The 57,671-nt window shown below is 69.9% G+C and carries 53 protein-coding genes and 1 riboswitch (1 of these 54 running past the window's edge); of the genes, 22 read left to right on the forward strand and 31 right to left on the reverse strand.

What is annotated here, in order from left to right; translation table 11 throughout:
• The coding region (locus AB0L97_RS32340; protein WP_364437106.1) for an AMP-binding protein at positions 1-1,024 on the forward strand (1,024 nt) is incomplete at its 5' end.
• Between the two features lie 173 nt (positions 1,025-1,197).
• Positions 1,198-1,650 (forward strand): Rieske (2Fe-2S) protein, encoded by a 453-nt coding sequence (locus AB0L97_RS32345; protein ID WP_364437109.1) that lies wholly within the window; start codon positions 1,198-1,200, stop codon positions 1,648-1,650.
• A gap of 15 nt (positions 1,651-1,665) precedes the next feature.
• Here AB0L97_RS32345 and AB0L97_RS32350 read toward each other — a convergent pair whose 3' ends face one another.
• The 3 genes from AB0L97_RS32350 to AB0L97_RS32360 form a co-directional block, all read right to left on the reverse strand.
• On the reverse strand, positions 1,666-2,133 hold the full coding sequence (locus tag AB0L97_RS32350) for a VOC family protein (protein WP_355079683.1): 468 nt from the start codon (positions 2,131-2,133) through the stop codon (positions 1,666-1,668).
• Positions 2,134-2,216: 83 nt separating this feature from the next.
• Positions 2,217-2,936: a hypothetical protein gene (locus tag AB0L97_RS32355; protein WP_364437210.1), complete on the reverse strand. Its 720-nt coding sequence runs from the start codon at positions 2,934-2,936 to the stop codon at positions 2,217-2,219.
• On the reverse strand, positions 2,933-3,898 hold the full coding sequence (locus AB0L97_RS32360; protein ID WP_356965213.1) for a hypothetical protein: 966 nt from the start codon (positions 3,896-3,898) through the stop codon (positions 2,933-2,935). Before AB0L97_RS32360 ends, AB0L97_RS32355 begins: the two co-directional genes overlap by 4 nt.
• A gap of 138 nt (positions 3,899-4,036) precedes the next feature.
• Here AB0L97_RS32360 and lspA point away from each other — a divergent pair, with 138 nt between their 5' ends.
• From lspA to AB0L97_RS32375, 3 genes are read left to right on the forward strand one after another with little or no spacing between them, the layout of a single operon-like run.
• A complete protein-coding gene (gene lspA, locus AB0L97_RS32365; protein WP_364437213.1) occupies positions 4,037-4,630 on the forward strand; it encodes a signal peptidase II in 594 nt (197 codons plus the stop codon).
• Entirely contained in the window at positions 4,627-5,553 is a 927-nt protein-coding gene (locus tag AB0L97_RS32370; protein WP_355079679.1) for an RluA family pseudouridine synthase, read from the forward strand. The genes lspA and AB0L97_RS32370 overlap by 4 nt, the downstream gene beginning before the upstream one ends.
• Positions 5,546-6,211, forward strand: coding sequence for a hypothetical protein (locus tag AB0L97_RS32375; protein ID WP_364437114.1), 666 nt, complete (start codon positions 5,546-5,548; stop codon positions 6,209-6,211). Before AB0L97_RS32370 ends, AB0L97_RS32375 begins: the two co-directional genes overlap by 8 nt.
• Positions 6,212-6,221: 10 nt before the next feature.
• Here the strand turns inward: AB0L97_RS32375 and AB0L97_RS32380 are convergent, their stop codons facing one another.
• Both AB0L97_RS32380 and AB0L97_RS32385 read right to left on the reverse strand, forming a co-directional pair.
• Positions 6,222-7,040: a PhzF family phenazine biosynthesis protein gene (locus AB0L97_RS32380; RefSeq protein ID WP_355079675.1), complete on the reverse strand. Its 819-nt coding sequence runs from the start codon at positions 7,038-7,040 to the stop codon at positions 6,222-6,224.
• Between the two features lie 81 nt (positions 7,041-7,121).
• Positions 7,122-9,545: an HAD-IC family P-type ATPase gene (locus AB0L97_RS32385; protein ID WP_364437117.1), complete on the reverse strand. Its 2,424-nt coding sequence runs from the start codon at positions 9,543-9,545 to the stop codon at positions 7,122-7,124.
• Positions 9,546-9,580: 35 nt separating this feature from the next.
• On the opposite strand from AB0L97_RS32385, the gene rarD reads away from it, so the two are divergent.
• Positions 9,581-10,522 carry an EamA family transporter RarD gene (gene rarD, locus AB0L97_RS32390; RefSeq protein ID WP_364437120.1) on the forward strand — a complete coding sequence of 314 codons (942 nt, stop codon included), beginning with the start codon at positions 9,581-9,583 and terminating at the stop codon, positions 10,520-10,522.
• A gap of 98 nt (positions 10,523-10,620) precedes the next feature.
• Entirely contained in the window at positions 10,621-11,127 is a 507-nt protein-coding gene (locus tag AB0L97_RS32395; protein WP_355079669.1) for a PaaI family thioesterase, read from the forward strand.
• An 88-nt stretch (positions 11,128-11,215) separates the two neighbouring features.
• On the opposite strand, the gene AB0L97_RS32400 is transcribed toward AB0L97_RS32395, so the two are convergent.
• Positions 11,216-11,716 (reverse strand): hypothetical protein, encoded by a 501-nt coding sequence (locus AB0L97_RS32400; protein ID WP_355079667.1) that lies wholly within the window; start codon positions 11,714-11,716, stop codon positions 11,216-11,218.
• A 194-nt stretch (positions 11,717-11,910) separates the two neighbouring features.
• Positions 11,911-13,287 carry a DNA polymerase IV gene (locus tag AB0L97_RS32405; protein WP_355079703.1) on the reverse strand — a complete coding sequence of 459 codons (1,377 nt, stop codon included), beginning with the start codon at positions 13,285-13,287 and terminating at the stop codon, positions 11,911-11,913.
• A gap of 352 nt (positions 13,288-13,639) precedes the next feature.
• Here AB0L97_RS32405 and AB0L97_RS32410 point away from each other — a divergent pair, with 352 nt between their 5' ends.
• Complete coding sequence (locus AB0L97_RS32410; RefSeq protein WP_355079665.1) at positions 13,640-14,527, forward strand: UTP--glucose-1-phosphate uridylyltransferase; 888 nt, start codon at positions 13,640-13,642, stop codon at positions 14,525-14,527.
• A 227-nt stretch (positions 14,528-14,754) separates the two neighbouring features.
• On the opposite strand, the gene AB0L97_RS32415 is transcribed toward AB0L97_RS32410, so the two are convergent.
• From AB0L97_RS32415 to AB0L97_RS32525, 23 genes are all read right to left on the reverse strand, one after another.
• Entirely contained in the window at positions 14,755-15,300 is a 546-nt protein-coding gene (locus AB0L97_RS32415) for an NlpC/P60 family protein (protein ID WP_355079663.1), read from the reverse strand.
• A gap of 549 nt (positions 15,301-15,849) precedes the next feature.
• Positions 15,850-18,984, reverse strand: a complete 3,135-nt coding sequence (gene ileS / locus AB0L97_RS32420; protein ID WP_364437127.1) for an isoleucine--tRNA ligase — start codon at positions 18,982-18,984, stop codon at positions 15,850-15,852.
• A gap of 270 nt (positions 18,985-19,254) precedes the next feature.
• A complete protein-coding gene (locus tag AB0L97_RS32425; RefSeq protein WP_355079659.1) occupies positions 19,255-19,455 on the reverse strand; it encodes a hypothetical protein in 201 nt (66 codons plus the stop codon).
• Positions 19,456-19,533: 78 nt separating this feature from the next.
• A complete protein-coding gene (locus AB0L97_RS32430) occupies positions 19,534-20,391 on the reverse strand; it encodes a DivIVA domain-containing protein (protein WP_355079657.1) in 858 nt (285 codons plus the stop codon).
• A gap of 69 nt (positions 20,392-20,460) precedes the next feature.
• Positions 20,461-20,763, reverse strand: a complete 303-nt coding sequence (locus tag AB0L97_RS32435; RefSeq protein WP_039797136.1) for a YggT family protein — start codon at positions 20,761-20,763, stop codon at positions 20,461-20,463.
• 89 nt (positions 20,764-20,852) lie between these two features.
• Entirely contained in the window at positions 20,853-21,635 is a 783-nt protein-coding gene (locus tag AB0L97_RS32440) for a cell division protein SepF (RefSeq protein WP_355079655.1), read from the reverse strand.
• A 105-nt stretch (positions 21,636-21,740) separates the two neighbouring features.
• Entirely contained in the window at positions 21,741-22,502 is a 762-nt protein-coding gene (locus AB0L97_RS32445; protein WP_364437132.1) for a YggS family pyridoxal phosphate-dependent enzyme, read from the reverse strand.
• Positions 22,503-22,554: 52 nt separating this feature from the next.
• Positions 22,555-23,283, reverse strand: coding sequence for a peptidoglycan editing factor PgeF (gene pgeF, locus AB0L97_RS32450; protein WP_356965199.1), 729 nt, complete (start codon positions 23,281-23,283; stop codon positions 22,555-22,557).
• A gap of 479 nt (positions 23,284-23,762) precedes the next feature.
• Positions 23,763-25,007, reverse strand: a complete 1,245-nt coding sequence (ftsZ, locus tag AB0L97_RS32455) for a cell division protein FtsZ (RefSeq protein ID WP_364437137.1) — start codon at positions 25,005-25,007, stop codon at positions 23,763-23,765.
• 353 nt (positions 25,008-25,360) lie between these two features.
• Positions 25,361-26,002, reverse strand: coding sequence for an FtsQ-type POTRA domain-containing protein (locus AB0L97_RS32460; protein ID WP_364437218.1), 642 nt, complete (start codon positions 26,000-26,002; stop codon positions 25,361-25,363).
• 87 nt (positions 26,003-26,089) lie between these two features.
• Positions 26,090-27,613, reverse strand: a complete 1,524-nt coding sequence (murC, locus tag AB0L97_RS32465) for a UDP-N-acetylmuramate--L-alanine ligase (RefSeq protein ID WP_355079647.1) — start codon at positions 27,611-27,613, stop codon at positions 26,090-26,092.
• On the reverse strand, positions 27,610-28,713 hold the full coding sequence (gene murG, locus AB0L97_RS32470; protein WP_355079645.1) for an undecaprenyldiphospho-muramoylpentapeptide beta-N-acetylglucosaminyltransferase: 1,104 nt from the start codon (positions 28,711-28,713) through the stop codon (positions 27,610-27,612). Before murG ends, murC begins: the two co-directional genes overlap by 4 nt.
• Complete coding sequence (gene ftsW / locus AB0L97_RS32475; protein WP_355079699.1) at positions 28,710-30,089, reverse strand: putative lipid II flippase FtsW; 1,380 nt, start codon at positions 30,087-30,089, stop codon at positions 28,710-28,712. Before ftsW ends, murG begins: the two co-directional genes overlap by 4 nt.
• Positions 30,090-30,339: 250 nt before the next feature.
• Positions 30,340-31,797, reverse strand: a complete 1,458-nt coding sequence (murD, locus tag AB0L97_RS32480) for a UDP-N-acetylmuramoyl-L-alanine--D-glutamate ligase (protein WP_355079697.1) — start codon at positions 31,795-31,797, stop codon at positions 30,340-30,342.
• A 47-nt stretch (positions 31,798-31,844) separates the two neighbouring features.
• Positions 31,845-32,921, reverse strand: a complete 1,077-nt coding sequence (mraY, locus tag AB0L97_RS32485; protein WP_039797126.1) for a phospho-N-acetylmuramoyl-pentapeptide-transferase — start codon at positions 32,919-32,921, stop codon at positions 31,845-31,847.
• A complete protein-coding gene (gene murF, locus AB0L97_RS32490) occupies positions 32,918-34,456 on the reverse strand; it encodes a UDP-N-acetylmuramoyl-tripeptide--D-alanyl-D-alanine ligase (RefSeq protein ID WP_364437143.1) in 1,539 nt (512 codons plus the stop codon). The genes mraY and murF overlap by 4 nt, the downstream gene beginning before the upstream one ends.
• Positions 34,453-35,973 (reverse strand): UDP-N-acetylmuramoyl-L-alanyl-D-glutamate--2,6-diaminopimelate ligase, encoded by a 1,521-nt coding sequence (locus AB0L97_RS32495; protein WP_364437224.1) that lies wholly within the window; start codon positions 35,971-35,973, stop codon positions 34,453-34,455. The genes murF and AB0L97_RS32495 overlap by 4 nt, the downstream gene beginning before the upstream one ends.
• Positions 35,974-36,320: 347 nt before the next feature.
• A complete protein-coding gene (locus AB0L97_RS32500) occupies positions 36,321-38,084 on the reverse strand; it encodes a penicillin-binding protein 2 (RefSeq protein WP_364437227.1) in 1,764 nt (587 codons plus the stop codon).
• Between the two features lie 128 nt (positions 38,085-38,212).
• Complete coding sequence (locus AB0L97_RS32505) at positions 38,213-38,836, reverse strand: hypothetical protein (RefSeq protein ID WP_364437230.1); 624 nt, start codon at positions 38,834-38,836, stop codon at positions 38,213-38,215.
• Positions 38,837-39,122: 286 nt separating this feature from the next.
• The gene (gene rsmH, locus AB0L97_RS32510) at positions 39,123-40,097 is read right to left on the reverse strand and encodes a 16S rRNA (cytosine(1402)-N(4))-methyltransferase RsmH (RefSeq protein WP_364437146.1); all 975 of its coding nucleotides are present in this window, start codon (positions 40,095-40,097) and stop codon (positions 39,123-39,125) included.
• 184 nt (positions 40,098-40,281) lie between these two features.
• Entirely contained in the window at positions 40,282-40,713 is a 432-nt protein-coding gene (gene mraZ / locus AB0L97_RS32515) for a division/cell wall cluster transcriptional repressor MraZ (RefSeq protein WP_355079635.1), read from the reverse strand.
• A 403-nt stretch (positions 40,714-41,116) separates the two neighbouring features.
• Complete coding sequence (locus AB0L97_RS32520; protein WP_039797093.1) at positions 41,117-41,524, reverse strand: DUF3040 domain-containing protein; 408 nt, start codon at positions 41,522-41,524, stop codon at positions 41,117-41,119.
• 396 nt (positions 41,525-41,920) lie between these two features.
• The gene (locus AB0L97_RS32525) at positions 41,921-42,361 is read right to left on the reverse strand and encodes an SAV_6107 family HEPN domain-containing protein (protein ID WP_355079634.1); all 441 of its coding nucleotides are present in this window, start codon (positions 42,359-42,361) and stop codon (positions 41,921-41,923) included.
• A 170-nt stretch (positions 42,362-42,531) separates the two neighbouring features.
• On the opposite strand from AB0L97_RS32525, the gene AB0L97_RS32530 reads away from it, so the two are divergent.
• The 5 genes from AB0L97_RS32530 (at position 42,532) to AB0L97_RS32550 (ending at position 47,617) form a co-directional block, all read left to right on the forward strand.
• Positions 42,532-43,143, forward strand: coding sequence for an N-acetyltransferase (locus AB0L97_RS32530; RefSeq protein ID WP_355079632.1), 612 nt, complete (start codon positions 42,532-42,534; stop codon positions 43,141-43,143).
• A 7-nt stretch (positions 43,144-43,150) separates the two neighbouring features.
• On the forward strand, positions 43,151-44,716 hold the full coding sequence (locus AB0L97_RS32535; RefSeq protein WP_364437152.1) for an NAD(P)/FAD-dependent oxidoreductase: 1,566 nt from the start codon (positions 43,151-43,153) through the stop codon (positions 44,714-44,716).
• A complete protein-coding gene (locus AB0L97_RS32540; RefSeq protein WP_364437155.1) occupies positions 44,701-45,552 on the forward strand; it encodes a carotenoid biosynthesis protein in 852 nt (283 codons plus the stop codon). Before AB0L97_RS32535 ends, AB0L97_RS32540 begins: the two co-directional genes overlap by 16 nt.
• A 194-nt stretch (positions 45,553-45,746) precedes the next feature.
• On the forward strand, positions 45,747-46,415 hold the full coding sequence (locus AB0L97_RS32545; RefSeq protein WP_355079693.1) for a DUF3153 domain-containing protein: 669 nt from the start codon (positions 45,747-45,749) through the stop codon (positions 46,413-46,415).
• Between the two features lie 35 nt (positions 46,416-46,450).
• Positions 46,451-47,617: a glycosyltransferase family 2 protein gene (locus AB0L97_RS32550; protein ID WP_364437158.1), complete on the forward strand. Its 1,167-nt coding sequence runs from the start codon at positions 46,451-46,453 to the stop codon at positions 47,615-47,617.
• Between the two features lie 26 nt (positions 47,618-47,643).
• On the opposite strand, the gene AB0L97_RS32555 is transcribed toward AB0L97_RS32550, so the two are convergent.
• Positions 47,644-48,351, reverse strand: coding sequence for a hypothetical protein (locus AB0L97_RS32555; protein ID WP_355079624.1), 708 nt, complete (start codon positions 48,349-48,351; stop codon positions 47,644-47,646).
• A gap of 385 nt (positions 48,352-48,736) precedes the next feature.
• Positions 48,737-48,830: riboswitch (SAM riboswitch) on the forward strand.
• A 27-nt stretch (positions 48,831-48,857) separates the two neighbouring features.
• Between AB0L97_RS32555 and AB0L97_RS32560 the strand changes: the two genes are divergently transcribed.
• The 9 genes from AB0L97_RS32560 to AB0L97_RS32600 all read left to right on the forward strand — a co-directional run.
• A complete protein-coding gene (locus AB0L97_RS32560; RefSeq protein ID WP_364437162.1) occupies positions 48,858-49,865 on the forward strand; it encodes an amino acid ABC transporter permease in 1,008 nt (335 codons plus the stop codon).
• Positions 49,862-50,629 (forward strand): amino acid ABC transporter ATP-binding protein, encoded by a 768-nt coding sequence (locus tag AB0L97_RS32565; protein ID WP_355079621.1) that lies wholly within the window; start codon positions 49,862-49,864, stop codon positions 50,627-50,629. The genes AB0L97_RS32560 and AB0L97_RS32565 overlap by 4 nt, the downstream gene beginning before the upstream one ends.
• Positions 50,630-50,643: 14 nt before the next feature.
• On the forward strand, positions 50,644-51,603 hold the full coding sequence (locus AB0L97_RS32570) for an ABC transporter substrate-binding protein (protein ID WP_355079619.1): 960 nt from the start codon (positions 50,644-50,646) through the stop codon (positions 51,601-51,603).
• Between the two features lie 4 nt (positions 51,604-51,607).
• A complete protein-coding gene (locus tag AB0L97_RS32575; protein ID WP_364437165.1) occupies positions 51,608-52,123 on the forward strand; it encodes a GNAT family N-acetyltransferase in 516 nt (171 codons plus the stop codon).
• Positions 52,120-53,232, forward strand: a complete 1,113-nt coding sequence (locus AB0L97_RS32580) for an LLM class flavin-dependent oxidoreductase (protein WP_364437168.1) — start codon at positions 52,120-52,122, stop codon at positions 53,230-53,232. The genes AB0L97_RS32575 and AB0L97_RS32580 overlap by 4 nt, the downstream gene beginning before the upstream one ends.
• Positions 53,229-54,848, forward strand: a complete 1,620-nt coding sequence (locus AB0L97_RS32585; RefSeq protein WP_355079613.1) for an ABC transporter substrate-binding protein — start codon at positions 53,229-53,231, stop codon at positions 54,846-54,848. Before AB0L97_RS32580 ends, AB0L97_RS32585 begins: the two co-directional genes overlap by 4 nt.
• 2 nt (positions 54,849-54,850) lie before the next feature.
• Complete coding sequence (locus AB0L97_RS32590) at positions 54,851-55,855, forward strand: ABC transporter permease (RefSeq protein ID WP_364437172.1); 1,005 nt, start codon at positions 54,851-54,853, stop codon at positions 55,853-55,855.
• 101 nt (positions 55,856-55,956) lie between these two features.
• Positions 55,957-56,796 (forward strand): ABC transporter permease, encoded by an 840-nt coding sequence (locus AB0L97_RS32595; RefSeq protein ID WP_364437234.1) that lies wholly within the window; start codon positions 55,957-55,959, stop codon positions 56,794-56,796.
• A protein-coding gene (locus tag AB0L97_RS32600; RefSeq protein WP_364437175.1) for an ABC transporter ATP-binding protein crosses the window boundary here: on the forward strand, positions 56,793-57,671 show its 5' portion. The gene runs 744 nt beyond the window's last position; the window shows 879 of its 1,623 coding nt (coding positions 1-879); the start codon lies at positions 56,793-56,795; its stop codon lies beyond the right edge, outside the window. The genes AB0L97_RS32595 and AB0L97_RS32600 overlap by 4 nt, the downstream gene beginning before the upstream one ends.

Genomic DNA, 57,671 nt, shown 5'->3' on the forward strand with positions numbered 1-57,671 from the left:
CGCCGACATCGGCTGGGTCACCGGACACAGCTACATCGTCTACGGCCCCCTGGCCAACCGCACCACCCAAGTCGTCTACGAAGGCACACCCAACTCGCCCAACGAGCACCGGCATTTCGAGATCATCGAAAAGTACGGCGTCACCATCTATTACACGGCGCCGACGCTGGTCCGAACGTTCATGAAGTGGGGCAGGAACATTCCCGACAGCCATGATCTGTCGTCGCTGCGCCTGCTCGGTTCGGTCGGCGAACCCATCAACCCGGAGGCGTGGCGCTGGTACCGCGAGGTCATCGGCGCGGGCCGCACGCCCATCGTCGACACCTGGTGGCAGACCGAGACCGGCGCCATCATGATCTCCCCGCTGCCCGGCGTCACCGCCGCCAAACCCGGCGCGGCGATGACTCCCCTGCCGGGTGTCTCGGCGCGGGTGGTGGACGAGGACGGCGGCGAACTCGGCCGGGACAGTTCCGGTCTGCTCGTGCTCGACGAGCCGTGGCCGTCGATGCTGCGCGGCATCTGGGGCGACACCGAACGCTACAAAGCCACCTACTGGGAACGCTTCGCCGACCAAGGCTGGTACTTCGCCGGCGACGGCGCCAAACTCGACACCGACGGCGACCTGTGGGTCCTCGGCCGCGTCGACGACGTCATGAACGTCTCCGGCCACCGAATCTCCACCGCCGAAGTCGAATCCGCCCTCGTCGGACACCACACCGTCGCCGAAGCCGCCGTCGTCGGGGCCACCGACCCCACCACCGGACAAGGCATCGTCGCCTTCGTCATCCTCACCGCCGAAGCCCAACCCACCGACACCCTCATCGACGACCTCAAAACCGAAGTCGCCCGCGAGATCAGCCCCATCGCCAAACCACGCGAAATCCACATCGTCCCCGAACTCCCCAAAACCCGCAGCGGCAAAATCATGCGCCGACTCCTGCGCGACGTCGCCGAAGGACGCGAACTCGGCGACACCTCCACCCTCGTCGACCCGAAGGTGTTCGAATCGATCGCCCGCGGGTAACCACAAAGAACGGCGGACCCGGCCACAAACAGATGAGGGGGTCCGGGTCCGCCGCTCTGTCATACGAATCGAATCGGATCGTCGATTGAACCGCCTGATCACTATCTCCGTGAACAAGGCGAAGCGGAAACCGGCGCAAGGCCGGCCGCGCCTTCGAGGGAGATCCGACCGACATGACATTCCACGAACAACTCCGCACCCGCCGCAGTGTGGTCGTCGCCGGTGCGGGCGTCGCCGCCGCGGCGGCGGTCACCGCCTGCACCGCCCATGGCAAGGGCGACGACGCTCCCGCGCCGCATGACGCCACCGCAGCGCAGGCAGACCGGCCCGTCGATGCGAACAGTCCCGCGAACGCGCTCGCCAAGACGGCCGACATTCCCGTCGGCGGCGGCGTGATCGTGGGCGACACCGTGGTGACCCAGCCCAGCGCGGGCACCTTCGTCGGGCTCTCCTCGGTGTGCACGCACGCGGGATGCAAGGTCGCGACGGTGTCCGGCGGCACCATCAACTGTGCCTGCCACGGCAGCAAGTTCGCGCTGGACGGCTCGGTGGCCCACGGCCCGGCGAGCAAACCACTCGCCCCGAAAGGCATCCGGGTCAACGGGGATTCGGTCGTCGCCGAATGAGCAGATCCGCCGGGATCAGGAACCGCCGAACCGCTCGGCCATCCGGCGGTCCATCTCGTCGGGCGGCACATCCTCCACGTGGGTGGCCACCGTCCATCGGTGTCCCCACGGATCCTCGAAGGCGCCACTGCGATCGCCGTAGAACTGATCGGTCATGGGCGTGAGTTCCCTGGCTCCCGCGGACAACGCGGCGGCGAAAGCGGCGTCGGCGTCCTCGACGTACACATACAGGTTGACGGGGGTGCCGCCGACCGTCTTCGGGTCGAGGAAGTCCATATCGGGCGCCGAATCGCCGAGCATGACGACGGAATTGCCGAACATCAGCTCACAATGCGCGATTCTGCCGTCCGGACCGGGCATCCGCATACGCTCGGTCGCACCGAAAATGTTCTTGTAGAAATCGATCGCCGCCGCGGCGCCGTCGACCGCGAGCCCGGGCGACACCACCGGATATCCATCGGGAACGGGTTTGACATCAGACATGGGGAACCTCCGGTCGAGGCGTTGTGTCGGATCATGCCGAGCCTATTCCGGCGACAGGCGCGATTCGGCCGGATCGCAGGAAATCACGGTCCGGCGACGCCCTGCAGCCTGCGCACCTGGGCCGCGGTCAGCGCGCTGAGCACACCCGGGTCCACCGCCTCCGGCGCAGTCACCGCGACCTGCACCAACGTGCTCCCCACCTGAACGATCGCGGCGGACGAGCGGAGGGTCAGGTCGTCACTGGTAGTGCGCACTTGGAAGGGCGCGGAGGCATCGCCCGCGGGCGGCTGGACGAGCCCGCCGACGCGGTAGTCCATCGGAATGTCGGAGCCGTCGGCCCCGGCATAGTGCGCGCAGCGACGCAGGATTTCCTGCACTTCCGAGAAAGCGGCCGCGACCGCGTCCGGTGGATAACTGGCCGCGTCTATATCGATGCTGGAGAAATTCGGCCCGGTGTACTGCGTGGACGCCCGCGCTAGCGCGCCGGAGCGTTGCGCACCGAGCGGCGCGAGCACTTTCACGCATTCGGCCGGATTCGTCGGCGAGGCGCCGGTAGCGCCTCCGCCGGTGTCGGCGGGCGGCGCGAGCGCGGTGAAACCGGCGGGCAGATCGCTGTCGGCGAGCAACAGCCCGCGCAGCCGAGTGGAATCGGTCTCGGGGGCGGTGGTCACCGGGGCCGCGGCCACGACGGGTCCGAGCGTGGGAAGCTCGGGCTGTCCTGGTGCGGCGTGGTCCCCCGAGCCGCATCCGGTGGCGACGACGAGGGGCGCGACCGCGGCCAGCAGTCCGCACGCACGGATCATTCGGTCCACGACACCTGCGTCTCGATCGCCTGCTGCAGCGTGCTGTCGCTGTGCGGATCGCGGTAGGCCTGGTGCCCGCCGACGGTGATCGACCCGGCCACCGGCAGCGGCAAGCCGAGATCCACCGTGATGGTGCCCGCTCCCTGCATGACGTAGTCGTCGATGTCCAGCGTGCCCGCGTTGTTCGGCAGGTTCCACACCGGCGACTTCGGCTTCTGGGTGACGTGCAGCTCGATGGTGAGCCGGTCACCGTCGCGTTTGCTCAGCGTCGCGGTGGTCACCTGGTCGAGCAGGACGCCGCCGCTGACCTCCTGGCGCACCGTCCAGACCGCGCCCTCGCCGACGGGCTGGTCGGGAAACGCGATCGAACGGTAGACGGCCTGGTAGAACGCCTGCTCCAGCGCGGCGCGCGCGGTGTTGGACGCGTCGGGCGCCGGCTCGAGCCGCAGTGCGGTGATCGCGCCCAGATCGCTGAGGTCGAAGCCCGCGTGCGAGCCGCCGATCTTGGTGAGCGCTTTGGCCAGCGTGGGATCGGGCGAGGTGACCGAGCCAAGGGTGAGATCGATGCCCTCCACGGTGGTCTCCGCGGTCATGGGAATGGTCAGCGCCGGGGTGGAGAAGTCGGGCTTGGGCTGCCCATCGATCTGCTGCTGGATGTGATGGGCGGTGTACAGCGTGACCCGCTGCACGGTGCCCGCCGGATACTCCGGCCGCAGCATCGATCGGGGCTCCGCACCGGCCGATTCGACCGTGGTCACCGCGGCCGGAATCGGCACGGTCACTTCCTTGCCGATGCCGAGCGGCTCCGTTCCGTCGGCCTCACCGCTCGACTCGGCGCCGTCGCCGCAACCGACCCCGAATGCCGAGAGCCCGAGCGCGAGCACCATGAGCAGCACACCCGAGCGCGCGCTCCGGGCTAGGCTCGCGCTTCGGGCCAGGCGGGGGGAAGACAACACCGTCACGAGCAACAGGGTACGACCGATTCCTGAGTGTCAGCTGGGACATTCGACCGCGAACCGATCGGCGTGGCACGCGAACGCCGCGGGCGCGGGCCGGGGCAATCGGACGCGCGCACCGGACTCGATTCCGCTCGAGAGATGATGGTCGGTGTGAGTGACGACCGGCCGCCCGAGGAAAACCCAGCGAACACCGCCGACCCGACGACCGAGCCGGCTCCGCCGCAGCGGCTGCGTACGCTACTCGTCCTCGCCGCGGTCGTGCTCGGCCTGGATCTGCTCACCAAGACCCTCGCGGTGGCGAAGCTGACGCCGGGCGATCCGGTACCGATCATCGGCGACTTCGCGCGCCTGAGCCTGGTGCGCAATCCCGGCGCGGCGTTCTCCATGGCCACCGGCATGACCTGGCTGCTGACCCTGGTCGCCGCCGCCGTCGTCATCGGCGTGGTGCGCATCGGCCGCACCATGCGTTCGCTGTGGTGGGCGATCGGACTGGGCATGGTGCTCGGCGGCGCGGTCGGCAATCTGGGCGACCGGCTGTTCCGCGCGCCCGGCCCGCTGCAGGGGCACGTGGTGGATTTCGTCGCGATCGGCTGGTGGCCGGTGTTCAACGTCGCGGACTCGGCCATCGTGTGCGGCGCGATCCTGCTGGTCGTGCTCACCGTGTTCGGCTTCGAACCGAACGGCACCCGGGTGGGCCACGGCAAGACGGGCGCGAGCGAGGGCAGCGCGGCATGAGGGAGACCAGGACCATGCCCGTCCCCGACGGGCTCGACGGCATGCGCGTCGACGCGGGCCTGTCCCGTCTGCTCGGCCTGTCCCGCACCGCGGTGGCCACGCTGGCCGAGGAGGGTTCGGTGCAGCTCGACGGCGTCGCCGCGGGCAAATCCGACCGGCTCACCGCGGGAGCCTGGCTGGAGGTGATCTTCCCGGAGCCGAAGCGGGAGCTGACCATCGAGGCCGAACCGGTGGAAGGCATGAAGATCCTCTACGCCGACGACGACATCGTCGCGGTCGACAAGCCGGTCGGCGTGGCCGCGCACACCGGCGTCGGCTGGAGCGGCCCGACCGTCGTCGGCGGACTCGCCGCCGCCGGATACCGCATCTCCACCTCCGGCGCCCACGAGCGGCAGGGCATCGTGCACCGCCTGGACGTCGGCACCTCCGGCGTGATGGTGGTCGCACAGTCCGAGCACGCGTACACGGTGCTCAAGCGCGCGTTCAAGCAGCGCACCGTCGACAAGCGGTATCACGCCTTGGTGCAGGGGCATCCGGACCCCAGCAGCGGCACCATCGACGCCCCGATCGGGCGGGCCCGCGGCAACGACTGGAAGTTCGCCGTCACCGCAGACGGCCGTCCCAGCGTCACGCACTACGACACGGTCGAGGCGTTCCATTCGGCCAGCCTCCTCGACATCCACCTGGAGACCGGCCGCACCCATCAGATCCGCGTGCATTTCTCCGCGATCCGCCACCCGTGCTGCGGTGATCTCACCTACGGCGCCGACCCGCGGCTGGCCGAGCGGCTCGGGCTGCAACGGCAGTGGCTGCACGCTCGGTCGCTGGGGTTTCAGCACCCCGCCGACGGCCGCTACCTGGAGATCACCAGCGAATACCCGGACGACCTGAAGCACGCGCTGGACGTCCTGCGCGATGCCTGACCGCCGGGTGCCGCCCTGGCGCGGGATCTTGCTCGGCGCGGCGGCCGTCGCGCTGATCGCACTCGTCTTCGCGCTCGGCGCGCTGCAACCGCCGTACCGCGCCCCGGTGTCCACCGACCGGCTCGGGCCCGACCAGGGTGAGCAGGTCGCGGACTACCTCGCCCGGTCTCGTGACTCGCTGGACACGGGCGGCGACGAACCGCGCTGGGCGCTGGTGTCGTTCGCCGAACCCTTGGTGCCCGGCGAGATTCCGCAGCACAGCGGCGGATTGCGGATCGCGCAGGTGCTCTACCGGGTGCCCGCGCCCGGCGTGCAGACGCCGCTGGTGGCCGTGCCGGTACCGGAAGGCGTTCAGGCGGCGGCGGATTCGGCGTCGTACGCGGCCTGGCTGCTTCCCCGCCCCGTCGATGACCGCTCCGCCCGCGTGGTCGCGTTCTCGGCCGCACGACTGCGGAGCGGCTGCGGCTGTGTCGTCGGGCTCGTCGTGCGTGACACCCCGGCGCGACTGCGAAACCTGTCCGGGCACAACGATGTCCGCGCGGTCCAGGCTTTGCCCGCCGACGCGGTGGCGGGAAGCTTCGCGGTGGCCCCGCTGCTGCCCGACTACCGCGACGTCGTCGCGCCCGGCCCCGACGACGGACCGGTTCCGGAGCCGTGAGCGGCCGGAGCTAGTCCGGCAGGGTGACGACGCCGTCGAGGTAGCGGCGGCACCGTCCGAACAACAGCACGCGGTCGCCGGTCAGTTCGCAGCGCAAGCTTCCGCCGCGGCGGGACAGCTGCCTGGCGTGCAGTTCGGTGCGGCCGAGCCGCTCGCTCCACAGCGGAACCAGCTGCGCGTGCGCGGACCCGGTCACCGGGTCCTCCGGGACGCCCACGGCCGGGGCGAAGACCCGGGAGACGAAGTCGACCGAATCGCCGGGCGCGGTGACGATCGCGGCGCGCGGCAGCGCGGGGAACGCCGCCAGCACGGGCGCGGCATCGCGCACCTCCTGTTCGGTCGCCACGACGATCACCTCGTCGGTGCCGGAATACGCGCCCACCGGACGCACACCGAGCGCCGCGACGAGCGCCGGATCGGGCTGCACCGGAATGCTCGGCACGGCAGGCAGATCGAGGACGAACTCGTCGTCGTCGGTGCGGTCGACGTGCAGCCAGCCGCTGCGCGTGTAGAAGCTCACCCGGTCCTCACCGGGGTGCATGTCGGCCAGGATCTGCGCGGCGCTGGCGAGAGTGGCGTGCCCGCAGAGCGCGACCTCCACCCTCGGGGTGAACCACCGGAGGTGGAAGGCGGGCCACTCGCCCGGCGGCACGCCCGCCTCTGGAGGTAACCGTGAGGTATAGAACGCGGTCTCGGCGAGGTTGTTCTCCTCGGCCAGCTGTTGCAGCAACGCATCCGGCAGCCACGACGGGAGCGGCATCACCGCGGCCGGGTTGCCCGAGAACGGTGCGTCGGCGAACGCGTCGATCTGGTGCAGCAGTACCTCCATAATCTCCAGAAGGTACTCCAAGTCTGAATGGCCGCTTCGCACAAGGCTTCTCGTGGCGCGGCGAGTCAGGCGTCCAGTCTGTCAGTCGGCTCCGCCGGGCGAGCTGGGCAGCAGTTGCGGCTTCTCGCCGCGCAGCGCCGCGCTCACCCACCAGGCCGCCTCGACGAGCACGATCCCGACCACGCCGCAGACCACCGCCGCACCGGTGAGCGCGAGGTTGGAGGGGTCGAGTTTGAAGAACTCGCGGGTGAACGGAACGGTGAACAGGAACACGTACGCCGCCACCGACACCGCGATCAGCATCACCTTCCACCACACGTACGGCCGCGCGACGATGGCGAGCACCCACACCGCGATCATGATCAATGTGATGAGCGCCGTGGTGCCCGCCTGCACCTTCTGCTCCTCGGTGGCGTGCGGCCCGGCGTAGGCGATCAGGTACGAGACGAAGGTGGCCGCGCCGATCACCACGCCCGAGGGGATGGCCAACCGCATGACGCGCCCCACGAAACCCGTGCGGGCACGCTCGTTGTTGGGCGCGAGCGAAAGGATGAACGCCGGAATGCCGATGGTGAACCAGGCCGCGATCGTGACGTGGCGCGGCAGGAACGGGTAGCCGATGGGCTCGTAGTCGAAGATCTGCGAGCCGATGCCGGCCATGCCGACCAGGAAGGCGAGCAGCACGGAATACACGGTCTTGGTGAGGAACAGATTCGAGACCCGCTCGATGTTGCCGATCACCCGGCGTCCCTCGCCGACCACGTACGGCAGCGTGGCGAACTTGTTGTCCAGCAGCACGATCTGCGCCACCGCCCTGGTCGCCGGACTGCCCGAGCCCATCGCCACGCCGATGTCCGAATCCTTCAAGGCGAGCACGTCGTTCACACCGTCGCCGGTCATGGCCACCGTGTGCCCGCGCGACTGCAACGCCGACACCATGGCGCGCTTCTGATCCGGACGTACCCGGCCGAAGGTGGTGTTGCCGTCCAGCATGGCGGCCAATTCGTCGCCGTCCTCCGGCAACTCCCGCGCGTCGATCGGGTGGTCACCGCCCGGCAGATCGAGCGAGGAGGCCACCGCGCCGACCGACACCGCGTTGTCGCCGGAGATGACCTTGATCGAGACGCTCTGGCTGGCGAAGTAATCGAGTGTGTCGCGCGCATCGGGCCGGACCTTCTGCTCCAGCACGACCAAGGCGGCGGGCCGCACGCCCCCCGGGGCGTCCGCGGCGTCCACCGGACGGTCGCCGCGCGCCAGCAACAGCACGCGTAGGCCGGATGCGCCGAGTTCCTCCGCGACCCGCGCGTCCGCGGATCCCGGGTCGAGCAGCACGTCCGGCGCGCCGAGCAGCCAGTCGCCGTGCTCGCCGTAGGAGCAACCGCTCCACTTCTTGGCGGAGGAGAACGGCGCGACGGCGGTGCGCTGCCAGCCGGGACCGTCCGGCAGAGCCTCGGCGATCGCCTGCACGCTCGCGTTCGGGCGCGGGTCGTCGGCCGCGAGCGCGGCCAGCGCGGTGCGTACCTCGGTGTCGTCGAAGGTGTCCAGCGTCTTCAGGTCCGACAGCCGCATGCCGTTCTCGGTCAGCGTGCCGGTCTTGTCGGCGCAGACCACGTCGACGCGGGCCAGCCCCTCGATCGCGGGCAACTCCTGCACCAGGCACTGGCGCCTGCCCAGCCGCACCACGCCGACCGCGAACGCGATCGACGTCATCAGCACCAGCCCCTCGGGCACCATCGGCACCAGCGCGGCCACCATGCCGGTGAGCGCGGGCCGCCACGACTCCTTGCTGGAGACCAGCTGGTTGTAGATGCTCAGCAGTCCGGCGGGAATCAGCAGGTAGGTGATGAACTTCAGGATCTTGTCGATACCGCTGCGCAGTTCGGAGTGCACCAGCGTGAACTTGCTCGCCTCCTCGGCCAGCCGCGCCGCGTAGGCGTCCCGGCCGACCTTGGTGGCGCGGTAGGCGCCGGACCCGGACACCACATAACTACCCGACATCACCGTGGCGCCGACCGCCTTCTCGATCGAGTCCGCCTCGCCGGTGAGCAACGACTCGTCCACCTCGAGCTGCGCGGACTCCTCTACCGTGCCGTCCACCACGATCTGGTCGCCGGGACCGAGCTCGATCACGTCGTCGAGCACCACCTCGCGCGGCGCGATCTCGACGGCCCTGCCGTCCCGGCGGACGGTCGGCTTGGCCTGGCTGACGATGGCCAGCTGGTCCAGGGTGCGCTTGGCGCGGATCTCCTGGATGATGCCGACCGCGCTGTTGGCGACGATCAGCAGGCCGAACATGCCGTCGATGATCGATCCGGTGGCCAGCACCAGCACGAACAGGACGCCGAGGATGGCGTTGATCCTGGTGAAGACGTTCGCGCGCACGATGTCGCGAACCGATCGGCTCGCGCGATCCGGGACGTCGTTGGTCAGTCCGTCGTGACGACGTTGCTCGACCTCGGTCGCGGTGAGCCCGGTCGCGCCCGATGCCTGCACGGTAATCGACATGACCGCAAGGCTACGGGACAACTACGTTCGTCATCGTGCGGCGAAGCAGGTCCATCCCCGGTGTAGCGTTCGGAGCGAGCGCGTACTTCTTGTGGGGACTTTTCCCCGCGTTCTTCGGGCTGCTGGCGTTCGCCAGTCCGGGTGAAGTGGTGGCGCAGCGGATCGTCTGGACGCTGGTGGTCGTGCTCGCGGTGCTCGCCGTCAGCGGCCGGATCCGCGAACTGCGCGGCATCGACGGCCGAGTCTGGCGGCTGGCGGCCGTGGCCTCCGCCGCGATCGCGCTCAACTGGGGCGTGTACGTCTATGGGGTCACCGCGGGCCACGTCGTGGAGTGCGCGCTCGGGTATTTCATCAACCCTCTGGTCACCGTCGCGTTCGGTGTGGTGCTCTTTCGTGAGCGGCTGACCGGCGCCCAATGGGCCGCCCTCGGGCTCGGCGCGGCCGCGGTGGCCGTGCTCACGGTCGACTACGGCAGACCACCGATCATCGCCTTGGCCCTGGCCTGCTCTTTCGCCACCTACGGCTTGGTGAAGAAGGTGATCCCGCTGGACGCGCTGCGCGGCATCGCCGCCGAGGGCGTCGTCGCCGCACCCTTCGCGCTGGCGTTCGCGATCGCGCTCGCGCTCGCCGGGCACAGCGAATTCGCCTCCGCCCCCGCGCATACCGCCCTGATGGTGGCCACCGGACCGGTCACCCTGGTTCCGCTACTGCTGTTCGCCGTCGCGGCCCAGCGCGTCGCGTTGTCCACCATGGGCCTGCTGCAATACCTCACCCCCGCACTCCAGATGGCCTGGGGCGTCGCGGTCGCGCACGAGCCGATGCCCGCCTCCCGTTGGGCCGGTTTCGCCCTCATCTGGGCGGCGCTGGTGATATTCACCACCGACGCCCTGCTACGAACCCGTCGCGCGCGGCGCACATCGCGCCCTGTCACCAGCGAATCCGGCTCCCAAGCGAGCGAAACACGGTCCACACCGTGAGCTTCCCGCTTTCCGGCGACTCGAGTTCGTCGGAATTGGTCGCGAAGGTGTCGGATCCGACACTTCTGCGGGCTTCGCCTTCTCCGTAGCGTCGATGTATGACCGCGCCCAGACCCCTTCGCGCCCGCACCGACGCGGGGCGGCCACCGGCTGAGAAGACACCCGACCCGCTCGGTATGACCGGACGGGAGATCTTGCAGGGAACGCTCGACGGACGATTCCCGGGCGCACCGATTCTGAGCGCGCTGGGTTTCCGGCTGGCCCAGGTCGGCGATGGGACCGTGGTTTTCGAGGGCGAGCCGGGTGACCAACTGCTCGACCCGGCGGGCGGGGTGTACGGCGGCTTCGTGGCGACGGTGCTCGAAGCGGCCCTCGGCTCGGCGGTACTGACGCAGTTGGCCGGCGGCACGCGCTCCACCTCGGTCAAGATCGGCATAGACATCCATCGTGCCGTGCGCAGCGACACGCGCACGCTGCGCTGCGAGGGCACCGCGATCCACGTCGGCACCACCACGGCCAGCGCCGAGGCCCGCCTGGTCGGCGCCGAAGACGGCGAACTGTACGCGCACGCCACCTCGATGTACGCGATTCTGCGCATGCTCTGACCTGCGCGTACTACAAAATGCGGCAGAGCATTTCACGCGACGACGGGCCGGGCGCCGCGAAGCGCGACGACCGGCCCGTCGGGTGAACTCAGCTGCAGGCCGCCGACTGCTGACCGAGGTTGGTCAGCATGGTGCAGGCCCAGGTCTTCTGGATCTTCCACTTGCCGTTGTCGGCGACGAACGGCACGTCGACGATGTTCTCCTGGCCGTTGAGGATGAACTTGGCCTTCGCGTTCACGCTGTCGCCGAAGGAGGTGACGTCGGTAACCACGATCTTCACGTCGGCGCCGGCCGCGGCCTGCGACAAGCGGTCCGGCAGCGTCGGATCGGCCTCGGCGCCCTGGACGTTGTCCAGCTTCTCGGAGGCGGGCACCGACGGGTCGAGCGCACGGGCCAGGGCGGTGTTCAGCTCCGCGGGGGTCGGGACCGGCGGCAGGTTCGCGCTCGCGGTCGCCGACGCCTTGGCGCTGGTCGACGTCTTGGCGGCGGGCTTGCTGTCCTTGTCGTCGCCACCACAGGCGGTCAGGCCAAGCGCGGCGACGATGGCCAGTCCGGCGATCGCGATGCGTCCAGTCTTACGAAGCTTCAACTGCTCGTCCTTTGCGTTCGAGAGGTCCGTGTCGTGTTCCACCATGGCAGCCGCCCCCGAACCGGCGGCGCTGCACGAGGTCCCAGGCTACCGGCCCCGGGTGGCGGCACCCGGATCCACATCGGACCGGCGATGGTCGTCGGCAGCGAACGTACGCGTCCGGCCCGGCGATGTCGAGCCTCGGGCCCCGGCCGTCAGAGCAGACTGCCCAGCGGATCGGCACGGGTGAGGGCGGCATCGTCGGCGGCGAAGGTGCGCGCGGGACCCGGACCGGTGGAACGGGTTTCGAAGCGGACGGTCACCACGCCGAGCCCGGCGCCCTGCACCCAGCCGTGACCGTGCTCGGGATGCGATACGTCCATGCCGGGACGCCAGAGGGCGACCGGTAGGACCGGCGCGGTGTGCGCGGCATCGCCGAGTTCGGGGGCGTGCGCCGGTTCGGATTCCGTTTCGACCGCGGCGATCTCGGGGACCGGGCCGCGATCCAGTTCGGGGAACAGCGATTCCTGACGGACGGTCGACAGGCCGCCGTAGCCGACGCCGACGAGGCGGATCGGGCCCAGCTCCCGCGGGTCGAGCGCCGAACGCTGCGCGGCGGCGGCGAGAGTGGCCAAATCCTCGGTGGCGTAGGGCAGGGTGTAGGAGCGGGTGACGATGCTCATATCCGACTTCTTCAATTTGAGCACCACCGTGCGCGCGGCGCGCCCGTCACCGGTCAGGCGCCGGTGCGCCGCGACGGCCATGTCCTCGATGGCCGGACGCAGTTGCTCCAGGCTGACGATGTCGGTTTCGTAGGTTGTCTCGGCGCTGATCTGCTTCGCCTCGGTGCGTTCGGCGACCGGACGGTCATCGATGCCGCGCGCCAGTCGGTGCAGCGCGGCGCCGACGCTGCCGCCGAGAATCGACATCGCCTCCGACTCCGGCAGCGCGGCGAAGGCGCCCACGGTCTCGATGCCCAACGAGCGCAACCGGCTCTCCGCGACCGGGCCGATCCCCCACAGCTTGCGCACCGGCAGACCTGCCAGCAGTCGCGGCTGCTCGACCGGCGAGATCACCCGGATCCCATCGGGTTTGGCCAAGCCGGAGGCGATCTTGGCCAGCTGCTTTCCGGTGCCCGCGCCCACCGAGGCGGTCAACCCGGTCCGTTCCCGCACCACCGCGCGCAAGTCCGCGCAGAACGCGTGCACCTGGGCGACCGTCGCGCCGGCCAGCTCGGCCGGTTCGCCGAACGCCTCGTCGAACGACAGCGTCTCCAGCACCGGGATCCGGCTGCGCAACGCGTCGAAGACCTGCCCGCTGACCACGCCGTAGACGGCGCCGCGCGGCGGCACCACCACCGCCGTGACGCCGACCAACCGGCGCGCCTGATGCATCGGCATCGCCGACCGGGCGCCGAACACGCGCGCCTCGTAACTGGCTCCGGCGACGACGCCGCGCCCGCCGGTCCCGCCGACCAGCACCGGCCTGCCCCGCAGCGTCGGCCGGGTCAGCTGCTCGACCGAGGCGAAGAACGCGTCCATGTCGATGTGCAGAACCCAGCGACGAGCGGCGCTGTCCGCGTCGGCGAGCACCGGTGCCCGCCGACCCACCGAGCTTTCGGCGCGGGTGGTCCCGACCCCGGTCGAGGGCGCGACCGGGCACTCGACGCTCGGCTTCTCGGTACGCACGGCTGCAATGTACGCCCGTCCACCGACAGTGCGGAGCAGGCGGTGACGCTGTCAGGTGGCTGTGCGCTAGCTGCCGGTTACCTGCCGGTATCGGGGCCGCCTCCGTCTCGCGCCCCGGGGACCGTCCGGCCCGGTCGCGACGGCTTTGATCTGCGCTTTTCCGTGTCGGAACAAGTACCGGGCGGTCTCGAAATAACCGCCGACGTGCCGTGGGGACGGGGCCTGACCCACGGTCCGATATGTGATGATCGGACCCATGAATATCCGCAAGGCCGTCATCCCGGCCGCCGGTATCGGCTCCCGGCTGCTTCCGCTGACCAAGGCCATCCCCAAGGAGATGCTGCCGGTCGGCGACAAGCCGGTGATCGAGCACACGGTCCGCGAGCTGGTCGCTTCGGGCATCACCGACATCACCATCGTGGTCAGCAGCGGAAAATCACTGATCCAGGACCATTTCCGACCCAATCCCGCGCTGGTCGCCCAGCTGCGCGCGGACGGCAAGACCGCGTTCGCCGATGCCGTCGAGGAGGTCGGCGAGCTGTCCCGGCTCGGCCACATCACCTACCTCGACCAGCACGGGCCGTACGGCAACGGCACCCCGGTGCTCAACGCCGCCCGCAACCTCGGCGACGAGCCCATGCTGGTGCTGTGGCCGGACGACGTGTTCGTCGCCGAGGTGCCCCGAGCTCAGCAGCTCATCGACGCCTACGAGGCCACCGGAGCCCCCGTCCTCGCGCTGATGCCGATGGATCCCGCCGAGTCGCAGCGCTACGGCGTGCCGGTGGTCGCCGACGACCACGGCAACGGCCTGCTGCGCATCACCGGCCTGCGCGAGAAGCCGAAGCCGAAGGACGCGCCGTCGTCCTTCGCCGCGATCGGCGGCTATGTCGTCACCCCCGGCATCATCGACGAGCTGCGCAGGCAGACCGAAGAGTGGTACGAACACCGCACCGGCGAGGTGTACCTCACCGACGCGATCAACGTGCACGCGGCGAACAGTCCGGTCTTCGGCCAGGTGATCCGCGGCCGGTGGTACGACACCGGCAACCCGGCCGACTATTTGGTGGCGCAATTCGCCTCGGCGCTGGCCCATCAGCAGTACGGACCGCTGCTGCGCACCCTCGCCGACGGGCTCGGCGACTAGCGCACGTCCGGGCCGTATCGCGGCTCCCGCACACCGGAATGCGGCGGCGCGCCTGACACCGGAGGGTGACGAGGGCGGCTTCCGGTGTCGGCGCACCGGTCCCGGTCCACGCCGCCCATTCGGTTCCTACCGGCGGACTGGGGTGCATGTGACGTCCGCGGCCGATTCGCCACGGCCCCGACCCGAATTCGCGGGTCGGGGCCGTTTCAGCGCCGGAGTAGCCGCGCTCAGAAGCGACGGATGGCGTAGATGTCGAATTCGTCCAGCGGAGTGAAGCCGACCGGCACGCCCTGACCGTACGCGTTGAGCACCCGGCCGTTTCCGGCATAGATACCGACGTGCGAGCCATCGCTGTTCAGCACGATCACGTCGCCGAGCGACAGCGAGCCCCGCGGGACGGGCGCGCCCACCTTCGCCTGCTGCCAAGTGGTCCGCGGAAGACTCACGCCGACCTGACGGTACGCCCACTGCACGAGGCCCGAGCAGTCCCAGCTGTCGGGGCCGGTCCCACCCCATTCGTACGGCTTGCCGATCTGCGTCGTCGCCGCGGCCAGCGCGCCGACGCCGAACACACTGGGTATCGGCAGGTCGGCCGAGCCGCTGGCGCTGCCGGACGAGGAACTGCCGCTACCCGCCGAGCCGAACGACGCGCTGCCCGGCCCGCTGCCGGAGGCGCTGCCGGTGTCGGCCCAGGCGGGTCCGGCGAACAGGAGGATCGTGATGATCGAGAGCAGGAATCCGAGTGCGATGCGGTGCAACGATTTTCTCGGCACGTGCTCGCCCCTTCCATGGGCGCGGTTGACTGGCCGCCGATCGGCAGCCTGGCTAATACATGGCATCAGCAGCGGCCTCCGATGCGGAGCCGCGGCCACCCGCGCCGGTCACATTCCCAGCACGGCCAAATTCCAAGTAGGACACACTGAAAAGAGAAACTGCCGCCCCGGAGATCACCTGGGTAACAGCAGCGACACCGCAGATTGTGCCTGGGATATCGGCGAATTGTCGGGAATCAGCAAATTCTCAGCATGTGATCTAAATCACCGGACTGCGCCGTGAATACCAGGTTTGAGATCGGAAAACCCTGCCATCGTGTTGCCGGCCGGTCGCGTGCGGTACGCGGGCGCCAGGTGAGCGGCCCGGGGCATCGGCGACCGAACAGACCGCGCCCGGACCTGTCCGGCCCCGCCGAGAACATCGAGCGGACCGATTCCGGCAGGCTCGGATCGCTGCCACCGATCGGCTCGGAACAAACGGCACCAAGACCGCTCGAACAGCAACCGGGGCGGGACCTTTCGGTCCCGCCCCGGCTCGAAACCCGGCGCTCAGGCCTTGGCGATCTGCGCCCGCACTCCGCCGACCAGATCGGCGGCCTCCGCTCCGGCGTCGCCGAAGGTCAGCGTGGTGGCGAGGATCTCCCCCGCGATCAGGTCACGGTGCGTCTCGGCCCACGCGGCCCGGTCCGCCGGAACGTCCAGGACCACGGTGATGCGGTCGGAGACGTCCAGCCCGGCGGACTTCCTGGTCTCCTGAAGGTCGCGGATCAGGTCCCGCGCCCAGCCCTCGGCCTCCAGCTCCTCGGTGACCACCGAATTCAGCACCACGAGACCCGCGTTCCCGGGCAGCGCCGCGGTCGACTCGGGCTCGGCCGCCACGAGACGCTGGGTGTACTCCTCCGGCAGCAGGGCGATGCCGGCCGCCCGGACCGTGCCGTCGGCGTCCTCGGCCCAGTCACCGGCCTTCACCGCCTTGATGACCGCCTGCACGTCCTTGCCCAGCCGCGGCCCCGCGGCGCGGGCGTTGACCACCAGCTCGAACCGGCCGTGCGCGTCCACGTCGGTGGTCAGATCGACCTTCTTGACGTTGACCTCGTCGGCGACGATGTCGGCGAACGGCGCCAGCCGCTCGGCGTCGGCCGCGGCGATGGTGACCTCGGCCAGCGGCAGCCGCACCCGCAGGTTCTGCGCCTTGCGCAGGCTCAGCACCGTCGAGCACACCAGGCGCACCTCGTCCATGGCGGCGACCAGCTCCGGATCGTCCGGCAGCTCGCCGTCCTTCGGCCAGTCGGCCAGGTGCACCGAGTCACCGCCGGTCAACCCGCGCCAGATCACCTCGGTGATCAGCGGCAGCAGCGGCGCGGCCAGCCGGGTGACCACCTCGAGCACCGTGTGCAGGGTGTCCACCGCGTCGCGGTCCTCGCTCCAGAACCGCGAGCGGGAGCGCCGCACGTACCAGTTGGTCAGCGCGTCGGCGAACGAGCGCAGCTCATCGCAGGCGCCCGCGATGTCGTAGGTCTCCAGCGCCTCGGTGATCACGTCCCTGGTGCGCGCCAGCTTCGCCAGGATGTATCGATCCAGCACGTGCGGCGAATCCGTGCGCCACACACCGGGCTTCGACGCGTACAGCTGCAGGAACGTCCACGCGTTCCACAGCGGTCGCAGCGCGTGACTCACGCCCTCGCGGATGCCGCGCTCGGTGACGATGAGATTGCCGCCGCGCAGGATCGGCGAACTCATCAGGAACCAGCGCATCGCGTCCGAGCCGTCCCGGTCGAACACCTCGTTGACGTCCGGGTAATTGCCCTTGGACTTGCTCATCTTCAGGCCGTCGTCGCCGAGCACGATGCCGTGCGCCGCGACGGTCTTGAACGCCGGGCTGTCGAACAGAGCCGTCGCCAGCACGTGCAGCGTGTAGAACCAGCCGCGGGTCTGGCCGTTGTACTCGACGATGAAATCGCCCGGGAAGTGGCTGTCGAACCACTCTTTGTTCTCGAACGGATAGTGCACCTGGGCATACGGCATCGAGCCGGACTCGAACCAGCAGTCCAGCACCTCCGGCACCCGGCGCATGGTCGAGCGGCCCGTCGGGTCATCGGGATTCGGCCGGGTGAGCTCGTCGATCATCGGGCGGTGCAGATCGGCCGGGCGCACCCCGAAGTCGCGCTCCAGCTCGTCCAGCGAGCCGTACACGTCGACGCGCGGGTAGGCCGGATCGTCGGACACCCACACGGGGATCGGGCTGCCCCAGTATCGATTGCGGCTGATGTTCCAGTCGCGCGCGCCTTCCAGCCACTTGCCGAACTGGCCGTCGCGGATGTGCTCGGGCACCCAGGTGATCTGTTTGTTCAGCTCCACCATGCGATCGCGGAACTTGGTGACCGCCACGAACCAGGACGGCACGGCCATGTAGATCAGCGGCTGCCCGGAGCGCCAGCTGTGCGGGTAGGAGTGCTCGATCGTCTCGTGCCGCAACAGCTTTCCCGCGGCCTTCAGGTCCTTGATGATCACCGGATTCGCGTCGAACACCATCAGGCCCTCGTACGGCGGAACCATCGAGGTGAACCTGCCGCCCGGGTCCAGCGGCTGCACCAGCTCGATGCCGTGCGCGGAGGCGACGTCCATGTCCTCCTCACCGAAGGCGGGTGCGAGATGCACTATGCCGGTGCCGGAGTCGGTGGTCACGTAGTCGGCGGTGAGCACGCGGTGGGCGTGGGGATGGCCGAGGAAGAAGTCGAACGGCGGCGCGTAGGACAAATCCGCCAGCGCGGCGCCATCGAACTCGGCGAGCACCTCCGGCTCCGCGCCGAACTCCCGCGCGTAGTGCGAAACCCGTTCGGCCGCGAGCACATAGCGTTTGCCGTCGGCCGCGCGCAGGTGCACGTAGCGAACGTCGGGATGCACCGCTATCGCCAAGTTGGACGGCAGCGTCCACGGCGTCGTGGTCCAGATCAGCGCGTTGGCGCCGTCGAGTTCGTGCAGCGGATGCTCCGCGGGCACGCGCAACGCCATGTCGACGGTGACCGCCGGGTCCTGGCGCATCTTGTAGGCGTCGTCGAGGCGCGTTTCCTGATTCGACAACGGCGTCTGCTCGTACCAGCTGTAGGGCAGCACCCGGAAGCCCTGATAGATCAGCCCTTTGTCGTACAGCGATTTGAACGCCCACATCACCGACTCCATGAAGTCGGTGTCCAGCGTCTTGTAGTCGTTGTCGAAGTCGACCCAGCGAGCCTGGCGCGTCACGTAGTCGCGCCATTCCCCGGTGTAGCGCAGCACCGATGTTTTGCAGGCCGCGTTGAATTCCGCGAGCCCCATCGCGTCGATCTGTGATTTGTCCGTGATACCGAGCTGCTTTTCGGCTTCGATTTCCGCGGGCAATCCGTGACAGTCCCAGCCGAATCGCCGGTCGACCCGCTTGCCGCGCATCGTCTGGAAACGCGGGACGAGGTCTTTGACGTATCCGGTGAGCAAATGTCCGTAATGCGGCAGACCGTTGGCAAAGGGCGGCCCGTCATAGAAGACGAATTCGGCTGCGCCGGAACGGTTTTCGATGCTCGCGCGGAAGGTGTCGGCGGCCGCCCACGCGTCGAGCACGCGGCGCTCCATCTCGGGGAACGACGCCCCGCTGCCGACGCTCAGGTCGACGCGCGGGTACGCGCTGTTGCTGGAAGTCTGGTCCGCCATCGCGGATACGTCTCCTCGTGCCGAGTCGTTGGCACGGGGACGATGACGGCGCCCGGTGCGCCGAAACCGCGGTACCACCCCGCTTGTCCGGCGTGGCGACACCGGACCTCTCATTCGCGAGCTGTGACGGGCTCACCCGTTCGGTTCTACTGAGCGCCCGGCCCGCAGGCCGTGCCGCCGTTCTTCCGAAGGCTCCCCGGTGATGGCCGGATCGACGCCGTATTCATGTTTGATTCTAGCCCGAGCGGTCAACTCACTTTGTGAGGCAGGTCAGCGTTTGGCATGACGACCAGGAGGCGGCGGGGAATCACTATCCGGACTCCGCATGGACAAAGCACTCACCAACAAGAGCATCGCGCCGATGACGCACACCACGATGCAGCCCCACGCCCAGATCACCGATCCGGTGGTGAGCGCGGCCACGAGCAGGGCGAAGCCGATCGCGGCAAGGACGAGTGTCAAGACGAGCATGGTGACCCCCAAGGCATGCCGGGCGGCTCGACAGTTCCTCTAAACGGTATGCGAACTGCTGTGCTGGGGCGCGGCGCGCTACTTGCCGCCCTTGGCGAATGACGCCGGCGCGAGGTTGTTCGCCGTGTTGGCATCCGCGAAGGCTTCGCCGCCGTCGACCGGAACGGCCGAGCCACGGTTCTCCAGCTCCTCCAGCTGCGACTCCAGGTAGGACTTCAACCGCACCCGGTACTCCCGCTCGAACGTCTTGAGCTGCTCGATCCGGCTCTCCAGCACACTGCGCTGCTGGGTGATGGTCGCCATGATCTCGGTGTGCTTGCGCTCGGCGTCCGCCTGCAGCGCGTCGGCCTTCTCCTTGGCCTGGCGCAGCTGGCTGTCCGAACGACTCTGCGCGTCGGTCAGCATCGCGTCCGACTTCTGACGGGCGTCGGCGATCATGGCCTCCGACCGCGTCCTGGCGTCTCCGACCAGTCGCTCGGAATTCGCCCTGGCATTCGACAGCAAGCTCTCCGCCTCGCTCTTGGCGTCGCTTGTCAGCCGATCCGCCATCTCCTGGGCGAGGCTGAGCACCTTGGCGGCCTGCAGGTTCGCGTCCGCGCCCGGCGCGTCCTTGGCCACCGGCGCGGCGGGCATCGGAGCGGGCGGGGCGACGGGAACCGGGGGCTTGATCGGTTCCGGCTGCGGCGGCGGGGCCTGCGGAATCGGCGGTTTCGGACTGTTCACTCCGGCCGGGCCGCGGTTCTTCTTCGCGTCGGCCAATTCCGCGTCGAGTTCGGCGACCCGCTGGCGCAGATCGGCGTTCTCCTCGATCAGACGCGAGAGCTCCTGCTCCACCAGATCCAGGAACGCGTCGACTTCATCCTCGTTGTAGCCGCGCTTCCCGATCGGCGGTTTGCTGAACGCGACGTTGTGCACATCGGCTGGGGTCAGCGGCATGGAAGGATCCCTTCACGCGTCTTTTGGAGATCTAGCAGATCTAGCAAGCTGTCTTCACGGCCCATTCTGTCACACCGGAGCTACCGGCTGCCCGAGCCTGCCCACGATCGACATCAGGATGAAGACGATGAAAAGCAGGACCATTATCGACAGATCCAGGCGAATTCCGCCCAGTGACACCGGAGGTATCAAGCGCCTGAGCAGTTTCACCGGAGGATCGGTGATCGTGAAGATCACCTCCAGGACGACGACCACGACACCGGTAGGACGCCAGTCTCGGGCAAAGCTACGGATGAACTCGACGATCACCCGGCTGATCAGCAACAGCCAGAAGATGAACAGTACGAAGTACAGCACCGCGAACAAGGCCACGAGTTCACTCTGCCGTAAAAATCGCTTCGCGCAAAATGACCGCGCCGCACAACCTGCGACCGGTCTGCTCCACCCCCCAGATCACGAGCTTATTTCTGGTTGTAGAAGCCGGTTTCCGCGATGCGTCTGCGTTCTTCCGCTGATACGTCGACATCGGCCGGTGAGAGCAGGAACACTTTTGTCGCCACCTTGTCGAACGATCCGCGCAGCGCGAAGGCCAGGCCCGCGGCGAAGTCGACCAACCGCTTGGCGTCGGCGTTGCTCAGATCCACCAGGTCCATGATCACCGGATTGCCCTCGCGAAAGCGTTCGCCGATGATCCGAGCCTCGCTGTAATCGCGCGGGCGCAGCGTCGTGATCTTGGACAAGGGGCCTCCGTCCTCGAAGATCCCGGGCCGCCGCACCGGGGCGGGCTCGGGACGCACGCGCTCCTCCAGCCTGCGCTCCTCGGCGTCGGGATCGACGGCGAGCGCGCCACGGGTCGTACCGCGCAGCGGAGGCGGGCTCCCGCCCGCGCGGAACCGGCCCGACGGCGCGGAGTCGATCCGGGTCGGACGCCGGGGCGCGTCGTAGCGGTCGTCGCCGTAGGGCTCGTCGGCGTAGTCGTCGCGCCGCGACACCGAGTAACCCGCCTTGTAGGGCGACTTGTACGCGGGCTCGGGATAGTCGACGTCGTCGAAACGGCTTGCGCCGTACCGATCGTCGGCGTAGCGATCGACGTAGCCGTCGCGGTCGGAGTAGTCACGGGGCCGGGGCCGGCGAGCGCCGCGCTCGTCCACCCCTCGGGGAGCGCGATCGTCGACGTAGTCGTCTTCGTAATCCTCGAGCGGAACCATGCCGAAGTACGCCTTGAACTTGTGCAGCGTGCTCATTGGTCGACCTTCCTTCGGCCCCGGTGGCGGCCGGGTGTTGAAGTCTTGCTCAGCCCTCGTCAGATCCCAGCATATGTGTCGAATGTGACTGATGAGGTTTCTTTGCTAGCCCGAGGTTATCGGTCGCATACCCATCAAGGCGGTACCGACACGCACAACCGTCGAACCATGTTCGATCGCGCATTCCAGATCACCCGACATTCCCGCGGAAAGCTCTGTCGCGTCCGGATGATCGGCGACCAACAACGTGTGCAACATCGCAAGTCGCGCAAATGCGGCATCGGACTCCGAACCCAAGGGTGGAATGGCCATCAGACCCGACAAACGTAATCCCGGAGCGTCCGCAATCCGTTGCGCGAGCACGGGAAGATCAGCGGCCGTGACACCCCCTCGCGCGGGGTCGTCGTCCAGGCTCACCTGGAGCAACACCCGCAGCGGTTCGGTGCGTTCGCCCGCCTCCAGCGCAGCCACCGCGCCGGCGTCCAGAGCGGTTGCCAGACGTTCGCTGTCGACCGAGTGAACCGTGTGCGCCCAGCGGGCGACACTGCGCGCTTTGTTCCGCTGCAACCGCCCGATCATGTGCCAGCGGATGCCGGAGAGGTCTTCCTCACGTAACGCCGCCACCTTGGCGGCCGCCTCCTGCTCCCGCGACTCGCCGAACTCGCGCCGGCCGAGCCGATGCAGGATCGCCACGTCCGAAGCCGGGAAGAATTTCGTCACCGGCAGCAGCCGCACCGAATCCGGCGACCGACCCGCGGCGCGACACGCCGCGTCGATGCGAGCGAGCAGACCGGCAAGGTTGTCCGACAGCTCGGCGGTCCTGGCGGCGAGTGCGCCGTCCACCGCGGCCCCGGCTTCGGCGCTCATGCGCGCGCCTCCCCGGCGCACGGCGCGTCGACCAGACGGGCGATTCGCGCGGTCACGCGGCGGCCTCCATCCAGATCACCCCGCCGATCCGGCCGGTCGGCGCGCCACGGCGATGGCTGAACAAGGTGCGGTCCTCGATGGTGCACCGCGGGTCCACCGCGATCGCGCCGACGCCTGCCTCGGTGAGCTGCCGGGAGATTCCCGCGCGCAGATCCAGGCCCGGCGTGCCGCGGACCGTGGTGGTCGCACTGCCGGGCAGATGCGCTTCGACGTCGGCGCGCATGGCGGCGGGAACCTCGTACTGACGGCCGGAGGCGGCGGGCCCGAGCAGCGCGCCGACCCGATCCAGGCGCGCGCCGACCGAGACCATCGCGTCGAGCACACGCGGCACGATGCCGATGCGAGCGCCGATCCGCCCCGCGTGCACCGCGGCGATCACGCCCGCCTCGTCGTCGGACAGCAGGATGGGCACGCAGTCGGCGGTGAGCACGACCAGCGCGAGACCCGGCACGGTGGTCACGAGCGCGTCGGTGGCCGGGACCGGTTCGGCGCGCGGCCCGTCGACGATCTCCACGTTGCGGCCGTGGATCTGTTCCATCCAGACCAGGCGCTCCGGCGGCAGGCCGATGCCCTCGGCCAGCCGGTCGCGGTTGCGCCGCACGGCCGTCGGATCGTCGCCGACGTGGTCGCCCAGATTGAACGAGTCGTAGGGTGGCGCCGAGAAGCCTCCGGACCTGGTCGTGGTGACCCGTCGGACAGTGATGGTCGGCGCGATAGTCATGGCGACGAGCGTAGTGGCGCTCGGTGAATGGCGTCGAAATGCCCAGGTAGAGAGCGAATATTGCCCCGGGACGGAATCAGTCGCGTAGTATCGGGCGCCTCGGCGCCCGGTCCCGCCCGGCCGGCCCCCGCACCGGCGTCCCCCGAATTCCTGTGCACAGTCGTGCTTCGGGACCGCTTCGGCGTATCCCTCCGACGCGTCCCGGCGCGGGCCGGGATCGCTCTTTCCAGCTCGGTCCCGGCCTGCGCCGGAACCGGATTCCAGCGCCTGATGGGTGCTGCCGGACGCAGTCCGTCTTCAGCACGCGCATGGCCGGAGCGAAGGCGAAGGTACGCAGCACGCGCATGGCCGGAGCGAAGGCGAAGGTACGCAGCACGCGCATGGCCGGAGCGAAGGCGGAGGTACGCAGCACGCGCATGGCCGGAGCGAAGGCGGAGGTACGCAGCACGCGCATGGCCGGAGCGAAGGCGGAGGTACGCCTAGCCCCTCCGCATGAACGACGGCACGTCCACGTCGTCGTCATCGTCGTCGGCATCCGGCGGCGTGATGTGCGGTCGCGTGCCGCTCGTCACCGACGGCTCGCCCAGGGTGCGCGGCCGTTCGGTGTCCCGGTAACTCGGCAACGTGCCGCGGGCAGCCGTACCCGTGACGGACGTGCTCGGCGTGCTGTCGCTGCTTCGCGCGGTCAACTCGCTGGTTCGGCTCTGCCCGATCTCACCGGACCGCGCCGTGCCTATGGTGCTGCGACCCGACGTCTCGAAGGTGCGCCGGGCCGGGCCGCCGCCGTCGAAGCCCGCCGCGATCACGGTGACCCGCACCTCGTCGCCGAGCGAGTCGTCGATCACGGTGCCGAAGATGATGTTGGCCTCGATGTGCGCGGCCTCCTGCACCAGCGAAGCCGCCTCGTTGATCTCGAACAGCCCGAGATCGGACCCGCCCGCGATCGACAGCAGCACGCCGTGCGCGCCGTCCATGGAGGCTTCCAGCAGCGGCGAATTGATCGCCGCCTCGGCCGCTTTCACCGAGCGGCCCTCGCCGCGCGACGAGCCGATACCCATCAGCGCGCTGCCCGCGCCGGACATCACGCTCTTGACATCGGCGAAGTCGACGTTGATCAGACCCGGGGTGGTGATCAGGTCGGTGATGCCCTGCACACCGTTGAGCAGCACCTCGTCGGCGGAGCGGAACGCGTCCATCAGGCTCACCGCCGCGTCGCCGAGCTGCAGCAGCCGGTCGTTCGGGATGACGATCAGCGTGTCGCACGACTCGCGCAGCAGATTGATGCCGACCTCGGCCTGATTCCCGCGCCGCTTGCCCTCGAAGGAGAACGGGCGGGTGACCACGCCGATGGTGAGCGCGCCGAGCTTGCGCGCGATCTGCGCGACGACCGGGGCGCCACCGGTGCCGGTGCCGCCGCCCTCACCCGCCGTCACGAAGACCATGTCGGCGCCCTTGAGCACCTCTTCGATCTCGTCCTTGTGGTCCTCGGCGGCTTTACGGCCGACCTCGGGGTCCGCGCCTGCTCCGAGACCTCGGGTCAGCTCGCGGCCGACGTCGAGCTTGACGTCGGCATCGCTCATCAGCAGCGCTTGGGCGTCGGTGTTGACCGCGATGAACTCGACACCTTTGAGTCCCTGCTCGATCATCCGGTTGACGGCATTCACACCGCCGCCGCCGATACCGACGACCTTGATCACCGCAAGGTAGTTGTGCGGGGGCGTCATGGGCTCTCGCCTTCCTTCGATCTAAAGCCTGTCGTTTCCGGATGCTCGGCACACCGCTTTTTCGGCCCGGTCCGGGGGTCGGGTCGCTACGAGGAGCGAACCGCGGCTCGGGCAAACCCTAAAGCTCAACCATAGGGTTAGCGTTATGTCAAGTATCCGACTGGTGCGGAACGCTATTCGCAGCCGACGCGATACGCGCGCAGGCGCGCCGAAACGAGAGCCAGAATCTTGCGTGATCCCGCTCGTCTCGCCGCTCCACACGTCGTATGGTGAACGGTTGCCCCCCGGCTCCCTTCTCGGCGCCGGAACAACTCCCGGACCGCCGAAAATTACCTGGGCGCAATGGGTGTGGATCACTTTACCGTGACCAGATTGGGACTCGACACATCGAACACCGTTCCGGGGCGCGTCAACAACGGCAACACGACCGCCGCCTTTCGTTCGGCGTCGTCGCTCCCGCCCCAGAGTACCGTGCGGCCGCCCTTCAGATTCAGCGAAATATCCGAAATGGACCGTGCCACAACCTCGCTCACCTGAACCGCCAGCGCAGGCGGCACGATGGCGATCACCGAGACCGCAGCCCTGGTCACCGGATCGGCGCCGCCGGGATGATCGGTGATCAACTTCGGCACGCCGATCGGAGCCGGCTCGACCGCGAATTCCACGCCGTCCGCGTCCAGCAGATGCGCGCCTTCCCTGCTGTCGTAGAACAACACCGCGGCGCGCTCGACGACCGTCACCCGAACCGTGGACGGAAACACCCGCTGCACCCGTGCCGTGCGTACCTTCGGAATGCTCGCCACCCGGCGTGCCACGGCATTGGTGTCGATCCGCAAGATCGAGCGGCCGGAAGGAATTTCGAGCACATCCCGCACTTGTTGTTCGGGCACCGCCACCGCGCCCTCGATTCGCACGCTGCGCACCGAGAGCACCGGGGTGAACCAGGCGAGAACACAGAGCACTGCAAGGACGCACACGCTCAGCAATCCCCACAGGCGAATTCGGCGCCAGTCGAGCTCGCCGAACCGATCACCCGCGCGGCGCCCGGCCGCGCGCGCCGACCCGACCCCGCGCACGCCGGGTCACCGTCCGTGCTGGGGACGCGCCCGTAATCCGTCGAGAATCTGACCGCCCAGCATCGTCACGTCACCCGCGCCCATGGTGATCACCACGTCGCCCGGCAACGCCAGCCCCGCGACCTGGCGCCCGACCCGGGACATGTCCGGCTGGTAGTGCACCGGCTTGGTCACCGATTGCGCCACCAGCGCTCCGTTCACGCCCGGCAGCGGCTTCTCCCGCGCGCCGTAGACATCGAGCACGACGACCTCGTCGGCCAGACTGAGCGCGGCGCCGAAGTCCTGGGCGAAGGTCGCGGTCCGGCTGTAGAGATGTGGCTGGAAGACCACGATGACCCGGCCCTGCCTGGACCGGGCTCCGTCGCGCGCCTCCTGCTGGACCAGTTCGGCGGCGGCGCCGAGCACGGCGCGCACCTCGGTGGGGTGGTGGGCATAGTCGTCGAACACCCGCACCCCGTTCTCCCGACCGGCGAACTGGAACCGGCGGTGCACACCGCCGAACCCTTCCAGGCCCTGGATGATCTCGCCGACATCGGCGCCGGTGGCCCGGGCGGCGAGCAGGGCGCCGAGCGCGTTGAGCGCCATGTGCCTGCCCGGCACCGACAGGCGCAGCGTGCGCGGCGCGGCCTCGTCGGTGAGCTGGAATTGCGCGATGCCGCCGACGTCCCGCGGCTCCCAACTGTGCAGCCGGGCGCCCACCGGGACCGGCGCGTCGGCGAGTTCGCCGGAGCCGTAGCCGAGGACTTGGACGTTTCGCTCGGCCAAGCGCGCACCGACTCGCTCGGCCAGTGCCAGCGAGCCCGGATCGTCCAGGCACACCACCAGCAGGCCGCCCGCGGCGAGGCGGTCGGCGAAGTCGTCGAAGACCTGCACGTAGGCCTCGTCGGAGCCGAAGAAATCCAGGTGATCGGACTCGATGTTGGTGACCACGGCGACGTCCGGGTCGTATTGCAGCAGCGAGCCGTCGCTCTCGTCGGCTTCGGCCACGAAGATGTCACCGGTGCCGTGGTGGGCGTTGGTGCCCGCCTCGTTCAGCTCGCCGCCCACCGCGAACGACGGATCGAACCCGCAGTGCTGCAACGACACGATGAGCATGGAGGTGGTGGACGTCTTGCCGTGCGTACCGGACACGAGCAAGGTGCGATGCCCCCGCATCAGCGAGGCCAGCACCGTGGGGCGCAGCAGCACCGGGATATCGCGCCGGTTGGCCTCGACCAGCTCCGGGTTGGTCTTCGGAATGGCGGCGTAAGTGGTGACCACCGCGGTCGGGCCGCCGGGTAGCAGGTCCAAGGCGGTGGCGTCGTGCCCGATCCGCACCTGAGCGCCGCGAGCGCGCAGCGCCAGCACGCCCCGGCTCTCCTTGGCGTCCGACCCCGACACCGCGCCGCCGCGTGCGAGCAGGATCCGCGCGATGCCGGACATCCCGGCCCCGCCGATGCCGACCATGTGCACACGCTCCAGCTCCGGGGGCAGCGCGGTCCGTTCGACGCCCGCGTCCTGGACCACCCGATCTGCGGTCGTGTCGCTCATCGGCGCGCCACCTCCAGCGCGATCCGCGCCACCTCGTCGGCGGCGTCGCGGTGCCCGGCGCCTGCGGCGGCCCGGCCCATCTCGGTCAGCCGTGCGGAGTCCATGAGCAGCGGAATCACCTCATCGATCACGTACTTCGGCGTCAACTCGGAGTCGGGGACAATTCTGCCACCGCCCTGGCGCACCACGGGCCGAGCGTTGAGTTCCTGTTCCCCGTTACCGTGCGGCAGCGGCACGTAGAACGCGGGCAGCCCCACCGCCGAGACCTCCGCGACGGTCATCGCGCCCGATCGGCAGACCACCGCGTCGGCGGCGGCATAGGCGAGGTCCATCCGGGACAGGTACGGCACGGCGACGTAGCGAGCGCCGTCCGCGGCGGATCCGTCCACGTCGATGGTGTTCTTGGGCCCGTGCGCGTGCAGCACCGAGATGCCCGCGGCGGCCAGCTGGGGCGCGGCGCCCGAGACCGCGTCGTTGAGCGTCCGCGCGCCTTGGGAACCGCCGAAGACCAGCAGCACCGGGCCTTCGGACGGAAGGCCGAAGTGCTCCCGCGCCTCGGCCCGCAGTGCGGCGCGGTCCAGTCCGGTGATCGATTCGCGCACCGGAATGCCCACCACCCGCGCGTCCGCCAGGCCGGAGTCCGGGACCGCCGCGAGCACCCGAGCGGCGCGGCGGGCGCCGACCTTGTTCGCGATACCGGCCTTGGCGTTGGCCTCGTGCACCACCACCGGCACCGGGCGTCTGCGGCGCAGCACACCCGCGCCGGCGGCGAGATACGCCGGAAGCGCAACGTACCCGCCGAAACCGATGATCACGTCGGCCTCGACCGCATCGATGACCGCCCTGGTGGCCGCCACCGAGGCGCGCACCCGACCGGGTAACCGCAGCAGATCGGCGGTGGGCTTGCGGGGCAGCGGAACCGGAGGGATGAGCTCGAGCGGATAGCCGCGCTCGGGAACCAGGCGGGTCTCCAGACCGCGTTCGGTGCCCAGCGCCGTCACCCGGATGGAATCGTCGAGCCGCCGCAACGCGTCGGCCACCGCCAGTGCCGGTTCGATGTGGCCCGCCGTGCCGCCGCCCGCGACGATTACCGAGATCACCTGGATCTTCCCCGTTCTCTTGCGTGATTGACCGGATAACTGGGTTCCCAAGCCCTGGTGGCACGCGCCGAGCTGGTGCCGCGACTCTCCGGCGAGCGGCGGCGCGCCGGTTCCGCACGCCCCCGCCTGCCCTGCGGCAGCGCCGAGGATCCGCGATCGGACGGCCGCGGCGCCCGGCCACGTCGGGCGCTCGCCCGAGCCGGCGCGTACACCTCGGGTTTGGGCAACCGCAACAGCCTACTGAAACGACCGTCCTGTCCGGCGTGCAGCGCCGCGACGGCTTCCGGCTCGTGCCTGGCCGCGTTGGCGATCAGCCCGAACATCAGCAAGGTGATCGCGAGCGATGAGCCGCCGGCGGACACCAGTGGCAGCTGCAGCCCGGTGACCGGCAGCAGACCGACGACATACCCGATGTTGATCATGGCCTGTCCGGCGATCCACGTGGTCGCGGAGGCGGTCAGCAGCCGCAGGAACGGATCCGCCGACCGGCTGGCGATGCGCAGTCCCGTGTAGACGAACAAGGCGAACAGGCCCAGCACCAGTGCGCAACCGAGAAAGCCCAGCTCCTCCCCGATGATCGCGAAGATGAAGTCGTTGTGGGCGTTCGGCAAGTAGCTCCACTTGGCCCGGCTCTGTCCCAGGCCCCTGCCCCAGATCCCTCCGTCGGCAAGGGAATACAGGGCCTGTCGAGCTTGATAGTTGTCGCCCTGCGGATCGGAGCCCGGATTGAAGAAGGACCGGACCCGATTCGACCGGTAACCGGCGGACATGGCGAGCACGCCCGCGGCGACGACGCCGGAAACCGCGATCGTCACGAACAGCCGGATCGGAAGTCCGCCGAACCACAGCAAGGCGCCGAGGATGATGCCCACCGCGACCGTGGTGCTGAGATTCGGCTGGACCACGATCAACAGACAGACCAGCACACCCGCCGGGACGAGCGGCACCAGGATGTCGCGCAGACTCGAACCCATCGCTCGCCGGGAAACCAGCAAGTGCGCGCCCCAGACGATCAAGGTCACCTTCACGACCTCGGACGGCTGCACCGAGACGGGACCGAGGATCAGCCAGCGGCGCGCGCCCTGCACGCTGGTGCCGATGCCCGGAATGAGCACGAGCACCAGCGCCAGCACCGAGATCGCGAACAGCGGGAACGACGCCTGGCGTAACAGGCGCAGCGGAACGCGCAGGGCCAGATAGAACAGCACCGCGCCGATCGCCGCGAACAACGTCTGCTGGATGAACAGGGAGTACGCCGACCCGCCCTCGGCGTACTCGACGACGCCGGACGCGGACAGGACCATGACCAGTCCGAGGGCCGTCAGCAGCGTGGCGATGGTGACGACGAGATGGAAGGACGCGAGCGGCCGTGCCAGCCACGAACCGGGACCCGTCCCTACGCCGCGGCCACGCCGGGATGGCGTCCCGGCTTCTCGTGCGCCCGAGGTCCGGGCCGCCTTACCGGTCCACCGCCTGCCGTTGCCCGAAGTCACGAGGCACCCGCGGCCCGCGCCGGTAGCACCACTGTCACAGCGAACCAGCGGAGGCGGAGGATGCTTGCGCGTCCGGGAAAGCGACTCGACCGACCGGGGCGGGTGTCGATACCCCGCCCGCCCCGGTCGGCAGTCATCGCAAACCCCCGATATCGGTGGTTCCGAGGTCACCGTCTTCCAGGGCGTGCACCGCCTGGGCGAAACTGCGACCCCGGTGGGTGTAATCGGCGAACATGTCCAGCGACGCGGCGGCCGGAGCCAGCAGCACGGTGTCGCCGCGGCGGGCGAACCCGGCGGCCGCTCGCACGGCCCGCGCCATGACAGCGTCGGCCGCGGCGGCCCTCGACGCTTCATCACCCATCCCTGCATCGTCTCCCGCGATCAGCTCGACGACGGGGACCTCGGGCGCGTGTCGCGCCAACGCGGCCGCGAGCACCGGTGCGTCGGCGCCGATCAGCACCGCCGCGACCAGGCGGTCGGCGACCTCCTCGACGAGGTCGTCGACGTGCGCGCCCTTCAGCTGGCCACCGGCCACCCAGATCACCTGCGGATGCGCCAGGATCGATGAGCGCGCGGCGTGCGGATTGGTGGCCTTGGAGTCGTCGACGAACTCGACGCCGGACAGCTCGCGGACGAACGCCGCGCGGTGCGGGCCGACCTTGTGCTCGATCAAGCCTTCCCGGACGAACTGCGGCGCGACGTCGATCGCCCTGGTCAACGCGGAGGCGGCGAGTGCGTCGGCGACGCCGGCGGGGCCGGGCGGGCTGATGTCGCCGACCTCGGCCAGGATCGCGGCCTTGGTGAACGCGCGGTCGAGCAGCTTGCCGTCCACCACGCCGAGCTCGCCGTCGGCGGGCACGCCCACCCGGAACCCGACGGTCCGGCGCGCCTTGGACTTGCGGGCCAGCGAGGCCGCGACCGGATCGTCCAGGCCGACCACGCCGACCCGGCCGACCAGCGCCCTGGCCTTGGCCGCGGCGTAGGCGTCCAGGCCGCCGTGCCAATCCAGGTGATCCTCGGCCACGTTCAGCACGACACCCGCCTCCGGACGCACCGACGGCGCCCAGTGCAGCTGGAACGACGACAGCTCCACCGCGAGCACCTGCGGACCGGGGTTGCGCCGCAACGCATCCAGGATGGGCAGGCCGATGTTGCCGCACGCGACGCTGGCGATGCCCGCCGCGCGCAGGATCGCGTGGGTCATCTGGGTCGTGGTGGTCTTGCCGTTGGTGCCGGTGACGACCAGCCATTTGCGCACCGGACCGTAGATCCTGGCCTGATCGACCCACCAGGAGAACTCCACGTCGCCCCACACCGGCGTACCCTCCGCGACCGCGGACGCCAGCACCGGCGAGTCCGGCCGCCAGCCCGGGCTGGTGATCACCAGCGCGAACCGGCTCCAGTCCGCGTTCTCCAGTTCCGCGGTGGTGGCGACGTCCAGCCCGAGCCCGGCCGCCTCGGCCAGGGCCGCTGCGCCGCCGTCGGTCACCACCGGACGCGCGCCGATGTCGCGCAGCGGTTCCACCAGCGAGCGTCCCGACACGCCCCAGCCCGCGACCAGAACGTCGCGTCCGCGTAGGAATTCCAGCATGGGCCCTGGGGTGCGCAGAGCCCGCGGCGAATGTTCGACCATCTCGTTCACCCGACCGCGGAGAGGTATTCGCTGTAGAACAGCCCGAGCCCGACGGCGGAGGCCATCGCGGCCAGCAGCCAGAATCTGATGATCACCGTGGTCTCGGCCCATTTGCTGAGCTCGAAGTGATGGTGGAACGGCGCCATCTTGAACAGCCGGTTGCGCGTGGTGCGGAAGACGGCGACCTGCAGCACCACCGACGCCGTCTCGGCGACGAACAGCGCGCCGATGACGATCATCAGCAGCTCGGTGCGGGTGGTGATGGACAGGCCTGCCAGCAGGCCGCCCAGCGCGAGCGAACCGGTGTCGCCCATGAAGATCTTGGCCGGTGCGGCGTTCCACCACAGGAACCCGACGCACGCCGCCGCGCCCGCAGCGCAGACCAGCGCGAGATCCAGCGGATCGCGCACGTTGTAGCAGCCGGTCTCGGGCTTGGTCTCGCAGGCGTGGTAGTACTGCCAGAACGTGATGATCACGTATCCGCCCAGCACCAGGCTCATCGATCCGGCGGCCAGCCCGTCGAGTCCGTCGGTGAGGTTCACCGCGTTGGACCAGGCGACCACCACGAAGCAGACGAACACCAGGAACACGACCACGCCCATGGTCACCGTGCTGATGTCGCGCACGTAGGACAGGTGCCTGCTGGCGGGCGTCAGCCCGCTGCCGCCGCGGAACTGCAAGGCGAGGATGCCGAAGATCACGGCCGAGGACAGCTGGCCGAGATACTTGCCCGCCGCGGTCAGGCCCAGGTTGCGCTGCTTGCGGATCTTGATGAAATCGTCGACGAAACCCACCGCGCCCAGCGCCGTGGCCAGCCCGAGCACGAGCAACGCCGACGCCGACGGCCCGTCGGCGTCGTAACCGATGCCGATCAGGTGGGACCCCAGGTAACCGGCCCACATGCCGACCAGGATGGCGACGCCGCCCATCGTCGGCGTACCGCGCTTGGCCTGATGGCTGGCGGGACCGTCGACCCGGATCTCCTGCCCGAAGCCCTGCTTGGCGAACAACCGGATCAGCAGCGGGGTGAGCAGGATCGAGACCGTCAGCGCGATCGCCGCGGCGAAGAGAATCTGTCTCATCCTGCTGCCTCCGTGTCCTGTCCCACCCCGTTGTCCGCCGCGCCGCCGCGTGCGGCCACGGCGGCCGGGTCGGTCAGATGCTCGGCGACCTCCCACAGGCCGACCGACTTCGATGCCTTGACCAGCACCACGTCGCCGGGGGCCACTTCCTGCTCGAGCAGCGCGATCGCGGCCGCGATGTCGGGCACGAGGACCGATTCCTCGCCCCAGGACCCTTCCATCACCGCGCCCTGGTGCAGCGCGCGGGCGGGCCTGCCGGTGCCGACGGCGACCACCCGGCTGACGTCCAACCGCACCGCGAGCCGCCCGATGGCGTCGTGCTCCAGGACGGATTCCTCGCCGAGTTCGCCCATCTCGCCGAGCACCGCCCAGCTGCGCCGCGGCGTCTCGGCCGCGCGCGCCATGCTCACCAGCGCTTTGAGCGCGGCGCGGACCGAGTCCGGATTGGCGTTGTAGGAGTCGTTGACGACGGTGATCCCATCCGCGGTGGTCCGTACGTCCATCCGGCGGGCGGACGCGGCGCGCGCGTCGGACAGCGCGGCGACGGCGGTGTCCAGATCGGCGCCGCATTCCAGCGCGACCGCGATCGCCGACAGCGCGTTGCCCACGTGGTGCTCGCCGTGCACGGCCAGGCGCACCTGGGCGCTGCCCGCGGACGTGTGCACGGTGAACGCGGCCCTGGCCTGGTCATCGAGCCGGATGTCGGTGGCCCGCACGTCGGCGGTCGCGGCCTGCCCGACGGTCACCACCCGCGCCGATGTGCGCGAGGCCATCGCGGCGACCTGGGGATCGTCGGCGTTGAGCACGGCGAGACCGGTGGGCGGCAGCGCCTCGACCAGCTCGCCCTTGGTCTTGGCGATGGCCTCGCGGCTGCCGAACTCGCCGAGATGCGCGGTGCCGACGTTGAGCACCACGCCGATGCTCGGCGGCGCCACCTCGGCCAGCGCCGCGATGTGCCCGGGCCCGCGCGCGGACAGCTCCAGCACCAGGAAGCGGGTGCCCGCGTCGGCGCGCAACGCCGTCCACGGGTGGCCGAGTTCGTTGTTGAACGACCCAGGCGGGGCCACCACCGTGCCCAGCGGCGCCAGGACGGCGGCCAGCAGGTCCTTGGTGGAGGTCTTGCCGGACGAGCCGGTGACGCCGACGACGGTGAGCCCGCCGTCGGCGGCGAGACGCGACACGCTGGCGTGGGCGAGCGCGGCGAGCGCGGTCAGCACGGCGGCGCCGGATCCGTCCGCATCGTGGCTGAGCGCGACCGAACTCGACGGCACGTGGCCGCCGCCTGGCGTGACCACGATGGCGGGCACGCCCACCGGCCGCGCCGCAAGCACCGCCACCGCGCCCGCGGCGACGGCCGCGCCCGCGTAGTCGTGGCCGTCGGAGCGCTCACCCGGCAGCGCCAGGAACAGATCGCCGGAACCGATTCGGCGCGAGTCGAATTCGACCGCGCCGGTCACTCGCACCTCCGGGTCTGCGACGTCGTGCAGCGTGCCGCCGACGACCTCCGCGATCTCCCGCAGTGTCATCTCGATCATGAAACCGTCAAGTCCTCCGCGTGGTTACCTTGCGGACTGCGTCTTTCCAATGCGGCCGCGAGTACGTCGCGGTCGTCGAACGGGTGCTTCACGCCCTGGATCTCCTGCCCTGCCTCATGTCCCTTGCCCGCGATCAGCACCACGTCACCGGGGCGCGCCCACGCCACCGCCGCGGCGATGGCCTCCGCTCGGTCTCCGATCTCCCGCACCTCGCCGCGTTCGGCTTCCGGGACCTCCAGTGCACCGGAGCCGAGGGCGGCGCGGATGGCCGCCGGATCCTCGGTGCGCGGGTTGTCGTCGGTGATGATCAGCAGATCGGCGCCCCGCGCGCCTACGGCGCCCATCAGCGGCCGCTTCGCCGCGTCCCGGTCGCCACCCGCGCCGACCACCACCGCGAGCCGTCCCGCGGTGTCGGCCGCGAGATGACCACGCAGCGTGGCGATCACGGACTCCAACGCCGCGGGCTTGTGCGCGTAGTCGACGATCGCCAAGAAGTCCTGTCCGCGCTCCACCCGCTGCATGCGGCCGGGCACGTCCACGGTCGCCAGCGCCGGAGCCGCGATCGACGGCTCGACGCCCGCCGCGGCGCACACCGCCACCGCGAGCAGGCCGTTGGCGACGTTGTAGCGGCCGGGAAGCCGAAGGCGTACGGGAGTTTCGCCCTGCGGACCGGCCGCGGTGAAGTCTTGTTCGCCGCCGTGCGCCGACACCGCGCCGGTGACGCTCCAGGCGGCGGTCCTGGTGGTCGAGACGGTGACCGGGTTCGGCAGGCCGGCGGCCAGCCGCCGCCCCCACTCGTCGTCCACGCAGACGACGGCGGCGCGGGCCGCGACCGGCGAATCGGGTTCGAACAGCTTGCGTTTGGCGGCGAAGTAGTCCTCGAAGTCGGCGTGGAAGTCGAGGTGGTCCTGGGACAGATTGGTGAACGCGCCCACCGCGAACCGCACTCCGTCCACCCGGCCCAGCGTCAGCGCGTGGCTGGATACCTCCATCACCACCGCGTCCACGCCCTGCTCGACCATCAGCGCGAACATCGCGTGCAGCTGCGGCGCCTCCGGAGTGGTCAGCGCGCTCGGCACCCGCCTGCCGCCGATCCTGGTCTCGATCGTGCCGATCAGCGCGGTGGACAGCCCCGCGGCGGCCAGGCCCGCCTCCACCAGGTAGGAGGTCGTGGTCTTGCCCGAGGTTCCGGTGATCCCGACGATGCGCAGCCGCTCGGACGGATTGCCGTAGATCGTGGCCGACAGCTCGCCGAGCACCGCCCTCGGATTCTCCCGCACCAGCACCGGCACCTCGAGCGGACCGGCCAGTTCCGCACCCGCCGCGTCGGTCAGTACCGCGACCGCGCCGCGGGAGACGGCGTCGCGCGCGAAACGCGCCCCGTGCGCGCGGGCCCCGGGCAGTGCGGCGAACAGGTCACCGGGTAGCACGGCATCCGAGCGCTGCTCGATGCCGGTGACCGCCACGTCCGATTCGGCGCTCGTCGTGGCCCCGATGACGGCGGCCAGCGACGCCAGCGGCGTTGACGGCGAATGCTCTGGCCGCAATGCGCGCGGTTGACCGGACTGCACAGAAACCAGGCTCCTTTCGGGGGCGGCGATCGACGTGTCAGGTTACCGGCGACCGGTCACGGCGGGACCATGCGCCCCGTCGCAACGCCGGGGAGGTCGCCCACCGCACCCTACGGGTTCGCCCGCCCGGCCCGGACCGCGCCACGCGGCACTCGGACGCCGCCGGGCGAGGACGCGGCGCGCACGGCGGGCCGTCGTCGGCCTTTGCCCCTCGAACACCGCACTCACCTGCTGCTTCCTCCACACCGATCCGATGTCTTCGCTACCGACCGCACATCCCCGGAGCGGATCGATCACCCTGCCTGCAAGACGAATTGCCTGGACGGCTGGACGGACGGCGGGATGCGGTCGCGCTGCAGGGCCCACGAGGCGATGTTGTGGAACAGCGGAGCCACCGAACCGCCCCCGGAGCCGTCCGAACTGCGCACGGGCGCGTCGAGCATGAGGCCGATCACGTACCGAGGATTCTCCGCGGGAACCATGCCCGCGAACGTGATCCAGAACGACGACGTGGAGTAGCACCGGCAATTGCGATCGACCTTCTGCGCGGTACCGGTCTTGCCCGCCACCTGGTAGCCCGTGATGGCCGCGGGCCATCCGGTGCCGTTCTGGTTGGCGTTCATGGGGTCACGCTGCACCACCGCCTGGAACATCGTCCGCAAGGTGGCGGCGGTCTGCTTGCTCACCACCCGCACGCCGTCCGGCTGGGTCTCCTCGGTGCGGGCGCCGTCCGGCGCGATCCTCGCCCGCAGGATCCGCGGCGGAATGCGGACACCGTCGTTGGCGATCGCCTGATACATCCCGGCCATCTGCAGCGTCGTCATCGAAAGACCTTGGCCGATAGGAAGGTTGGCGAAGGTGCCGCCGGACCACTGATCCCGGTCCGGCATCAGTCCCGCGCTCTCGCCCGGCAGGCCGATGCCCGTGCGCTGCCCGAGCCCGAACCGGTGCGCCATGTCGGCGAAGCGATCCTCGCCCACGCGCTGCGCGAGCATCAGCGTGCCCACATTGGAAGAGCGGCCGAAGATTCCGGTGGTCGTGTAGGGCTCGACGCCGTGCGACCACGCGTCGTGCACCGTGACACCCGCCATCTGGATCGCGCCGGGCACCTGGTGCACCTCGTCGGGATCGGTCAGGCCGTAGTCGATGGCCGCGGCCGCCGTGACGATCTTGTTCACCGAGCCGGGCTCGAACACGTCCGTGACCGACGGGTTGCTCAGCTGGGCATTGGCCCACTTCTGCGGTCCCAGGTCGGGATTGAAGGTGTTGTCGTTGGCCATCGCCAGGACCTGCCCTGTCTTGGCGTCCAGGACGACGGCCGAAGCGGAACCCGCACCGGAGACGTCTTTGGCCTGCTGTACCTGCTGCTGCACGTAGTACTGCAGATCGGAGTCCAAGGTGAGCTCCACGGCGGACCCGTTGACCGCGGGCTGCTCGTCGCGCCAACTGCCGGGAATGACCGCGCCGTCCGAGCCGCGATCGTAGGTGTGCGATCCGTCGGTACCGGCCAGCACCGAGTCGAGCGACGACTCCAGCCCGATCTGCCCGTGACCGTCCCAACCGACAGCGCCGACGACATTCGCCGCCAGCGACCCGCCGGGGTAGACCCGTGGGCTCTGCTGGTCGGAGCCCACCTGCGGATATTTATCGGTGATCTCGTCCGCGATGCGCGGATCGACATTTTGGGCGAGGAACACGAACTGCTCGTCGCTGTTCAGCTTGGCCAGCAGGTCCGCTTCCGCGGGCGCGTCTTTGCCGAGCTTCTCGTGGATGGTGCGCGCGATGTCGCGCAGCCGCTGATCCGGATCGGGCGCCTTGTCGTTCTTGGCCTTGGCGTCCGCCAGTTCCTTCCGGACCGCGACCGGCCGGAAATGCAGCGCCTTGGCCGACACGGTGAAGGCCAGCGCTTTGCCGTAGCGGTCGGTGATCGGCCCGCGGATGGCCGGGTCGGGCTGATGGGTGGTGCGCTGGCTGGCCGCTTGGGCCGACAGTCCCGGCGCGGCGACGCTCTGCACCCACAGCAGTTGCAGCGCGACGACCGCGAGCGCGACGAACATGACCACTCGTCCGACGCCGAGGCGCAACCGGAGCGGGCCGTCCGAGACAGCTGAGCGCGGTGGCCGCGGCCCGCCCGTGGTGCGGGGCGCCGAGGGCCCGCGCCTGCGCGGCGCGGGCCTGGGATGCGTCACTGCGGGGCTCCGCCGGGCACCGCCTCCGGGGCCTGCGCGGCTTCCTGCTGCGGCGACGCTTCCGCGGGCGGCTGGGGCGAAGTGACCTGCGGTGTGACCGAAGCCGCGGGCACTCCGGGCTGCGGCGGGTTGATCGCCGAAGTCGGGGCCGGGCTCGCGGCCGTGGGCGCCGAGTTCACTTGCGCGTTGTTCTGCGATCCCGTGTTCGGCTGACCCGGCGCCGGAGCACCGGGCGTGGTGGTGACCGGCACCACCCGCTCCCCTCTCGGCGACCGCGCGGAAGGCGAGGCGTTCAGCGGCGGCACGGGAGTGCCCTCGGCCGGGGCGGGCTTGCCGATCACCGTGACCGAGCCGTCGGGACCGACCAGCAGGCGAGCCGGGTCCTTGGCCGGGATCATGCCCAGTTCACGCGCCCGCAGGGCCAGTTCGGGGGCCGAATCGGCGACCTCGACCTCGCGCTGCAGGGCCGCGCGCTCGTCGGCCAGCCGCCGGTTCGTCGCCCGCGCGTCGCCGAGCTGATAGCTGTCCTCGGCGGCACGGGTGGTCAGCAGCAAGGTCAGCGCGAGGCCGCAACCGAGCAGGGCGATGATCGCCGTGACGAACGGGATGCGCGCCGCCATCGCCGAGCGCCGCACGGTGGGCAGGAACGCGCTGTCCGAACCACTTTCGCGCATTCGCCGCCGGGCATAGGCGCGTTGCGCCGCGCCCGACTTCACCCGCTCGGCGTCCTGGACCCGCCGGGCGACCCGGCCCGGCGCTTCGACGGTCCTCGTCCGCACGCTCATAGATTCCCCTCCTCTGTCCTCCGGGGATGCCGGGCGAGCACAGCGCTCCGCTGTCTCATCCGGCCTCCGCTACCGCTGCGGGACATCCGCACCCGGCCGGCGCGATGCGGGCACTGATCGCTCACCGCGCCTCCTGGATCCGCTCGGCGGCGCGCATGCGTACCGGGGCCGCCCGCGGGTTGTCCTCGACCTCCTGCTCGGTCGCCTTCTCCGCGCCACGGGTCAGCATCCGGAACTCCGGTCCCATGCCGGGAAGCTCGACCGGCAGGCCCACCGGCGTCCTGGACGCGGTGTGGGCGGTGAGCTCGTGCTTGACCACCTTGTCCTCCAGCGATTGGTAGGACATGACGACGATGCGGCCGCCCACCCGCAGCGCGGCGAGCGCGGCGGGCAGCGCGGCTCGCAACGAGTCGAGCTCCCCGTTGACCTCCACCCGCAGCGCTTGGAACGTGCGCTTGGCCGGATGCCCTCCGGTGCGGCGCGTCGCCGCGGGAATCGTGGCGTACAGCAGCTCCACCAGCTCGGCGCTGGTGTGGAACGGTTTGCTCTGCCGACGCCGGATCACCTCGGCGGCGATCCGGCTCGCGAAGCGTTCCTCTCCGTAGGTCCGCAGTACCCGGGTCAGATCGCCGTGACTGTAGGTGTTGAGCACATCGGCGGCGGTGGGCCCGCTGGTCGGGTCCATCCGCATGTCCAGCGGGGCGTCGACGGAATACGCGAAGCCGCGGTCGGCCTCGTCCAACTGCATGGAGGAGACGCCCAGGTCCATCAGGATCGCCGAGACCGAACCGGTGGCGGGCAAGCCGGCCTCCGCCAACGCGTCGACGATGCCGTCGTAGCGGGTGTGCACCAACGTGATTCGGTCCGCGAACGGCTCGAGCCGCTCGCCAGCCAGCTTCAACGCGGTGGTGTCGCGGTCGAGCCCGACGAGACGGAGGCCCGGGTAGGTGCTCAGGAAATGCTCGGCGTGACCGCCGAGGCCGAGTGTCGCGTCGACGTAGACCGCGCCCGGCTCGGCCAAGGCCGGACCGAGCAGCGCGTCGGCTCGCTCCAGCAGAACCGGAACATGGCGGGGACCGCGCTGTTCACGGTTCACCTAGACCTCCCGGAGTCTGCCTCGCGTCGTCGCGCACCGCACACGGGTCGCCTTGATACACAGTGCTTTCCATACGGACACGAATGCCCCGTGGTCTCTGACCGAACTTTCGGCACCTGGCGTCGGGGAAGTACGTCAGGGTCCGCGTCCGGGCAGAGACCGCGTGGCACTCGCGCGCCCGCGGCTAGAAGATTCCGCCCAGCGACTCGTCTCTGGCTTGCGAGAAGTCCTCCTCGTGCTCGGCGAGGTAGGACTCCCACGCCTGCTTGTCCCAAATCTCCAGGAAGTCGACCGAACCGATCACCACGCAATCCCTGTCCAGGTTGGCGTAGCGACGATGGTCGGCGGACAACACGATCCGGCCCTGCGCGTCCGGACGTTGCTCGTCCGTTCCGGCCGCGAGTGCCCGGACGAACGCACGGGCCTGCGGATTGCTTCGAGACGCGGCCGCGGCCCGCCGGGCGAGCGCGGTGAACTCCTCTTTCGGGTACACGGCAAGGCTGTGGTCCTGCCCCTTCGTGACCATCAACCCTCCCGCCAGATCGTCTCGAAACTTCGCAGGCAACGTGAGTCGCCCCTTGTCGTCCAAGCGAGGTGTGTAGGTACCGAGAAACATCTCGATACCTCCCTATTCGATCACCTCGATGGTCGGCCCTTCAGTACTGCGCGCTCCACATTACCCCACTTTCCCCCACTTTCAATCGAAACAAGCGGTGATCTGGCTCCCGACTCAGACGATTCCGCAGGTCATGTCAGCTATCACCGGCGTGGAGAACTTTCGCGAGTTCTGCCGACACGCGCCGCCCCAGGCGACAAACGCCCGAAAACACCCAGCAAACCCCCTGGTGTGGCACCGGAGGGGGCGAAGTGGGGGAAGTTCGTGGGGAGGTGTGGGGCGAGGGGGAAGTCGGACCCGAAGATCATTCGCGGCGTGATCGGTTACACACACGAACCGGCGACGCCGCACCATCGCGGTGCGGCGTCGCCGGTCGTGCTGAAGTTGTCAGGCTACGGGCGAGCTATTCCTGCTCGAACCGCCGCCGGAAGCGATCCTCCATACGCTCGGAGAAACCGCCGGACTTGCGCTGGCGCCCTCGCCCGCCGCCGGAGGACGCCTGCCCGCCGGACCGGTCGTTCTTGGCGATGCTCTTGGAGGTGCCCAGCAGCAGGAGCACGCCTGCACCGAACATCACGATGAAGCCGATCAGGCTGATGATCGGAAAGCCGCCGGGCTTCACGGGCGCTGCGATGCCTGCGACGAGGAGAAAGAGGCCGAGGACGAACAACGCCGCGGCCTGGAGTCTGCGACGACTCGAGGTCGAACGTAGCCGTCCGCCGCGGACGGACGAGGCGAACTTGGGATCCTCAGCATAGAGAGCGCTCTCGATCTGTTCGAGCATGCGCTGCTCGTGCTCGGAGAGTGGCACGGTACCTCCCCCGGCACTAGGACGTGGCTGTCGCCTCCGGGTAGACGACAGATAGCCGACCTTGGCGGCCATCTGTCACCAATGATACGAGTTCGATCAGGGCCAGACCACCTAATGGGCACAGTCGGACGGAGTCCGTCATCAGCCCGCGCATGGCCGGAGCGAAGGCGGAGGTACGCCTAATGGGCACAGTCGGACGTAGTCCGTCATCAGCCCGCGCACGGCCGCAGCGAAGGCGGAGGTACGCCTAATGGGCACAGTCGGACGGAGTCCGTCATCAGCCCGCGCATGGCCGCAGCGAGGCGGAGGTACGCCTCATGGGCACAGTCGGAGCCAGTCCGTAACCAGCCCGCCCGTCGCCGGGGCGAAGGTGAAGGTAGGCCAACACGCCGATAACTAAGCGGTCATACCGCCGGTCATTCCAGGGGCGGGCCGCAACCGGGCCGATGCCGCGAGGAGATCTTCCACGTCGTGGAGGAATGCCGCCACCCGCGAAGAGAACTCGTCCGCCTCGTGTTCGTCGACATTCCGGTCCAGGCCCGCCTCCAGTGCCGCCCGGATCTCCGACCGCGCGCTGAAGTAGTCCGCCCACATCACGAATTCCGGCGCGGCGCGCTGCATCAGCACCCACGCGTTGCGCGAGCGCGCCCTCGGCGCGGTGTCGGCGCCCGTGAGCGCGATCACCGCGCCCGCCCCGCGCAGCGCCGCCAGGTAGGCGGTGCGGAACCGTTCCCGCGGATCTCGTTCCCCCGCCGCCTGCATGAGCAACCCGTCCGCGCGCTCCAGCAACTTGCCGGCCCGGCCGGGCCGGCCCGGATGTTCCACTCGACCAGACATCGCCGTCCCTCCACCCTCGCGTACCTTGGCCCGTATGCGGCGCTGGAGACGGCGTGCCCCACCGCTTTCCAGCACCGCCCGGACCGAACAGGTATTCGAACGTTTGAATTGAGCTTCAATATAGAGACGCCCACCGACAACTTTCCGCGTCCGCGCGACCGACGAGAGCCATGACCGCCGTCAAGCCCAATCACACTCCCGCACCCGCCGTCATCGATCTCTCGGTGGCGGCCCTGCGCTCCCGGCTGCACGACGCGCTGGCGGTCTACGTGGCCGCCATGGACTATCCGCGCGGGACCGAGAACCATCGCGCGCCGATGTGGACCGAGCACACCACCCGGCCCGGCTGGCAGGCGGTCGCCGCGGTGCTGCCCGACGACTCCGGCCGGATCGATCTGCGCCACGCGCCGATCGTGGCGATCGCCTACGGCTATCGCGGCGCCGCGCACCAGTGGTGGCATCAGCAGGTGCACAGCGGAATGCGGCGTTCGGGTTGGCCGGAACATTCCGCGCGCGAACTGCTCTCGGACTACTTCGAGCTCACCGAGCTGCATGTGCATCCAGCCGCGCAGGGCCGCGGCATCGGCGGCACGCTGCTGGAACGGCTGCTGCGCGACCGCACCGAGCGGGCGGTGCTGCTGTCGACGCCCGAGGTCGCCGGTGAGGACAACCGCGCCTGGCGGTTGTATCGCAGGCAGGGATTCACCGATGTGGTCCGCAATTTCGTCTTCGCGGGCGACAACCGGCCGTTCGCGATCCTCGGCAGGCGGCTGCCGCTGTGAGGATCACGTGACGGTGATCGTCGTCGGCTCGGGCCACAACGCCTTGGTGGCCGCGTGCTACCTCGCCCGCGCCGGGCACGAGGTCGAAGTGCTCGAACGCGACGAGGTCCTCGGCGGAGCGGTGTCGACGGTCGAGCGATTCCCCGGCCACCGGGTCGATCGCGGCTCGTCGGCGCACATCATGATCCGCCACACCGGTATCGTCGAGGACCTCGAACTCGACCGTTTCGGCCTGCGGTACATCGACTGCGACCCATGGGGTTTCACGCCCGCGCACGCGGATCGCCCCGCCCTGGTGTTCCATCGCGACCTGGATGCGACCTGCGCCTCCATCGCCGCGGCTTGCGGCCCGCGGGACGCGGACGCCTACCGCCGGTTCGTCCGGATGTGGGGTCCGCGCAGCGCCAGGGTGATGCGGGCGTTCGGCGGCGCACCTACGCCGGGCAGGCTGGTGCGGTCGTTCTGGGGACTGGACGCGAGGAACGGCGGCAGCGCACTCTCGCGCGAGTTCCTGCAATCCGGCGACGCCCTGCTGGACGCGTTCTTCGAGGACGAACGGTTGAAGGCGTCGCTGGCCTGGTTCGGCGCGCAGTCCGGGCCGCCGATGTCGGAGCCGGGCACGGCGCCGATGGTCGGCTTCGCCGCGCTCATGCACACGCTGCCGCCGGGGCGCGCGGTCGGCGGCAGCGGGGCGCTGACCACCGCGCTGGTGGCGCGGCTGCGGTCCGACGGCGGGGTGGTGACCGCGGGCGACGCGGTGTCCGCCCTGCGTCGCGACGAGGACCGCTGGCGGGTGCGCACCGCCTCGGGCCGAGAGTTGCGCGCGAGCACCGTGATCGCGGGCTGCCACGTGCTGACCACTCTGGACCTGCTCCGCGACGGCGGCTTCGACGGCGCGGTGCTCGACGACTGGCGCACGCGCATCCGCGTCGGTCCCGGGATCGGGATGGTGGTGCGGGCCGCCACTTCGGCGCTCCCCCGTTATCCCGGCAGTCCGATCGATCACTCCGCCCGCGGCCTGCAATTGCTGGTGTCCGATCGCGCGCAGTTGCGTCGTGCGCACGGCGCGGCGCTGGCGGGTGACCTCCCGCCGCGACCGGTCGTGCTGGCCATGAGCTTCAGCGCCGTGGATCCGACCATCGCGCCGCCCGGCGAGCACCAGTTGTCGCTGTGGGCGCAATGGCACCCGTACCGACCGGCCTCCGGGGCGGACTGGGCCGGCCTCGCGCAGCGGGAAGGCGACCGGATCATCGCCGAAGTCGATTCCTACGCGCCCGGTTTCGCGGAGACGGTGCTGCGCAGACACGTACAGACACCCGTGGACCTGGAGCGCGAACTCGGGCTCGTCGGCGGCAACGTGATGCACGTGGAGATGTCGCTGGACCAGATGATGCTGTGGCGTCCGCTGCCAGAGCTGGCGGGGCAGCGGGTGCCCGGCGCGCCGGGACTGTATCTGACGGGCGCGTCCACCCATCCCGGCGGCGGCGTCTCCGGCGCCAGCGGACGGACGGCCGCCGCACTCGCGCTGCGCGACCTGAACCGGCCCAGGTTGTCGCGGTGGCTGCGAAGATGACGGATTCGGGCTTACTGCCGCCCGAGGCGACAGAACGGTTCCGATACCGCTCCGCGCGTTTTCTGCTGCCACTCGCCTTGATCGTGCTGACGATCATCGCGCAGATCGGTTACCCACTCGCCGCGGGTGGTGCGCGCGACCGTGTCACCGTCGCGGTCGTGCTGCTCTCCGCCGCCGCCGCGCTGGCGCACGCGACCGCGACCAGGGGGTTGCGCTATGCCGTCGGTTTCCTGATCATCGTCTCCGGCGTCGGGCTCACCGCCGAGGTGATCGGTACCGCGACCGGCATACCGTTCGGCTGCTACGAGTACGCGACCGACCGGCTCGGGCCCGCTCTGCTCACGGTCCCGCTGCTCGTCCCGCTGGCCTGGACCGGCGGGATGTATCCGGTGTGGGTGGTGGCCGGGTTGTTGTCACGGCACACGGTCACGCGGGTCCTCGCGACGGCGGTGGGCGCGGTGGGCTGGGATCTTTTCCTGGATTCGCAGATGGTGACCGACGGGCAGTGGGCCTGGTGTGACACCCACTCCGGCCTGCCCGGGCTGGACCTGATTCCGGTGACCAACTACCTGGGCTGGTTCGCTGTCGCGCTCGTGATGGGCTGCTTGCTGGCGCTCTGGGAGCGAGCGGCTCCGGATCCCGTACGGGTAGCGCGACCGGGTGGCCGCGCGATCGCGGTCGCCGTACCGGTGGCCTTCTTCCTGTGGACCTGGCTGGGGTCGGCGCTGGCCCACGCGGTGTTCCTCGGTCTCCTGCCGTCGGCCGGATACGGTTTCGCCGGTATGGGTGTGCTCGGTGTTCCCCTGCTCGTCGTCCTGGCTCGCGCGCGCCGCTGACCCGGCGTGATTCCCCGCACTCGGCGCGCCGACGCGCGCGATGAGTGGCGCGTTTCATTCCGGGCGGACGGCCTGGCACGATGTCACCCGTGCAGCCGAGTCCCGTCACCACGAAGCTCGATACCCCGGATCGCCCGCTGCGGCGGGTCCCACGCCGTGCCGCGCGTGCCGCTTCGGTCGTCCTGCTCGCGGCGATGCTGGTCCCGATGCTCGCAGCGTGCCTGCGGGTCCAGGTTTCGATGGGGGTCTCGTCCAACGACCGGGTGTCCGGACGGATCGTCGCCGCCGTGGTGCCCGCCGACGCCGGGGACAAGGGCCCGCAGCTGAAGGCGCCCGAGACACTGGCCGCCAAGGTGCGGGTGGAGCCGTACGCCCAGGACGGATATATGGGCAGCCAGGTCTTCTTCGAGGATCTGTCGTTCGGCGAGGTGCAGCAGCTCGGCGGGCTGTCCGAGCAGACCCAGGGCATGTTCCAGTTGCAATTCCAGCGCACCGGCGACCTGGTCAGCCTGAGCGGGCGGGTCGATCTGAAATCGGTGCCGCCGCACGGCTCGGACGTGCAGTTCACCATCGCGTTCCCGGCCCGCGTCGCAAAGACCAACGGCAGCCGCGAGGGCGACAACGTCGTCTCCTGGAAGCTGCCGCCCGGCGATGTCTCCACATTGCGCGCCGAGGTCAGTTACGCCGACCCGAACACCCGCTCGTTCGCGGGCTGGGCGGGCATCGCGGGCGGCATCACGCTCGCGGTGGCCGCCATCGTCGCGGCCATGGCGTACATGGACCGCAACCCCGCCGCGCCCGGCGCGCCGGAGGTCGGCTTCTCGCTCAGCCGCTGGTGGCGCTCGGTGACGCAGAATCGCTGAGCGACAGGTCGGTGTGCCGCGATAGCGTGGCCCACATGGTGAGTGCCGACCTGCCGAAGACGTTGCGCGCGAACTCGATCCTGCCGTCCTTCGCCGCCGCGGTCGCCGTGTTGGGCGCGGGCATCGCGCTGTACAACCGGATCACCGTACGGCGGTTGACGAACACCCCGACGACGGTGATCGAACCGGTCACGGTCTGTATCCCGGCGCGCGACGAGGCCGACCGGCTACCCGAGCTGATCGGCGACCTGCGCGCCCAGGTGGGCGTGCCGCGCATGGCGGTACGCGTCCTCGATGACGCGTCCACCGACGACACCGGCGCCGCGGCCCGCGCGGCGATCGACGGCGACCCGCGTTTCACCTTGCTGCACAGTGAGTCCGATCCGGTCCCCGGCTGGACCGGAAAAGCCGCCGCCTGCGTCCGGCTGGCCGAGGAGGTGTCGACGCCGGTGCTGATCTTCTTGGACGCCGACGTGCGGCTGGCCCCGACGGCGCTCGCGGCGGCGGTCGGCGCGCTGCGCGAACGACGCGCCGCGTTGGTCTCCCCCTGGCCGCTGCAGGTGGCAGGCTCGGTGGCGGAGGCGCTGGTGCAGCCCCTGCTGTGCTGGTCGTGGGCCTCGACGCTGCCGGTCACCGCGGTCGACCGGAGCCTGCGGCCCGCCACGGCGGTGGCCTGCGGGCAGTTCCTCGTGTTCGACAACGCCGCGTACCGCTCGGTGGGCGGCCACACGGCGGTGGCCGGAAGCGTCACCGAAGACCTCGACATCGCCCGTACGCTGCGGCGAGCCGGTCATTCCACGGTTCTGGTGGCCGCGGGACCGCTGGCCCGCACCAGGATGTATCGCGACGCCGCGGAATTGGACGCGGGCTACTCCCGCTGGCTCTGGTCGGCCTACGACGGCACGATAACGGGTGGAGCGGCGGTGGGACTGGTTGCCGCCCTTGCCTATTGGGTGCCGCCCGCAGTGGCGGTGTTCGGCCGCGGGGCGCACCGCCGGGCGGGCCTGGCCGGCTGGCTCGCCGCCGTCGCCGGGCGACTGCTGGCCCGCTCGACCGAAACCGGCGGCCCGCTGAAACCTTCGGATCTGCCTGCCGCCGTCGCGCATCCGGTGTCGGTGGCGGTGTATCTGCTTTTGTGGGTGCGGTCACACCTGGCCCGTCGCCGCGGCACGGCGCGCTGGAAAGGTCGGCCGCTTCCCTGAGCAGCCGTGCCGCGGTGACGGAAATCTCATGGCACCGGGGTGATTCCCACCGTCGGCAGGAAGAAGCAGGACTTGGCGCCGTTCTGCACCGTGCCGAACATCGCGGCGAGCACGGTGCCCTTCCCGGTGTCCACCGGGACCGCGCGCACCCCGCCCATCGGGAGGGACGCGACGAGGAAGTCCCGGATCGCCTGCTCGGCCGCGGGCCGCTGGTCCGGCGGAACGGCCGCGGGAACCATCGAACGCGCGACCTCGGGCAGCGGCCCCATGGCGGCGGTGCCGCTGCGACCGGTACTCAGATTCAGCCAGCTCACCTGCATTCCGGCGGTATTCGGGCCGTCCGGTCCGAGCCCGTAGGGCACGAAGGTGAACATGGCCTGCCCGGCCTTGACGGCGCTGAGGTCCTGGCCGGGAATCTGGACGGTGGTCTTCGGCCACGGCCCCGGAATGGCGCCTGCCACGGCGGGCGCCAGACCGGCCGTGGTGTTGTCGAGGCAGAACGCCGACGCGCTCGGGTACGCGAACGGCTGGATACCGAGCGCGCGCAACGCGTCGAGCGCGGCTTGATACGCGCCGAACAGGTCACCGGGGGCGGCGATCGGCACGGAGTCCTCGGGAAACGCGGGAATCGTGGCATCCGGAGCCGCGAACGCGACCCCCGGCCCGGCGAGCACGAAGGCGATCGAACTGGTCGCGACAGCGGACAACTGGGTCAGACGGCGCAATATGGTCACGAAACCTCCTCATCGGCGGAACGATCGAGGGGGACAGTACTCCGGCAAACGCAATCAGCAGCCGAGATTGCACACAGCAATTTCGTGGCGAGTCCTGTTTGCCCGGAACGGACCTCCGCGTCGCCCACCGGCGTTCCCCCGCGTCGGCGATAGCCGTATGCTGCATCGGACCATCCCAGTCCGGCGCCACGCGCCCTGGATCGGCGAAGCGCGGAAACTCACCTCGCCCTCGGCAGAGCAGCGCACGCCCGGTTACTACAAAGATCCGATGAATCGGCGTCGACAAGATCTACGCTCACGGTGATTACTTCTCTTGTTCCAGGCTTCCCTTGCTGGGCATCATGATTCGGCTCGCCCCTGACATCCGCTGAAGGGGGGTCGGCGCCAACCATCCAGAGCGACCGAGAGACCTGGCTCGTCGACGTCGCAGCAACCCCCCGGTCACCGGGTGCGGGTGCTTCCGCCGGGACCGATGGAGGAACCGAAGTGATCATCGAGGACCCGTCATGAGCGCGTCCACCGCGCCGGACGCCGCCCCCGAGGCCGCCGCGCCGACCGAACCGGACCCGACCGGAACACCGGCCCCCGCCGAGACCGGCACGACGCCGACCGTCGCGAAGACCCGGCATCCCTGGCGCTGGGTGATCAGTGCCGTCGCGCTGATCCTGCTCGCCCAGTTCGTGCACGGGCTGGCCACCAATCCCGGCTGGGATTGGCCGACGTTCGCGCGGTACATCACGGCCGAGTCGGTGCTGTCGGCGCTGCGGGTCACCTTGGAGCTGACCGCGTGGGGCACGGCGCTGGGTTTTCTGCTCGGCACCGCGCTCGCGATCGCCCGGCTGTCGAACAACCCGGTGCTGCGGGTGATCGCGTGGGTCTACATCTGGGCATTCCGCTCGATCCCGCTGATCGTGCAGCTGCTGTTCTGGTTCAACATCGCTTACCTGTATCGGACCCTCTCGGTCGGCATCCCGTTCGGGCCCGCGCTGTTCACCTTCGAGGTGAACGGGGTGATCAGCGGTTTCACCGCCGCCGTGATCGGCTTGGCGCTGCATCAGGCGGCGTATTCGGCCGAGATCATCCGGGCCGGGTTCATCTCGGTGGACGCTGGTCAGCTGGAAGCCGCCGCCGCCTTGGGGATTCCACGGCTGCGGCAATTCCGCACGGTGGTGGTGCCGCAGGCGATGCGCTCGATCCTGCCGAACGCGGCCAACGAGGTGATCAGCCTGTTCAAGGGCACCTCGATCGTGTCGGTGATGGCGATCGCCGAGCTGTTCTACCAGGTCCAGGTCATCTACGGGCGCAACGGACGGGTGGTGCCGCTGCTGATGGTCGCGACGGTCTGGTACATCGTGCTCACCACGGCGCTCTCGGTGGCGCAGTACTACATCGAACGCCACTACGCCAAGGGCGCGCACCGCACGCCGCCGCCGACGCCGCCGCAACGCGCGTGGCGGAAGCTGCGCGAGGTCGCCGAGGCCGGTCCCGCCGCACCGCGCGGAGCGACCCGATGAGCGCCACACCCGCCGTGCAGGTCCGCGGCGTCCGGAAATCCTTCGGCTCGCACGAAGTGTTGCGCGGCATCGATCTCACCGTGCGATCCGGCGAGGTGGTGGCCGTGATCGGCCCGTCCGGGTCGGGCAAGTCGACCCTGCTGCGCGTGGTGAACCATCTGGAGACGCTGGACGCGGGCACCGTGCACATCGACGGCGAGCTGATCGGATATCGGCTGCGGCGCGACCGCTTGCACGCGCTGCCCGACCACGCGGTGCGCAAGCAGCGCTCCCGGATCGGCTTCGTCTTCCAGCAGTTCAATCTGTTCCCGCATCTGACCGTGCTCGACAACGTCACGCTCGCACCGCTGTCCGCGCAGCGGCGCGATCGGACCGAGGTGGAGCGCGAGGCACGCCTGCTGCTGGATCGGGTCGGCATCGGGCACCTGGCGGACGCGTATCCGCGCAGGCTGTCGGGCGGGCAGCAGCAGCGGGTGGCGATCGCCCGCGCGCTGGCGCTGCGCCCCCGCGTGATCCTGTTCGACGAGCCCACCTCCGCGCTGGACCCGGAACTGGTCGGCGAAGTGCTCGACGTGATCCGCGATCTGGCGCACGGCGGCACCGCGCTGGTGATCGTCACCCACGAGATCGGCTTCGCCCGTGAGGTCGCCGACACCGTGGTGTTCCTCGACGAGGGCGTCATCGTCGAGCAGGGCCCGCCCTCGGTCGTTCTCGACCATCCCGAACACCCGCGCACTCGCGCGTTCCTTTCCCGAGTCCGTTGACGAACAGGTATCCGATGAAGTTCTCCGCCCTGGTCACCGCCGCCGCGACCGCGGTCGTGCTGCTGGCCACCGGCTGCACCGAACCCGAGGCGGACAACGCCGCGCAGCCCGCCGGTTCGGTCACCTTCGACCTCTCCCCCGCCCAGTCCGGCCGCGTTCGGGCCGCCAAGGTCGATGCCATCGCCGCCGAGGTGCCGAAGGCGATCCGCGACCGCGGCACGCTGGTCGTGACCGGCACGTCCGGGGCAGCGCCGCCGCTGCGGTTCTACGCCACCGACGACCGGACGGTGGTCGGCTCGGAGATCGACTTCGCCTCGCTGGTCGCCGACATCCTCGGCCTGAAACTCGATGCGCAGGTGGCCGATTGGTCGCAGAACTTCGTGCGGGTGGACTCCGGTGAGGTGGACGCGTTCATCTCCAACGTCACCGTCACCGAGGAACGCAAGGAGAAGTACGACTTCGCGACCTACCGCAAGGACAACGTCGCGCTGGAGGTGCCGATCCAGAGCAAGCTGGCATACAAGGATCGGACGAGCCTGGCGGGCAAGCGGATCGGGGTCGGCAGCGGCACCAACCAGGAGCAGCTGCTGGTGAAGTGGAACGAGCAGAACCGGGCCGAGGGCCTGCCTCCGATCGACATCGCCTACTTCCAGCAGACCACCGACTACTACCTGGCGCTGGCCTCGCAGCGGCTCGACGGCTACCTCGGCCCGAACCCGACGGCGATCTACCACGCGGCCACCGCGAAGCAGACCAGGATCGTGGGCACCTTCTCCGGTGCGGGCGAGGCGCTGCAAGGCGAGATCGCGGTGCTCACCAAGAAGGACAACGGGCTGATCACCGCCGTGCAGCACGCGCTCGCCTACGCCATCGAGCACGGCACATATCAGCAGGTGATCGACCGTTGGGGCCTGCAGAGCGAGACGGTCACCGAATCGCGGATCAACCCGCCCGGCCTGCCGAAGAAGCGCTGAGCCGATGACACAACCGCTCTCGACCCCGACGCTGCGCGTGCACCGGGTGGCCCAGGACGACCCCCTGGCCGCGCCCCTGCTCGCCGAACTCGCCCTCGAGTACAGCAGCCGCTACGGTCGCACGCCCGGCGAGGTGCACGCCTCGTTGCGCGAGCACCCGGCCACCGCGTTCGCGCCGCCGCACGGCGCCCTGCTGGTCGTCACCCGCGACGGAGAAGCGGTGGCGGGCGGTGCCTTCCAGCGCTACGACGCGCACACCGCGGAGCTGAAGCGGATCTGGACCTCGCGGGAGCACCGCAGGCAAGGGCTCGGACTGTTCGTACTCGAGCAGCTGGAAGCCGAGATCGCGCGCCGCGGCTACCGGCGGATCTACCTGACCACCGGACCGCGTCAGCCCGAAGCGGTCGGCCTCTATCTCGCCGCCGGTTACCGCGCGCTCTACGACCCGGACCTGCCCGCGGAACAGATCGGGCCGCATCCCTTCGAGAAGCAGCTGCCCGCGCTGGGAGCGATCGCGTGAAGTTCCTGCTGTTCACTTTGGTGACCCGGGTACCCGACCCGCGGACCGGCCGCCTGCCCGGCACCCGGGAACGCCTGCGCGACGTCGTCGGCCAGGCGCGGCTGGCCGAGGAACTGGGCTACGACGGGTTCGCCGTCGGCGAGCGGCACGAGGAGCCGTTCCTGTCCGCCGCGCCGCCGGTCATCCTGTCCCACCTGGCCGCCCTCACCTCGCGGATCACGCTGTTCACCGCGGTGACCACGCTGAGCCTGCTCGACCCGGTGCGCGCTTTCGAGGACTACTCCACGCTGGACAACCTGTCCGGCGGGCGGCTCGAGCTGATCATCGGCAAGGGCAACGGCGCCGCACAGGCGCAGCTGTACCACGTCACGCCCGACGACCAGTGGGCCCGCAATCGCGAAGGCTACGAACTGTTCCGCGCCCTGTGGGCCGGTGACAGCGTGACCTGGTCGGGGCGCTTCCGTCCGCCGCTGCGCGAGGCCAAAGCATTGCCCCGGCCGTGGCAGCCGAAGATCCGGATCTGGCACGGCAGCGCCACCAGCCGCGAATCGGTGGAACTGGCCGCGCGCCACGGTGATCCACTGTTCTCGGCGAACGTCACCAACCCGATCGAGCCGTATGCCGAGCTGGTGCGCCACTACCGGGAGCGCTGGGCGTTCCACGGCCACGACCCCGCCGACGCGCTGGTCGGCGCGGGCACCGCCGGATTCCAGGTGTCGCGCACCTCGCAGGAGGCGCTCGCGGCCTACGCGCCGATCTTCGAAGCGCGGCTGGCGCTGGCGCGCGAACGCGGGCTGCCGGTGGTGTTCGAGACCCTCGACGACTACGTGGCCCGCAGTTCGGCGCTGATCGGCAGCCCGGAGCAGGTGATCGACAAGGTCGGCCGCCAGCACGAGCACCTCGGCCACGAGGTGATCCACCTGTCCGCCGAACGCGACGGCCGCCCCGAGCGGCAGTACCTGGACGGCCTCGAGCTGTTCCAAGCCGAGGTGGCGCCGGAATTGCGCCGCCGCATCCCCAGCCGACCGTTGGCGACCGGTGTCGCCGATACCGACCCCGACCAGGGCGAGGAGCTCCCCCGCCCCGAAGTATCTGGAGTTGCCCCGTGATCCGAACCCGTCACCGAATCGTCGCGCTGGCCGGCGCGCTCGCCGCGGCCACCACCGTGGCCGCCTGCGGCAGTGATTCGGCCGCGCCCGGCGGCGACGCGGGCCCGCCCCAGCCGGGCGGTGTACTGCGCTACGGCCTGTCGCAGGCACCGACCTGCTCGGATCCCGCCCAGGCGGGCACCAATCAGACGCTGTACGTCGCCCGGCAGATCGTGGATTCGCTGACCGACCAGGACCCGGCCACCGGCGAGCTGAAGCCGTGGCTGGCGCAGAGCTGGGAGACGAGCCCCGACGCGAAGGTCTTCACCTTCCACCTCGTCGACGGCGTCACCTTCAGCGACGGCACGCCGCTCACCGCCGAATCGGTGCGCAACACGTTCGATTCGGTAGTGAAGATCGGCTCGGGCAAGGCGCCGCTGGGCAGCAGCTACCTCACCGGCTACGTCGGGACCACGGCTGTGGACCGGCTCACCGCCCGGGTCGAGTTCAGCAAGCCCAACGCACCGTTCCTGCAGGCGTCCTCGACCGCGGCGCTCGGCATCCTGGCCGACGTGACCACGGCCAAGCCTGCCGAGCAGCGTTGCCTCGGCGACAACGTCGGCAGCGGACCGTTCACCTACGCGGCCTACCGCCAGGACGCCGCGGTGACGCTGGCCAAACGGACCGGCTACCACTGGGGTTCGGCGGTGTTCGCCCATCGGGGCGAGGCCTACCTGGACAAGATCGAGTTCACCGTGGTGCCCGAATCCGGCGTCCGCACCGGCAGTCTCGCCTCCGGGCAGCTGGACGCGATCAGCGACGCGCTGCCGCAGGACGCTCCGCAGATCGAAGCGGCGGGTGGCCGGGTGCTCAGCACCGCCAACCCGGGTGTGCCGTTCGGCTTGCAGCTCAACGTCACCAGAGGTCCGTTGCGCGATCCGGCGGTGCGCCGGGCCCTGCTGCCCGCCATCGATCGCAAGCAACTGGTCGACACCGTGCTCGGCCCGCAATTCAAGCCCGCCACCAGCACACTCGCCAGCACCACACCCGGCTACACCGACCTCTCCGCGCGTCTGGCCTACGACCCGGCGAAGACGCGCACGCTCCTGGATCAGGCCGGGTGGCTGCCCGGCGCGGACGGCGTCCGGACGAAAAACGGCGAGCGGTTGTCGTTCTCGGTGCTGTTCAGCCAGGTGTTCGCGGGCAACCAGGCGATCCTCGAACTGGTGCAGCAGCAGTTGCGGCAGGTCGGCGTCGAGCTGAAGCTGGACCTGGTGTCGTCGGCGGAGGCCACGGCGCGCCAGAGCAGCAAGGATTTCGATTCCTTCTACGGCAACACCACTCGCGCCGACGGTGACATCCTGCGCACCACCTTCGGCCTCGAAGGGCGCAATCTCAACGCGCGCGGCCCCGTACCCGCGTTGGACGACGCGCTGAACGGGCAGGTCAGCACCGTCGACGCCGCGACACGCAACGGGCTTATCCGCACCGCGCAGGAACAGGTGCTCGACGCCGGACTGCAGCTGCCGACCGTCGAGCTGTCCCAGGCGATCGGCGCGAGCGCGAACACGCGCGATCTGAAGTTCGAAGCCTCCGCCCGATTGCAGTTCTTCGACACCTGGCTGAGCGGACGGTAGTCATGGCGCGCTATCTGGCCCTGCGGGCACTGCAGGCGATCTGGGTGCTGTGGGCGGCGTTCACGCTGTCGTTCGTTGTGCTGTACCTGCTACCCGCCGACCCGATCTCGATCGCGGCCGACGGCGGCGGCGCAGGCACGCCGGTGGACAAGGCCGCCATCGCCGAGATGCAGGCCCGCTACGGGCTGGATCGGCCGCTGTGGGAACAGTATTCGACCGCGCTCGGGCACGCCGTGCGCGGCGACCTCGGGCATTCCATCGCGACCGGGCAGCCGGTCACCGGCGCGATCGGTGACGCGCTGCCCGCCACGCTCGAATTGACCGGCACCGCATTGCTCTTCGCGGTCGTCGGCGGCGTCGCGCTGGCGTTCGCGGCCACCCAGACCCGGCGGCCCTGGCTGCGCAACGCTTTGGCCGCGCTGCCGTCGCTCGGCGTCTCGGTGCCGACCTTCTGGACCGGACTGCTACTGCTGCAAGTGTTCTCGTTCCAATTGCGGCTGGCTCCGGCATTCGGCGGACACGGTTTCGCCGGCACGGTGCTGCCCGCACTCACCCTGGCCCTGCCGATCGGCGCGGTCATCGCACAAGTGCTCACCGCCGGGTTGGAGACGACCTGGCGTCAGCCGTTCGTCGACGTGGCCCTGGCCAAGGGTGGGTCGCGCTGGTGGGTGCGGCGCACGCACGTGCTGCGCCCGGCCAGTGTGCCCGCGTTCACCATCGCGGGGGTCCTGGTCGGCAACATGCTCGCCGGATCGGTGGTGGTGGAGACCGTCTTCGCCCGCCAAGGCGTCGGGCGGCTGACCCAGACCGCGGTGCTGGCGCAGGACATCCCCGTGGTGCAGGGCATCGTGCTGCTCACCTCAGTGGTGTTCGTCAGCGTGAATCTGGCGGTGGACCTGCTGTATCCGCTGCTCGACCCGCGCATCGCCGCCCGCTCTCGCGGTGTGCGCGGCGAGTCCGAGCAGACCGCCGCCGAGACCGCCGAGGAGGCGATCGTCCGTGCCTGACCACGCTCCCGTCATTCGTAACGCCGGGCTCCTGCTCGGCGCACCACTCGCCGAGGGGGTACGGACCCGTGGTTGACGTCACCGAGGAACAGCGCGCAGCGGTGCTGACCGGTCTGCGACGACCGGCCGTGCGGTGGAAGACTCTGCGCGGCAATGCCGGACTGCTGGTGGCGGGCGCCGTCGCGCTGCTCGCCGTGGGGTGGGCGCTGGCGCCGTCGGTCTTCGCCGGTGGCGACCCGCTGACCGGCGTGCCCGCGCAGAAGTTGCAGAGCCCGAGCGCTCGACACTGGTTCGGCACCGATAATCTCGGGCGCGATCTGTACACCCGGATGGTGCACGGCGCCGGGCTCTCGCTGACCGCCACCCTGGCCGCGGTGGGCATAGCGCTGGTCGCCGGGGCGCTGCTCGGGCTGTTGTCCGGCGCGGTCGGCGGCGTGGTGGACGCCATCGTCATGCGGCTGGTCGACGTGCTGCTGTCGGTGCCCTCGCTGCTGCTGTCGCTCGCGCTGGTCACCGCGCTCGGCTTCGGCACCCGCAACGTAGCGCTGGCGGTGGGCATTTCGCTGGTGGCCAATTTCGCCCGCGTGATGCGATCGGAAGTGCTGCGGGTGCGCCAGGCGGTGTACGTGGAGGCCGCCCACGCCGCGGGCGCACGCTGGTACACGGTGCTGGCCAGGCACGTGCTGCCCAATTCCATCCAGCCCGTACTCGCCTTGGCCGCGGTGGAATTCGGCATGGCGGTGCTGGCCGTGTCGGCGCTGAGCTTCCTCGGCTACGGCGCGAAGCCGCCCACGCCCGAGTGGGGCACGCTGATCTCCGAGGGCCGCAACTATCTCGCGACCGCGTGGTGGATGACCACCCTGCCCGGTCTCGTCATCATCGCCGTCGTGCTCGCCGCGCAGCGCCTCGGCCGCGCGATCGGGAAGGGAGAACGCGCGTGAGCGCCCCGGCATCTCCACTGCTGCACGTCGAGGACCTGCGGGTTCGTTACCGCTCGGACACCGGCCCGGTCACCGCGCTCGACGGTGTGTCACTCACCGTGGCCCGCGGCGAGGTGGTGGCGCTGGTCGGCGAGTCCGGTTCCGGCAAGTCCACGCTCGCCCACGCCGTGATCGGCCTGCTCGGCGCGAACGCCGAGATCGCGGGTGGCACCGTGACCTTCGACGGCGCCGTGGTCGACACCGGCTCCGAACGCGCGCTGCGGCGGCTGCGGGGAGCGCGCATCGGCTTCGTCCCGCAGGACCCCGGGCTGTCGCTGAATCCGGTCCGGCGAATCGGCGACCAAGTCGCCGAATCGCTGCTGGTACACGGACTGGCCGACCGCAAAGCGGCACGGGCGCGGGCGATCGAGCTGCTGACCGACGCCGGACTGGACCGGCCCGAACTACGGGCCACCCAGTACCCGCACGAGCTTTCCGGCGGGCAGCGCCAGCGGGTGCTGATCGCCTCGGCGCTGGCCTGCGCACCGGACCTGGTCATCGCCGACGAGCCGACCAGCGCGCTCGACGCGACCGTCGCGCGCCGGGTACTGGATCGGCTCGCCGAGCAGATCGCGGCGCGCGGCACGGCGGTGCTGCTGATCACCCACGATCTGGCCGTCGCCGCCGAACGCGCGGACCGCCTGGTCGTGCTCAACGGCGGCGAGGTGGTGGAAAGCGGCGCCACCGCCGAACTGCTGGCCACGCCGCACCACCCGTACACCAAGCGCCTGCTCGCCGCCTCACCCAGCCTCGCGCCCGCCGACGGCTACCGCGAGCCCAAGCCCAGGACGGGCGAGCCGCTACTGGTCTTGCGCGAGGTGCACAAGACCTTCCGG

Origin of the sequence: Nocardia sp. NPDC051911 (assembly GCF_040681035.1) — a bacterium.
Classification (GTDB): Bacteria; Actinomycetota; Actinomycetes; order Mycobacteriales; family Mycobacteriaceae; genus Nocardia; species Nocardia sichangensis.

Bases quoted from the DNA above. Each gene is read 5' to 3' on its own strand.
- AB0L97_RS32410 (WP_355079665.1), top strand. From the start codon at position 13,640: ATGAATATCCGCAAGGCCGTCATCCCGGCCGCCGGTATCGGCTCCCGG.
- AB0L97_RS32565 (WP_355079621.1), top strand. From the start codon at position 49,862: ATGAGCGCCACACCCGCCGTGCAGGTCCGCGGCGTCCGGAAATCCTTC.
- AB0L97_RS32525 (WP_355079634.1), bottom strand. From the start codon at position 42,361: ATGTCTGGTCGAGTGGAACATCCGGGCCGGCCCGGCCGGGCCGGCAAG.
- AB0L97_RS32500 (WP_364437227.1), bottom strand. From the start codon at position 38,084: ATGTTCGTCGCGCTCGCGGTCGTCGCGCTGCAACTGCTGTGGGTGCAG.
- AB0L97_RS32505 (WP_364437230.1), bottom strand. From the start codon at position 38,836: ATGGCGGCGCGCATCCCGTTCGTCACGGCGATCATCGCCCTGCTCGGT.
- AB0L97_RS32575 (WP_364437165.1), top strand. From the start codon at position 51,608: ATGACACAACCGCTCTCGACCCCGACGCTGCGCGTGCACCGGGTGGCC.
- ileS (WP_364437127.1), bottom strand. From the start codon at position 18,984: ATGGCGGACCAGACTTCCAGCAACAGCGCGTACCCGCGCGTCGACCTG.
- AB0L97_RS32430 (WP_355079657.1), bottom strand. From the start codon at position 20,391: ATGCCGCTGACCCCAGCCGATGTGCACAACGTCGCGTTCAGCAAACCG.
- AB0L97_RS32355 (WP_364437210.1), bottom strand. From the start codon at position 2,936: ATGATCCGTGCGTGCGGACTGCTGGCCGCGGTCGCGCCCCTCGTCGTC.
- murD (WP_355079697.1), bottom strand. From the start codon at position 31,797: ATGCTGGAATTCCTACGCGGACGCGACGTTCTGGTCGCGGGCTGGGGC.
- mraZ (WP_355079635.1), bottom strand. From the start codon at position 40,713: ATGTTTCTCGGTACCTACACACCTCGCTTGGACGACAAGGGGCGACTC.
- AB0L97_RS32445 (WP_364437132.1), bottom strand. From the start codon at position 22,502: ATGAGCGCCGAAGCCGGGGCCGCGGTGGACGGCGCACTCGCCGCCAGG.
- AB0L97_RS32530 (WP_355079632.1), top strand. From the start codon at position 42,532: ATGACCGCCGTCAAGCCCAATCACACTCCCGCACCCGCCGTCATCGAT.
- AB0L97_RS32380 (WP_355079675.1), bottom strand. From the start codon at position 7,040: ATGGAGGTACTGCTGCACCAGATCGACGCGTTCGCCGACGCACCGTTC.
- AB0L97_RS32350 (WP_355079683.1), bottom strand. From the start codon at position 2,133: ATGTCTGATGTCAAACCCGTTCCCGATGGATATCCGGTGGTGTCGCCC.
- mraY (WP_039797126.1), bottom strand. From the start codon at position 32,921: ATGAGACAGATTCTCTTCGCCGCGGCGATCGCGCTGACGGTCTCGATC.
- AB0L97_RS32560 (WP_364437162.1), top strand. From the start codon at position 48,858: ATGAGCGCGTCCACCGCGCCGGACGCCGCCCCCGAGGCCGCCGCGCCG.
- murC (WP_355079647.1), bottom strand. From the start codon at position 27,613: ATGAGCGACACGACCGCAGATCGGGTGGTCCAGGACGCGGGCGTCGAA.
- AB0L97_RS32545 (WP_355079693.1), top strand. From the start codon at position 45,747: ATGCTGGTCCCGATGCTCGCAGCGTGCCTGCGGGTCCAGGTTTCGATG.
- AB0L97_RS32550 (WP_364437158.1), top strand. From the start codon at position 46,451: ATGGTGAGTGCCGACCTGCCGAAGACGTTGCGCGCGAACTCGATCCTG.
- AB0L97_RS32370 (WP_355079679.1), top strand. From the start codon at position 4,627: ATGAGGGAGACCAGGACCATGCCCGTCCCCGACGGGCTCGACGGCATG.
- murF (WP_364437143.1), bottom strand. From the start codon at position 34,456: ATGATCGAGATGACACTGCGGGAGATCGCGGAGGTCGTCGGCGGCACG.
- AB0L97_RS32570 (WP_355079619.1), top strand. From the start codon at position 50,644: ATGAAGTTCTCCGCCCTGGTCACCGCCGCCGCGACCGCGGTCGTGCTG.
- AB0L97_RS32590 (WP_364437172.1), top strand. From the start codon at position 54,851: ATGGCGCGCTATCTGGCCCTGCGGGCACTGCAGGCGATCTGGGTGCTG.
- lspA (WP_364437213.1), top strand. From the start codon at position 4,037: ATGGTCGGTGTGAGTGACGACCGGCCGCCCGAGGAAAACCCAGCGAAC.
- AB0L97_RS32385 (WP_364437117.1), bottom strand. From the start codon at position 9,545: ATGTCGATTACCGTGCAGGCATCGGGCGCGACCGGGCTCACCGCGACC.
- AB0L97_RS32395 (WP_355079669.1), top strand. From the start codon at position 10,621: ATGACCGCGCCCAGACCCCTTCGCGCCCGCACCGACGCGGGGCGGCCA.
- AB0L97_RS32375 (WP_364437114.1), top strand. From the start codon at position 5,546: ATGCCTGACCGCCGGGTGCCGCCCTGGCGCGGGATCTTGCTCGGCGCG.
- AB0L97_RS32440 (WP_355079655.1), bottom strand. From the start codon at position 21,635: ATGAGCACGCTGCACAAGTTCAAGGCGTACTTCGGCATGGTTCCGCTC.
- AB0L97_RS32345 (WP_364437109.1), top strand. From the start codon at position 1,198: ATGACATTCCACGAACAACTCCGCACCCGCCGCAGTGTGGTCGTCGCC.
- ftsZ (WP_364437137.1), bottom strand. From the start codon at position 25,007: ATGACGCCCCCGCACAACTACCTTGCGGTGATCAAGGTCGTCGGTATC.
- AB0L97_RS32425 (WP_355079659.1), bottom strand. From the start codon at position 19,455: ATGCTCGTCTTGACACTCGTCCTTGCCGCGATCGGCTTCGCCCTGCTC.
- pgeF (WP_356965199.1), bottom strand. From the start codon at position 23,283: ATGACTATCGCGCCGACCATCACTGTCCGACGGGTCACCACGACCAGG.